We start from the raw sequence: 57,671 nt of genomic DNA, 5'->3' as shown, positions 1-57,671 counted from the left end.
CTTTTTAAGGAAAAGAATTGTTTTATTAGCAACTTATTAAAAAGAAATTTTCATTTAAATAATCATAAACAAAAGAATAAATATATGGCTTCAGGATTTTTTGCCCTACTAGATGATATTGCAGCACTTATGGATGATGTTGCGTTACTAAGTAAAGTTGCTACAAAAAAAACCGCTGGAATATTAGGCGATGATTTGGCTGTTAATGCTGAGAAAGCTTCGGGATTTGTATCCTCAAGAGAAATTCCCGTTTTATGGGCAATCACTAAAGGCTCTTTACTAAATAAATTAATTATATTGCCTTTTGCCTTTTTATTGAGTGCATTTGTGCCCGCCGCAATTTCAATAACATTGATTTTAGGTGCAGTGTATCTTTCCTACGAAGGGATAGAAAAAATATTCGAATACTTTTTTCCGCACCATCACGCCGAAAAAATAATCGAAACAGTTACATTATCAGAAGAAGAAATATTATTACTTGAAAAAAGCAAAATCAAATCAGCTATTATAACTGATTTTATTTTATCTGTCGAAATTGTAATTATAGCGCTAGGAACAGTTGAAGGTGAATCTATATTAAATCGAATTTTAGTAGTTACTTTTATTGCCATTCTAGCAACTGTAGGAGTTTACGGCATTGTAGCTTTGATTGTTCGTATGGACGATTTAGGGTGGTTGCTTAAAAAACGAACTACTAAAATTGCACAATTTATAGGTGACCTTTTAATTAAAGCATTGCCCAAAGTGATTAAAATTTTAGGGTTTGTAGGAACAATTGCTTTGTTACTAGTCGCTGGTGGCATCTTTGCTCATAAAATTGAAGCTTCACATGGTCTTTTAGTAAAGCTACCTGATATGGCAAGAGAATTTCTATTTGGACTAGTAGGTGGTGTTTTTGCCTTTGCAGTTGTTACGTTATTCAAGAAAATATTTAAAAAAGAAGCAGCGTTATAAGCTTCTTTCAATCAATAAAAAAATGATTTCTGTCCAAAAAATAGATGTAAAATGACCTCATATTGGCTGTGTGTTTCGATCCCAAAATAACGAAAAAGCAAAAGTGCAATTAATACAAATGGCAGTTGAAAGAAATCAATAAGGAGTTGGAAAACTTTTAGTAACCGATTTGATTTCTTTTTGAAAAAAAATATTACACAAATTATATGCCGTGCGAGAGACAATGCTGTTCTCTTTTACCTTGGCCTGAGTTTTACTATTTATGACAACCCTTTTACAAAAGGGGAATACAAAACTTTCATATTTAAATAAATTTATAAAATTAAATACATGACGATTGAAAACACCTCTTATGCTGAAACTTCTATGCTAATCAGAAAACCAATAGCAACGGTTTTTCAAGCGTTCATCAACCCTGAAATAACTACGCAGTTTTGGTTTACGAAAGCATCTGGAAAATTAGAACAAGGAAAATCAATTGATTGGATTTGGGAAATGTACGACAACCATAAGATCACTGTTAAAATATTAGAAATAAAATCTAATGAAACGATTTTGATTCAATGGGGAGCAGATGAAAAAGCAATTGTAGAATGGGAATTTAATGATTTAGGCGAAAATAAAACTTTTGTAACAATTACCTTCAATGGTATCCAAGGGGAAATAGATGAAATATGTTCCCAAATTAGAGATACTACAGAAGCTTTTACTTTAGTTCTAGCAGGTTTAAAAGCATATTTAGAACATAATGTAATTTTGAATTTAGTAGCGGATCGTTTTCCTATAGAATTAATAATGGAATAGAAAATCATAGTAAATACTCTCTATAATAAAGCCCCATCAAGGGGCTTTTCTATTTTTTAAAATTAATACAAAATAGATTCATTATTCTTTTTTACTCCAGACAACTTTTTCTTATAATACTTTTGATACATGGGTTTTTCAAGCATTTTGTCCACACGGTACAATTGCCACATTAATTTTCCCTGGACGCCATCCCAATCTTTAATTTGCTGATAAGGAAATACTGATTGCGGCTTATTAACGTATTGAACAAGATAATCTATCGCTTTCAAAATACCTCTTCCATCTTGAGATTGCTTGTGAATCAAATCAATATCTAATATTTTTGCCATTTGCGCCATATCCAGAAAATGAGTTAGATTAAAAGTAGCATATCCCAATCCAGTTGTTCTAGCTAATTCTAGCGGTTGTGAACCATCCGCTTCTATTTGTTTAAAAAGTCGGTTCTCAGCAAACTCATTTACTATTTTTTTAGCTAAATCCTGATCACCAATAAAAATGGCATAACGCGCTAATTGCACATCAAAAGCAGTTCCGTGATTGTTTTTTGCTGTTCTTTCTTCGGCAGCTACAGTAGCTGTTTGCAACCAATTCACATACGTTTTAAACCAATTCTTTATAACAATCTGATCTTCATTTGTAAACGTTTTGGATTTCTTCAGTATTTCAACGGCGTCTAACATTTCAAAAAAAGAATAGGTATCAAGTATTCCTTCTCCTCTACCCATACCGTTATTAACTCCTGGAATTGTTTGTCCGTAATTCATATTCGGATTCATTTTTGTCCCCTGATTGATAAACCAAATTCTTAAATTTTCAACCGCTTTTTGTGCATACTTCTCGTCAGAAGTTAAGTAATACGCTAAAGAAAGTGATTCAATACTCTTAGCAAAATTACTCAATGGATAGCGATCTAACTTTTCGATCTCAGGATTAGACTGACCATCATTTCTAATATAAGGCAAGCCATCCGTTTTTGTAGTATCTGGCCACCAATAACGTCCCATACTCATATAATCATGTTTGTCTCCACTGGAGGGTGTCATCTCTTTATCAATAACAGTTGTTATCGTTTGAGCCAACTTTTTATCGGCGTCTTTTAATATCAATTGAACTTCCTTAGTATTATTAGCTTTGGCTTTGGCCAAACTTTCCATATTCCATACACAAATTTGAGCCTGCGCATTGCTTATCATAAACAGGGGGAACAGTAGCATTATCATTACTTTTTTCATGAATTATAAAATTTAAAATTACTATTGCTGGTCATAAGCGACAAATCAAGTGGTCAACCAATTTATATTTTCAAAAGTAACCGATTAAGACCTAAAATAAAAAACACTTTTCAAAAATAATTCCCATACCACAAAGGCAATCAACTCTCTAAAATAGAAAAAGCCCCAATTAAGGAGCTTTTAGTTATAAATATATATTGTAGCTTATTTACTCAAGTACATTTTTCTTCTAGAATATAATTCGTAGAACTGATCATCTTTTAAATCATCAATGAACAAAATACTCTCTCCTGTAGATTTCATCTCTGGCCCTAATGCCTTGTTCACATTATGGAACTTACTAAAAGAGAAAACAGGTTGCTTGATTGCATATCCTTTCAATTGTGGGTTAAAAGTAAAGTCTGTTACTTTATTGTGTCCTAGCATAACTTTAGTCGCATAGTTCACATAAGGTTCGCCATATGCTTTTGCAATAAACGGTACAGTACGAGAAGCTCTAGGATTAGCTTCAATAATGTAAACAATATCGTCTTTTATAGCGAACTGAATGTTGATTAAACCTACGGTTCTTAAACCTAATGCTATTTTCTTAGTATGATCTTTTATTTGTTGCATTACAAACTCCCCTAAATTAAAAGGTGGTAAAGTAGCGTTACTATCTCCAGAGTGCACTCCGCAAGGTTCGATGTGCTCCATAATTCCTATGATGTACACATTTTCTCCATCACAAATTGCATCGGCTTCAGCCTCAATCGCTCCGTCTAGATAATGATCTAAAAGTAATTTATTCCCTGGAATTGTTTTTAATAAATTCACCACGTGCTCTTCAAGCTCTTGCTTGTTGATTACAATTTTCATTCCTTGACCACCCAACACATAAGAAGGACGAATCAATAATGGAAAATCTAATGTATCAGCAAGTGCAGCAGCTTCGTCAGCAGTTTCAGCAATTCCAAACTGTGGGAAAGGAATATCTAATTCAGTCAATAAATCAGAAAAACGTCCTCTATCCTCGGCTAAATCCAAAGCATCAAAACTAGTTCCTATTATTTTGATTCCGTATTTAGATAATTTTTCTGCCAATTTCAAAGCGGTTTGCCCACCTAATTGCACAATTACCCCTTCTGGTTTTTCATGCTGGATAATATCGTAGATATGCTCCCAGAAAACAGGTTCAAAATACAATTTATCGGCTGTATCAAAATCTGTTGAAACTGTCTCAGGATTACAGTTGATCATGATGGTTTCATAACCACACTCTTTTGCAGCTAGCACACCATGTACACAAGAATAATCAAACTCTATACCTTGTCCAATTCTATTTGGCCCTGAGCCTAAAACTATAATTTTCTTTTTATCAGTAACAACACTTTCATTATCTACATAACGAGTACCGTCAGCTTTTTCAATTTCAGCTTCAAATGTCGAGTAATAATAAGGTGTCTTAGCTTTAAACTCCGCCGCACAAGTGTCTACTAATTTGAATACGCGATTGACATTTAAATCCATACGTTTTGTATGTACGGCGCTTTCAAGACATCCCATCATGTGTGCAATTTGTCTATCGGCAAAACCTTTTTGTTTCGCTTCAAGCAAAAGCTCTTTTGGTAAGCTATCTACTTTAAAATTCGAAATCTCTTTCTCTAAAGTATATAATTCTTCATATTGTTTCAAGAACCACATGTCGATTTTTGTGATTTCGTGAATACGACTCAACGGAATTCCCATTGCGATGGCATCATAAATTACAAAAACACGATCCCAACTTGCATAAGTCAGTTTCTCTATAATTTGTTCGTAGTTTGTATAGCCTTTTCCGTCAGCACCTAAACCGTTTCTTTTTATTTCTAATGATTGCGTTGCTTTGTGCAATGCTTCTTGAAACGAGCGTCCAATTCCCATCACCTCTCCTACCGATTTCATTTGAAGTCCTAAAGTTCTGTCAGCACCTTCAAATTTATCAAAGTTCCAGCGAGGAATTTTCACAATAACATAATCTAATGTCGGTTCAAATAAAGCTGAAGTAGACTTTGTAATTTGGTTTTGTAATTCATCAAGATTGTATCCTAAAGCCAGTTTTGTTGCAATCTTAGCAATTGGGTAACCTGTTGCTTTTGAAGCCAATGCTGAGGAACGAGACACACGAGGATTAATTTCGATAGCTACGATATCTTCTTTTTCGTCAGGCGAAACTGCGAATTGTACATTACAACCTCCAGCAAAATTACCAATACTACGCATCATTAGAATGGCATAATCACGCATTCTTTGAAAAGTAGAATCAGATAAGGTCATTGCTGGTGCTACCGTAATTGAATCTCCAGTATGAATTCCCATTGGATCCATATTTTCGATCGAACAAATGATGACAACATTATCATTTTTATCTCTTAATAATTCTAATTCATATTCTTTCCAACCCATTAAAGCCTTGTCAATTAAGACTTCGTGAATAGGAGAAGCTTCTAAACCTCTTGTTAGCAGTTCATCAAAATCTTCCTTTTTATATACAATAGCTGCTCCGGTTCCTCCAAGAGTAAACGAAGGGCGAATCACTAATGGAAAGCCATATTCTTGTGCAATTTCTTTTCCTCTTAAGTAAGAAGTACATATCTCAGCAGGTGCAGAGGGTACATTTATTTTTTTAAGCAATTGCTTGAACTGCTCTCTATCTTCGGTGATATTGATTGCATTTACATCAACACCTATTAATTTTACATTAAAATCAGCCCAAATTCCTTTCTCTTCGGCTTCTAAACACAAGTTAAGCGCTGTTTGCCCACCCATTGTAGGTAGCACTGCGTCAATTTGCGGATGTGCTTTTAAGATTTCAATTATTGATTTTGTAGTTAACGGTTTCAAATAAACATGATCGGCCATTGTAGGATCGGTCATGATCGTTGCCGGATTAGAATTTATCAAAATAACTTCTATTCCTTCCTCACGAATGGAACGTGCCGATTGTGAACCTGCATAATCAAATTCACAAGCTTGACCAATAACAATAGGGCCTGAACCTATTATTAAAACTGATTTTATGGATGTATCTTTTGGCATTTTATTATAATTATGAGTTGTTGTTGTAGTAGTTTTTGTTTCAATCTGTGTAATTATAAATCAGCTAAATAGCTTTTTTATTTGTTACAAAAATCAGGATATGCTTCTAAAAAAAATAATAATTTAACGACAAGGTATAAAAAAAGGCGATACTAAAAAAAGTAACGCCTTATTTATGTTTATACAAACATTATTTTTTGTGTCTTGGGTCACAAGAAACAGTCAATTTATGTCTTCCTTTAGCTCTTCTTCTAGCAAGAACTTTTCTTCCATTCGCAGAAGCCATTCTGTCCATAAATCCGTGCTTATTTCTTCTTTTTCTTTTCGATGGTTGAAATGTTCTTTTGCTCATTGCTTTGTATCTTTAAATCTTAGTTATTTGTCTTCTTCCGATTTGAATAATTGTTATTCTAAAACCGAGTGCAAATATACAAAGACTTTTTTTTCTTGCAAGTAGTTTTATAAAAATATTTTTAATTCCTTTTACTATCTTTGCAATCTTAAATATATACACACTATGTTTCACAAGAATATCAAACTAATTATCGCTGGACTTATAACAATTACTGGCATTTGGCAATTTACTGAAGGCAATATAGGAAACGGAATTTTCCTTTTACTGTTAACTGCAATCCCAATTTTTCTTTACTTTAAGAATGAATTTATCCTTTTAGCCTTTCTAAAATTAAGAAAACAAGATTTTCCAGGCGCTCAAAAATGGTTGTCTTACATCAAAAATCCAGAAACTGCTTTAATTCAAAAACAACAAGGATACTTTAACTACCTTCAAGGGATCATGGTTTCTCAAACAAATATCAACCAAGCAGAGAAATATTTCAAAAAAGCAATCGAATTAGGTTTATCAATGGATATGGATTTGGCTGTAGCCAAATTAAACCTTGCTGGAGTTGCTATGTCACGCAGAAGAAAGCTAGAAGCAACTACTTTATTGAACGAAGCAAAACGTTTAGACAAACAAGGAATGCTAAAAGAGCAAATCACAATGATGAAAGATCAAATGAAAAAAATATAATTGCATTTTTTAGATACCAAAAAAACATCCGCAATTGCGGATGTTTTTTTTTAATACCCGCTCAACGGAATTTCAATCGTATATTTTTTATTTGTTAAGTTTTCTAACTTTCTATCTCTAAGCCATGGATTATGGATTTTTAAAATCTTATAATTAATCCCCTGCTCTTTAGCAAAAGTGGTCAAATCAGTAATCGTACTATCTACTTCAACCTCCCTTGTTGGAATCAACGTGTACAATGCTTCTTTTTTTATGTCGAAACCAAATTTTGAAGGATTTTTCATAATCTCTTTTAAAGCTAAAATTCTAAAAACATAACGAGAGGTTTCTTCAGTAAGAAGTAAATCATAGTAATTTGTCTCTCTTTGAATATCCATTTGCTTATTTACGCCGCCCATTCCGCCGTTATAAGACGCAGCAGCCAAGGTCCAAGAGCCAAACTTAGCTTTAGCGCTTAAGAAGTAACTACAAGCCGCTTGCGTGGCTTTCTCAAGATGGTAACGTTCATCAATGATATCGTTCACTTCCATCCCTCTTTCTTTTGCCGTTTCAGGCATAAATTGCCACACTCCTCTTGCTCCTACTGGCGAAACTGCATTTACGAGTCCGCTTTCAATCACTGCTAGATATTTAAAATCATCAGGAACACCATTTTGTTTTAAAATGGGTTCGATAACAGGAAAAACACGATTGGCTCTTTTTATTGCTAAAATTGTCGATGCATGCAAATTAATATTCACAATCAACTCCCTGTCCAAACGTTCTTTTACATCATCAATTTGCAAAGGTGTTTCTTCAGAAGCAAAATTAGCTTTCGACGGAAAATAATTCACAGGCTCTTCTAGCTTTAATTTTGCGCTCTCTTTAGCATTGTTTGGTACTGCAAAAATCAACAGACCACTTACAAAAATAAAAGCTGCTATTAAAATTACTCTTTCTATCATTTTCATCCTCTTCCTTTTAAATTATTTTACGAAACCTCTTTTTCAGTTTCTTCTAATTGCATTTCTTCTTTATAAGTTCCCATGATAATAGCAGGTAAATTAGTATTTAACCATCGGTATTTATTCAAAATCATTACATGTGTACCACCTTTAACCACAATACAGTCCTTAATGTATTTTATAGGAAAAACATCATCGTTATCACCATGAATATGCACAACAGAGGTATCAACAGCCGTTCTACCCCAAAGAATCACTTCCTCTACTGCCCACTCTAAATAGCGCAAGTCTCTTACTGAGAGGAATTTTTCATATAATTTTAATCGTTTATTCACTTTTTCTCCAAAAGAAAACTTAGCCAAATTCTCTATATTTAAAAGCAAACGCATTGGTAAAAGCTTGTATGCTTTAGTAGACTTAGCAATCTTCATTCTGCGCGGAAACTCCAAGTTACTTTTAGCACTTGAAATAATAATTACTTTTCTAACATTTAAAAAAGCAGCCATTTCTTGCACTAATATCCCTCCAAAAGAAACCCCAATCAAAACAGGGTTATCATGAGTAATCTTTTGAGCAATACGTTTTGCATAATCAGGTAATGTTTCCTTATCTAACGGAATCTCCCACTCTAACAAGTGAACATCAAATTGTTCTTCTGGAAGTTCGATTCGTTCAAAAATAGAAGTACTTGCCGCCAAACCAGGCATAAAATAAACAGCGATTTTACTCATAATAATTATTGAATGTTTTTATAAAAAAGACTTTTTCTTGATACTATTTCTTCCATAAAAATACTTATTTTATCGAGAAACAAACTATTGCTAAAACTAAATTAGGATTAAATTATGAGCCGTCATTTTTAATTCTAAACAAAAACAACTCCTTTTTAAAGTAATAAACAAAGTCCTAAAAATGGTCCTTTAACGAAGCGTTAAAATCATTTGATATTGAAAATCAAATCGATACCTTTGTTAGAACGACATCATTAAAAGACAATATTACAATCTTTTAGTGCCATCCATTTTATTAACACACTTCACAATGTAGCTTAAGTGCCGCATCATTAAAAAAAATTACTTTAAAAATTATTATTTAAACACAAATCTATCGCCAAAAAAAGTCAGATCACCCATAATTAACAGTCATTACTGTTTCACTCCCATTTATTAAATAAATTTTTTGGAACAAAATACCATCATGGAAATTAAAGACAATACTTTTGCAAGACAATTTGAAACAACCTTTGAAGACGGGTTGATTTCAGTAGAATATTCTTTTCAGGAAAAAAAGATTTTCCTCACTAAAATAAACACCCCTGAGGATTTTGAAAACGAAGCTTTCCTCTCTAGCTTTCTAACAGAAATAATGGCTATTGCTATCGAAAAAAAACTTAGAGTAGTACCTATATTACCTAAAATAGTCGTTTTCTTTAAAAAAAATCCCGAATACAAAGAATTATTACCACCTGGAATAAGACTTTAAAAACTACACTTAATCTATTTTAAATAAAAGAAGACCTGACAGTTATCATACTACAGGTCTTCTTTTTATTTTTATCTAAAACTTTTTCTACTTCTCAATCTCTCTCATACTTTCCATTTTCTTATTTGCTAAGAAACCCGTAATATCTTCAAAATGTTCTACTACACGTTTATTTCCAAATTCAAAAACTTTTGTAGCCAGCCCCTCTAAGAAATCCCTATCGTGAGACACTAAAATTAAAGTTCCATCAAAATCACGTAGTGCGTCTTTAATAATGTCTTTAGTTTTCATATCTAAGTGATTTGAAGGCTCATCTAGAATCAACAAGTTAACCGGCTCTAAAAGCAATTTTATCATTGCTAGACGCGTTTTTTCACCTCCTGAAAGTACTTTTACTTTTTTAGTAATATCATCTCCTTGGAACATAAAAGCACCAAGAATATTTTTTATCTGCGTACGCACATCTCCAACAGCAATTCCGTCAATAGTTTCAAATATTGTAGCATTTTCATCTAATAATGACGCTTGATTTTGTGCAAAATATCCTATTTGAGAATTATGTCCTATTTCTAAACTTCCGCTATCAATGCCTATTTCTTTCATGATTGCTTTAATCATGGTCGATTTTCCTTCTCCGTTTTTCCCAACAAAAGCAACTTTTTGTCCTCTTTCGATAACAATATTAGCATCTTTAAAAACAACATGATCTCCATAAGTTTTCCCTAAATCCTTTACAATCACAGGATATTGTCCTGAGCGGGCTGCAGCAGGAAATTTTAATCTTAACGAAGAGTTATCTACCTCATCAACTTGAACAATTACCAATTTTTCTAACATTTTAACGCGGGATTGTACGGCATCTGTTTTAGAAAAAGTTCCTTTAAAACGATCAATAAAAGTTCTATTATCAGCAATCATTTTTTGTTGCTCATCATACGCTTTTTGTTGATGAATACGGCGGTCTTTACGCAATTCTAAGTAATGAGAATATTTAGCTTTATAATCATAAATACGCCCCATGGTAACTTCAATAGTACGATTTGTAATATTATCTACAAACGCTCTATCATGCGAAATTACTACTACCGCTTTTGCTTCATTGATTAAAAACTCTTCTAGCCACTGAATACTTTCAATATCCATGTGATTTGTAGGCTCATCTAGCAAAATCAAATCTGGTTTTTGTAATAAGATTTTAGCCAACTCAATACGCATTCTCCATCCTCCTGAGAATTCAGAAGTTTGGCGCGTAAAATCCTCACGTTCAAAACCCAAACCTGTTAATATTTTCTCTACTTCAGCTTCATAATTTACTTCTTCTACAGCGTAGAATTTCTCGCTTAAATCAGAAACTCTTTCGATTAACTTCATGTACGCATCACTTTCATAATCAGTACGAACAGTTAACTGCTCATTGATTTCGTCAATTTCTGCTTTCATACCTAAGATTTCACCAAAAGCCTTAGAAGTTTCCTCCATAACAGTAGCACCATCTGTAGTTAGTAAATGCTGTGGCAAATAAGCCACTACAGCTTCTTTTGGCGCCGATACATTTCCGGTTGATGGTTTACTTTGTCCTGCAATAATTTTTAGAAGCGTAGATTTTCCCGCTCCATTTTTTCCCATAAGGGCAATTTTATCATTTTCATTTATTGCAAAAGAAACATCGCTAAAAAGCGTAGTACCACCAAACTGTACTGAAACATCGTTAACTGTAATCATTATATTATTGATTTGTAGATTTGGTTACCCAAAGTTTTATCCCGGGTAATTTTTTAAAAGTGCAAAGATAGTTTAAATAGAGAATTAGACAATTTTAATACTGCTTTTGAAATAAGAAGAAAAAACTCGAGAGAAGCCCCCCTTTTAAAATTCAATCTTACCACCTTCATCATTTGACAGTAGCACACTGTATATTTGTCTTGAAATTATAATCAAACAACTAAAGCATGACTATTTTATATCTACACGGTCTTGAAAGTAAACTAAGTCCACAAAAAAAGCTTATTCTAGAACAATACGGCACTATTATAGCACCAGATTTAGACTATAAAGAAAACCCTAATATGATTGAAACACTATATAATGAATATAAAACCCAAAACATCGATATTATCATAGGTAGCAGCATGGGCGGGTTTACAGGTTTTTACCTTTCTAAATTAATGCAAACAAAAACGTTATTATTTAATCCTGCTTTACCCTATAGAACTTCAATTTTACAAAATATTCCTGCTATAGATAAGGAACACGGGCAATTATTACAAATTGTAATTGGGAATCAAGATGACATTATCAAGGCATCAGACAACATTGCGTTTATAATGAAATCACTTCCTTTTAACGCTAACTTTAGACTACATCTTATAATCGAATTAGGACACGGTATTCCTTTGAATATTTTTAAAAACGAGGTCAATTTATTTTTCAACAATCCCTCCTAATTACTTCTTTACAATTGTATTTAATTAAAATAAAAAAGCTTCTAAAACCTTTTCATTAGTCTTTAGAAGCTTTTTTATAAACTATAAATAATTTTATTTTTTATTTATGGTGTTCCAAATATGTGCATTTTTGACACCAATATCTTCTGGATCAAAAACAGGATCTTTTCCCTCTTTCTTTTGCCTTTCATAATCTTTAAGCGCCAATAGAGCAGGCTTCTGTAATAACAGAATCGCAATTATATTGAACCAAGCCATTAATCCCACTCCTAAATCTCCAATATCCCAAGCTAATTTTGCTTGATTGATTGAACCATACATAATCACAACCATCATCACCACTTTTAAAATATGATTATAAATAGGTGAACTTAAGTTTCTTGTTAAATAAGAAATATTTGTTTCAGCAATGTAATAATACGCTAGGATAGTTGTAAAAGCGAAGAAAAACAACGCAATAGCAACAAAGTAAGAACCAAAACCTGGAAAAACGCTGTCCATTGCACTTTGCGTAAATCCTGGCCCTACAGAAACATTTTGCGCTCCATGATATAAAAACTCAGCACCTCCATCAGTTCCAAAACCTGGATTTTGTACATTATACTTTCCTGTGATCAACAACATAAAACCAGTTGCCGAACAAACTAATAAAGTATCAATATAAACCGAAAAAGATTGTACCAAACCTTGCTTGGTAGGATGCGAAACATTGGCAGCAGCTGCAATGTGTGGTGCAGTACCTTGACCCGCTTCGTTAGAATAAATCCCTCTTTTAACTCCCCACTGAATAGCTAGTCCAAAAACAGCTCCAAAACCAGCTTCCATATTAAAAGCACTTCTAAAAACTAAAGAAACAACACCTGGAAGTTGATCATAATCAATAGCTATAATCACCAATACAATCAAAATATAACCGATAGCCATTATAGGCACAACAAACTCTGTGAATTTAGCAATACGTTTAACGCCTCCAAAAACGATAGCACCAAAAATTGCAGCGACAATCAAGCCAGAAACTTTTGTATCCATTTGGAAAGCATTGTTCAACCCATCAGCAACTGAATTTGCTTGAACACCTGGTAATAATAGCCCTGCTGAAATAACAGAAACTATTGCAAATAAGATTCCGAACCACTTGACTCCTAGACCTCTTTCTATATAAAATGCAGGGCCTCCACGGAATTGCCCTAAGTGTTTCTCTTTATAAATTTGTGCTAATGTAGCTTCTACAAATGCAGTACTTGCTCCTAAAAAAGCAACCATCCACATCCAAAACATGGCTCCAGGCCCTCCAAAAGCAATTGCTGTAGCAACACCTGCAATATTCCCAGTACCCACTCTACCTGCCAATGACATGGCTAATGCCTGAAAAGAAGAAACTCCAGACTCAGAGCTTTTACCATCAAATAATAATCGGAACATCTCTCTGATATGGCGTACTTGTAAAAAACGTGTTCTTATAGAAAAATAAAGCCCCGTTCCTAAACACAAAGCAATTAAAGCATTACTCCAAACAATACCATTCAACACTCCAATAATCTCTTCCATAAATTTATTTTAAATTAATAATTATCAAAAAATCAGCAAAAACAACTCTTTGCATCTATTTTTTTATAAAACTATAACATATGAAGACAAAAAACTAGTCAATACACATTTAAAAATATATTTAACGCACTAATAAACCAGAAACAACCTGCCTTAAAAAGAGGTTAATTTTAAATTAAATTCAAAAAATTAAGAAATACTTGAAATTAAACAGCTAAATTTTAAAAAAAACATAGAATAGGGCACAAAAAAAACTGCCCTATTTTTCTATATGACAGTTTAATTTTTTATATAATTATTTTAGAATAAAGAAAAAATACTATTCTTTTCTCCATTTTTTAGTTTCTTCAAACACATGTTCTAAAATAGCTGCTTCTTGTTCATCAAAATCAACATTACGACGGCTCATTACTATTTTTGCCGTTTGAAATGCTTTTTTAGTGATGTAAGTCGAAAATCCCGAAGCGCCACCCCAAGAAAAACTTGGAACAAAATTACGAGGAAAACCACTTCCAAAAATATTAGCACTCACTCCAACAACAGTTCCGGTATTAAACATGGTATTGATTCCGCATTTACTATGATCACCCATCATTAAACCACAAAACTGTAATCCAGTTTTAGCAAATCCTTCGGTTTCGTAACTCCATAATTTCACCTCTTCGTAATTGTTCTTAAGATTAGAATTATTACTGTCAGCACCAATATTACACCACTCCCCTAAAACAGAATTCCCTAAAAAACCATCGTGTCCTTTATTCGAAAAAGCCGAAATAACCGAATTATTCACTTCTCCTCCTACTCTAGAATGCGGACCAACAGTTGTTGCTCCATATATTTTTGTAGCTAGTTTTACAACAGCGTGATCACAAAGTGCAAAAGGACCACGTATTACAGAACCTTCCATAATCTCAGCATCATTACCTATATATATAGGTCCAGTTGACGCGTTCAAAGTAACAAATTCTAATTTAGCACCCGCTTCTATAAAAATATTCTCTGGTGAAATTACATTTACCGACTTAGGAATAGGTTGCGAGACGCGATCAGCCGTTATAAATTCAAAATCCTGATGAATAGCATCACTGTTTTTAGAAAAAATATCTGATGGATGGTTTATTGTAATTACCTCACCTTCGAATTCTATAATTTCATAGTCATCAAAATCCACTTGCTCTTGCTCATCATTAGAGAAAAAAGCAACTACTTCCTCCCCTTTAAAAATTGCTTGTCTTTCTTGTAAGTCGGTTATTAAATCTACTAACTCTGTCGTAGGTAAAAATGAAGCATTGATCATCACATTTTGTTCCAACTCAACCATAGGGTATTTGTCAGACAAATATTCCTCGGTTAAAGTAGTGGTTGTGGACCCAAGGTGCATTTCCCATTTTTGACGAATAGTAACGATACCAATTAAAATATCAGCAACAGGTTTAGTAAAAGTAAAAGGCAATAGCGCATTACGAGATGGACCATCAAAAAGTATATAATTCATTTTAGCGTTTTTCAAAGTTACAAAAAAGCAAAGTTACAAAGTTTTTGATTGGTATGCTTTAGAAGACAAACGCAATTAAAATGTTTCTAAGTATATTCTTTAATTTTAAAAGTCAACACAAATTACAAGAACTCCATACAGATTAAACTATTTTTAAAAAAGGCAATCTTAGTCTAAATATTATAGAACTATTAAACAACAACGTTGAAGTAGTTAATCCCAAAAAAACATTTTAATTTAAAAAAAACAAAAAAAACGACACTAATAATTACTTCTACTAAATAAAAAAGCCTCGCAAATTGCGAGGCTTTCGGTATTTTGAAAACAAGTTAAATTATTTAACGTGTTTAGCGTATTTAGTTTTGAACTTGTCAATACGTCCTGCAGTATCGATAAGTTTGTTTTTACCTGTGTAAAAAGGGTGAGAAGTTCTAGAGATCTCCATTTTTACAACTGGATATTCTACACCTTCGTGTACAATAGTTTCTCTTGTTTCTGCTGTAGATTTAGTAACAAAAACATCCTCGTTTGACATGTCTTTAAAAGCAACTAATCTGTAATTTTCTGGGTGTACACCTTTTTTCATCTTGTAATTCTTTTTTATTTGTTTGGTTATAACTCCTCTTGAAGCTTTCCTTGTTAAAGGGAAAGGTATAAATTCATTATAACTTTTTGTTTTATTCTGTTATTTTGAGTTTGCAAATTTACAATTATTTTTCAATAAACAATTCGTTGACCGCTTTTTTTTATAAAATAGTAAAAATATTTTTTATCCCTACTATGTATTATGGAATTACTATCTTTGCAGATTAATGTAAAACCTTATAGATATGATCAGTCCAATTATTAAAAGAAACGGCGCAAGCTATGGAGTTGTAACAGGAATCATCTTATCATTAATTACTGCAACCATCTATTCCATTGATGTCAAATTGTTTCTCTCATTCTGGACAACTTTATTAAGTTTAACTGGCTTTATAATAATTACTGCAATCTTATTGATGCAAACTAAGAAACAATTAAGCAACCAACTTTCCTTTAAAGAAGCATTTACAACGTATTTTATCTGTTCTTTGGTAGGTATTGTTATATTTGCTGGTTTCAAGGTTCTTTTATATAATGTTATCGATCCAAGTATAAAAGACACCTTATTAGAGCTTACTATAAAATACTTAAAAGACACTTCGAATAATTATGGAGTAAGCGCAAGCACATTAAACGAAATGATTACAAATTTAAGAAAAAATGATCCTTTCTCTATAACTGAACAACTTAAAGGAGGATTTACTAATTTATTTTTTGCTTGTATCTTTGGATTAATCATGGCTCTTATATTTAAATCAAAAAACACATTACAAGATAACTAATGAATTTATCTATCCTTATTCCACTTCTTAACGAAGAAGAGTCTTTACAAGAATTATACACTTGGATTATAAAAGTGATGCAGACTAACAACTACACTTATGAAGTTATCTTTCTTGATGACGGAAGCAGTGACAAATCGTGGTCTATCATTACTCAATTTGCTGCCGAAAACAAAAATGTAAAAGGCATACGTTTTATGAGAAACTTTGGTAAATCACAAGCTTTACATGCTGGATTTGCTAAAGCTCAAGGTGACGTTATTATTACCATGGATGCTGATTTACAAGATAGTCCTGAAGAAATTCCGGGACTTTACAATATGATTACAACCGAGGATTATGATTTAGTTTCAGGATGGAAAAAGAAACGCTACGACTCTGTTGTGGCAAAAAACTTGCCTTCTAAATTATTTAACTGGGCTGCTAGAAAAACATCTGGCGTACAGTTAAATGACTTTAATTGTGGGTTAAAAGCATACAAGAATATCGTTGTAAAAAACGTTGAAGTGTCTGGCGAAATGCACCGCTATATCCCCGTTCTAGCAAAAAATGCCGGTTTTGGAAAAATAGGCGAAAAAGTAGTACAACACCAAGCGAGAAAATATGGAGAAACTAAATTTGGAATGGAACGTTTCATTAATGGTTTCTTAGATTTAATTACGATTTGGTTTCTATCTCGTTTTGGAAAAAGACCAATGCATTTATTTGGCGCCATGGGATCCGTAATGTTTATCATTGGTTTCTTGCTAGCTGGATATATAGGAGTTTCAAAACTATACCACATGTACAACAACATGCGTTATAATTTAGTGACTGACAATCCGTGGTTTTTTATTGCCTTGACAACAATGGTACTAGGGACGCAATTATTTTTGGCAGGATTTCTTGGCGAAATTATTTTGCGTACTAAAAACAACGAAGAGCGCTATAAAATCTCAAGCGAGGTTAATTTGTAATTTCCCCTAGCCCTGATAGCAGCGGCATCCTTTTTAGCTTGTTTTTGTCAAGATAAAAAGATAGAGCGAATAGCAGGAAAAAGCTCCTTAAAAAGTAGATATAATTAACTGATAATAAATAGACATATGGATATCAAGCAAAATATTTTAGATGCAGTAAATGAGTGGTTAACACCTTCGTTTGACGTAAAAACACAGGAAGACGTAAAAACATTACTTGCATCATCACCTAAAGAACTAGAGGAGAGTTTTTATAAAAACCTTGAATTTGGAACCGGCGGAATGCGCGGTGTAATGGGCGTAGGAAACAACCGAATCAATAAATATACGCTTGGAAAAAGCACGCAAGGCCTTTCTAATTATTTAAAAACGGCTTTCCCAAACCAGCCATTGAAAGCTGCTATTGCATATGACTGCCGTAAAAACAGTGATACACTTGCAAAAACGGTTGCTGATGTATTTTCGGCAAATGGTATTGAAGTTTATTTGTTTTCAGAACTAAGACCTACTCCTGAATTGTCATTTGCAGTGAAACATTTAGGATGTCAATGCGGAATCGTTCTTACAGCCTCACATAATCCACCGGAATACAACGGTTATAAAGTATACTGGCAAGATGGTGGACAAATTGTACCACCAGAAGACAAAGGAATCATTGATGTAATTGAAAATTTAAATTACAGCGAAATCAAGTTTGATGCTAATGAAGCTTTGATCCATTATATTGATAAAGATATCGATGAAGCATTTATAGCATCATCTATAAAAAATGCCAGTTTTAATACTGCAAAAGAATCGAAAGAGAATTTGAATATCGTTTTTACGTCATTGCACGGAACTTCGATCACTATAATTCCTGAAACTTTAGCTCAAGCTGGATATACTAATGTACATATTGTACCAGAACAAGCGGTTCCTAATGGGGAATTCCCAACAGTAAAATCACCTAATCCTGAAGAACCAGAAGCATTAACTATGGCGCTAGCCCTAGCTGATAAAACAAATGCAGATATTGTAGTAGGAACCGACCCTGACTGCGATCGTTTAGGAGTTGCTGTACGTGATAATAATGGCAAAATGACCTTATTGAACGGAAATCAAACAATGGTCCTAATGACTGCTTTTTTACTCGAACAATGGAAAAAGGCAGGTAAAATAAACGGAAATCAGTTTGTAGGTTCTACTATTGTTTCTACTCCTATGATGATGGAATTAGCAACTAATTATGATGTAGAATGCAAAGTGGGTTTAACTGGATTTAAATGGATTGCTAAAATGATTAAGGACTTTCCAGAGCTACAATTTATAGGTGGTGGAGAGGAAAGTTTTGGATTTATGGTAGGTGATGCCGTGCGTGATAAGGATGCTGTTGCAGCTACCTTATTAGTGTGTGAAATTGCTGCTCAGGCTAAAGCCAATGGAAGTACGGTTTATAAAGAACTTATAAAACTATATATAGACAACGGTTTCTACAAAGAGCATTTGATTTCGATTACTAAAAAAGGAATGGAAGGATTACAACAAATCACTCAAATGATGATTGATTTACGCGAAAACCCATTAAAAGAAATAAATGGAGAGCGCGTAATTATGGTTGAAGATTACCAATCATCGGTTGCTAAAAATTTGTTAGACGGAACACAATCAGAAATGACAATTCCGAAATCAAACGTGCTTATTTATTACACTGAAGATGGCTCAAAAATATGTGCTAGACCAAGTGGAACAGAACCAAAAATAAAATTCTACATCAGTGTTAATACAACTCTTGACAATGTTGAAGATTTTGAAGCTGTTCAAGAAGTGCTAGACGATAAAATAAAAAACATCATTGCTTCAATGCAATTGAATTAATAGCTTTAATTCAACTATAAACTACAAGACCCGACTGCTTTTTAAAAAACAGTCGGGTCTTAATTATACTTATCACAATGAATAATTTTAAAAGAATATTCTCTTTTATCGTTCCGTATAAAAAATACGCTTACTTAAACATCTTTTTTAATGTATTGTACGCGCTATTTAGCACCCTTTCCTTCATGTCATTGATCCCTATGATGCAGGTTTTATTTGACCAAACAAAAAGAAACACAGTTAAACCAGTTTACACTGAAATCTGGAAACTAAAAACTTATGCAGAAAACTACATTAGCTACTTCATTACACACGCTACAGATACTTACGGAGTAGGATATACGCTATCAGTAATGGTAGCATTAATCATAACGATCTTTTTATTGAAAAATTTAAGTGATTATCTTGCCATGTTTTTCATTACCTTTTTACGAAACGGTATCTTGAGAGACATGCGTAATGCGATGTACAAAAAAACATTAGAATTACCTTTAGCTTTTTTCTCAGAAAAAAGAAAAGGAGATGTAATTGCAAGAATATCAGCTGATGTCAATGAGGTACAAACTTCTTTTTTATCCATTTTAGAACTAGTTGTAAAAGAGCCATTAACTATTGTATTTACGATACTTTTCATGCTTTCTATAAGTCCGCAATTAACGTTATTTGTATTCATTTTTATTCCGGTTTCAGGATATATAATTTCACTTATCGGAAAACAATTAAAAAGAAAATCAACACAAGCACAGGAAGAACAAGGTATCTTTTTATCAACGATAGAAGAAACGCTTGGTGGCTTAAAAGTGGTTAAAGGATACAACTCCGAAAATTATTTCAATACAATCTTCGGGCAATCAACACAACGATTTTTTAAATTATCAAATACTATAGGTAACCGCCAAAACTTAGCTTCTCCAATGAGTGAATTTATGGGAATAATGGTTATTGCCATCTTATTATGGTACGGAGGAAACATGGTCTTGATCGAAAAGACATTAAATGGCGCTTCGTTTATTGCTTATATGGGACTAGCTTATAACATTCTTACTCCTGCAAAATCAATCTCTAAAGCATTCTATAGTGTAAAAAGAGGAAATGCTGCAGCAGAAAGAGTTTTAGAAATTCTAGACCAGCAAAACCCGATTACTTCTAAACTTGAAGCCGATTATAAAACAACTTTCGATTCTAATATATCTATTAAAAACATCAACTTTAAATATGAAGATGAAATTGTTTTAAAGGATTTTTCTTTACAAGTAAAAAAAGGACAAACCGTTGCGCTTGTGGGACAATCTGGAAGCGGAAAAAGTACTATTGCTAATTTACTAACTCGTTTTTATGATGTAAATGATGGAACAATCTCCATTGATGGCATCAATATTAAAGACATCAACCTACAATCATTGCGTGGTTTAATGGGTTTAGTGACTCAAGACAGTATTTTATTCAATGACACCATTAAAGCTAATATTGCCTTAGGAAAACTAGACGCTACAGACGAAGAAATAATAGAAGCGCTCAAAATTGCTAATGCTTACGAATTTGTAAAAGAATTGCCTTTAGGAATCAATACTAACATAGGAGATAGCGGAAACAAACTTTCTGGTGGACAAAAACAACGTTTATCGATTGCTCGAGCTGTACTAAAAAACCCTCCTATTATGATCTTAGATGAAGCCACGTCAGCATTAGATACAGAAAGCGAAAAATTTGTTCAGGTTGCCTTAGAAAACATGATGCAAAACAGAACTTCAATTGTAATTGCGCACCGTTTATCGACTATTCAAAAAGCAGATATTATTGTTGTTATGCAAAAAGGAAAAATTGTAGAACAAGGATCACATGAAGAATTAATAACCCTTAACGGAACCTATAATAAACTGGTTACAATGCAGTCCTTTGAATCTTAATTTTAGTAATTTTACATTCTCAAATTAAGAACTATGTACCTCAGTAATCCGGATATAAAGTTACCTGAAGATCCAGACACCATTGTTTGGAAATACTTGGATTTATCTAAATTTCTAGACCTTTTAATGTCTAAAAAATTATTTATGTCACGATCAGATAAATTCGAAGATCAGTACGAAGGTACCTTTAGCGAACCTACTTTTGAGGAGATAAAAAAACTATCTATAGACAATCCAGATTTTTTAAAATATTACAAGACACATCGTGAAAAAGTAGCTATTAGCAGTTGGCATATCAACGAATACGAATCATTTGCGATGTGGCAAATATTTACACAAAACAGTGAGGGACTGGCCATCCAATCAACCATAGGTAGATTACAAAAAGCTTTGAATCCAGAAAATAACTACACTCAATATATTGGAGAAGTAAACTATATTGATTACAAAAAAGAATACATTCCGTTTGACGATATGTTTTTTCCTTTTTTGTTTAAACGGAAAAGTTTTCAGTACGAGAGAGAAGTCCGCATCATATCTGACGTAAAAGAAAATAAGATTACATTAAATGATGGGCTAAAAATTAATGTTGATATTGATCAATTAATTGAAAAAATCTACATTCATCCCAAATCAGAAAACTGGTATAAAAACCTAGTCATTCAATTAGTAGCGCAACTAGGATTTGATTTTAAAATCGAAAAGTCTGATTTAGAAAGTGATATCTTGATTTAAAAAAAGATTAAATAGGCATGTAAGAAGCTACTTTCCACTCTGAATTAGATAAGTCGATATAGTTATAATGCAACACATCGTTTTTATCAAATTGTCCGTTTTTATTGGTATCTTCTACAGTTCTAAAATACAATCTATTTGTAGATTCAATTAAACTCCAGTCAATTAATTCTTGAAGATCAGCCGATACTTTTGTAAAACGATCACCGCTAATATCACTTAAATACAGTGCCTTAATATCACTAGAATCTAACTTACCATCTCTATTTGTATCTACATCATACATCGTATAAACCATAACTTGCTTACCAGCTCGATCAGAAACTGATTTTAAATAAGTCGCTGTTTGTATCAAAGCAGGTTTATCAGTTAATGGTCTAATAGAATCAGAACCTATTTTTTGAAACTTTATATTTTGTAAATAACCTGTAATTTCATTTTCTCCATAGTTAGAGATTGTAAAACTTAAGTCAATTACACTAGACGAACCATACCTTGATTTCGTTCCTCTTTCATAAACTCTAAGATCAGCAATAGGATGTATTAAATAATTTGTGCCTTCCATTTGTATTGGCAAATCTGCTATCGAAACTTGTGCAGAATCTACCTTTGTAACTCCTTTAGCTTTATTGGTAGCATCATAAATCACTTTAGGCTTTTCTACTTCTTTCTTGCAGCTTGCTAAAAATAAAATAGAAATACTAAACAATACTATATGTAATCTTTTCATAAGGATGTAATATTAAAATAAATTCAAATGTAATCAATTTTAAAAACGGATTCATCATTTAACAGCAATTTATGTACTTAAAACACCCATAAAACACTACAGACAATTCCAAAACTGCTATAATTTAGCGCTCAACTTGATATTAAAAACTCTAGTAGTCATGTAATTGGGTATTGCGTATTCGTTTTTAGAATATACATCCCTTACAAACGTATTCGTAATTGCATTTTGATTATTAAAAAGATTAAAAATTTCGAATCCTAAGGCCAACTCTTTAAAATTTTTAAAAAGAGTACTATTTGGTTTCAAATTAGCACCATCAATAAATACTTTAGAGAAACCAACATCCACTCTACGATAATCATTTAGTCGGTTTTGATACAAATAAGGATCAGCATAAGCAGGAGAACCGCCAGGCAAACCAGTATTATAAACCATATTTAAATATAACTTAACACTAGGAATATTAGGCATATAATCTTGAAATAAAGCACCAAATTTCAATCTTTGATCTGTAGGGCGTGCGATAAAACCACGATCAGCACTATTTTCTTCTGTTTTTAAATAACCAAAACTAAACCAAGATTCAGTACCTGGCACAAATGCACCGTTCAATCTGATATCTATACCTTGTGCGTATGCTTTTGCATTGTTAGATGCTGCATATCGTATTCTAACATTATCAATGGTATAAGTATTTACATCTGTCAAGGTTTTATAATACACCTCAGATATTAATTTAAAAGGGCGTGACCACATTTTAAAACTGTAGTCATTACTTAAAACAATATGAATGGATTGCTGTGCTTTTACATTTGGCTGCACTACCCCATCTGCAGCACGTAACTCTCTATAAAACGGCGGCTGATGGTACACACCTCCCGAAATTTTAAATACCATATCCTTTTCCCAATCTGGTTTTATGGCAAACTGGGCTCTGGGACTAAATACAAACTGATTATCACCATTGATAGCATTACCTGAAACTTGCCAATTATGAAAACGCATTCCAGCATTATACCATATTTCACTATTACCTATACTGCTTTTTTTACTCCATTGTATATATCCAGAAAAACGGTTTATATTATTAAAGTTTTTAGCACGAATGTTTTGATATGGCGCAAGTGGTCCTGAGTAAATCGTGTAAGGTTCGTCTTTTTTTAAAAAATCTAAATCAGGGGCACTAACCGAGAAACCAGCCGAATCAATTACCTCCCATTCAATTATGCGATCTCTAATTGACTCCCTAGTATATTTTACTCCCCACTCAAGCACATTATCATTCCAATCATGAATTCCTTTCAATTCAATATTCGCAATCAAAGCATCCAGATCATTGCGTGCATGACTATATTGTGAACCAATTCCTGCCGTATAATTTACATCACCATACGTATCCGAACCAATATTAGCATCTACATTACCCAAACGGTACTGCGCCAAAATATCAAAATGCTCTTGCTCTTGCGTATGAAATAAGGATGTAATTAGTTTTAAAGTAAAATTTTCGGTTGGTTTATAAGTAGTTTTTAAAGCACCAAAATACGTATCGTATTTATCTTTTTCCTGCCCTTCATAAAAAACCGAAAGCGTGATAGGATTATCAATTGTACCAAATTTTGTTTGCTTTGTTAACGGACTATAATCATACTTATTTTGAGAAATATTTCCTAAAAAACTCCACTGCCATTTGGCGGAAGCCTTATAATTTATATTTGTTTGAATATCTACAAATGAGGGCGTGTAATTCGTTTCGGTATCTTGACTATTTACTAATAAACTATTATTTCTATAACGGACACCTGTAATTGCAGACCATTTTTTATTTTTAGAAACAGCATCAATCGCTAGGCTTCCGCCAAGAAAACTCGCCTCCATTGTTGCCGCAAAATTCGTAGGTACTCTATAAGTAATATCTAAAACAGATGATAGCTTATCGCCAAATTTAGCTTGGAAACCACCCGCAGAAAAATCAACATTTTTCACTAAATCGGTATTAGTAAAACTCAACCCCTCTTGCTGACCAGACCGAATTAAAAAAGGACGATACACTTCAATTTCGTTAACATAAACTAGATTTTCATCATAATTCCCACCACGAACAGCATATTGAGTACTTAATTCATTATTAGAGTTTACTCCCGCTAATGTTTTTAAAATATTTTCGATTCCAGCATTAGCACCAGGAATTTTCCGAATCATTTCAGGAGAAATAGTTGTTACCCCTGTCGTATTCCTCTTTTCGTTAGTGGTCACAATCACTTCGCCCATTTGCTCCTGTTGATCATTCATGAATAAATTAAACTCATACTGTTCATTTGTCTTTAAACTCAAAGAAACAGTGATTTTCTTTAAAGAGATATGAGTAAAAATTAAAGTAATTTTTTTATTTGCAGGAACAAGCAAAGTATAATATCCGTTCTCATTTGTTTGCGTAACCAAGTCTGATGCCGTAACATTCACATCACTAACAGCAAGGTTATTTTTATCTAAAACAATCCCTTTTACCCTAGCAGTTTGGGCAAAAACAGGCATCATTGCCCAAAATAAAACTAAAACAAAAAAAAGTTTATTGGTATTCAAGTTTTTCTATTATTATTGTTGACTTCTAAAAAAATGTGTCTCAAAGGTACTTGAATTCCCTACATTATCAATTACAATCACTTTTAAATCATTTGCTCCTTCAGCAACTATTCCGTCACTAAAATCATGGGTGATTTTTCGGGTTTTATAATCATATTCAAATAAAATCCAATTTCCATTTAAATAACCGTTGTACGATTTTAAACCGGATCCGCTATCACTTATACTAAGTTGGATTGTTTTTTGTTTGCTAATCCACTTCCCTTCTACACTACTCGTAATTGCAATTGAAGGCGGTGTAGTATCAGTAGCTAATTTAAACTTACCTAAAGTCCTTACTTTTGCCGAAAAAACATTGCCTTTAACCCAAGTATAATTGTAACCAACTCTGCCTCTACTGTCTATATCAGCAATAAATACTTTTTCTTTTTGCTCGTCAGTATAGGAATCATCAGTAATAGAAATCGTAAAATTAGATTGCACTGGAATGGCATCATCACCCATATACAAGGTATTTCCTTTTACATTAAAATTCATATCAAAATCATCGTAAAAAGTTCCTGCAGGTAAAAACACACTCATATTGTCTTTTGTAAAAATATTATCCTTCGCTACTTTTACAAAATAATCTGAATGCACAACTTCTTTCTCGACGATAGGATTTGTTAAATCATAAGTTATAGGAACCGTAATTACATTTAAGTTTCCAAAAAAATCAGAAACTTCAATACGATACACCGAAGCTAAATTAGGTTTAACATCAATAACTCCGTTAGTCGCATCTGTTTTAATAATACTTAAAGGATACGGCGTTTTCATAAATAATTTTTGAACGCGTTGGTAGGTTTGCTTGTATTTTGGATAATCAATCAATGCGTTAATATAACGCATTTCATCAAAAGAGTAAGTATCTAATTGATATCCAAAACTTTCTTTACCATTTAAATAAGTCTGTACTTTATAAACCCCATTTTTATTATAGGAAACATTATCATAATCTTCGGCTGTAATTCCGAAACCAATTTTTCCATTTGCCTTCACGCTAGTTGCTAAATAAGTACCATCTTTTTGCAAAGAAAGACTCAACAATAATGGTCTTTTAGATTGATTAACTACGGTTTGATCTTCAACAGGATAGACATACAATGCAGAAATTAAAGGCTTTTTAGTATCCCTAATTTCTTTATCAAAACCAAACAACAAAGGATTAATAATTTTTTCTGTTTGGCTGTCTCTAAACTCAAAATGAAGGTGCGGACCTTGAGAAGAACCTGTATTTCCTGAAAAAGCAATTACCTGACCTTTACGAACTGGCAACTCATGAGGTTTTAAAAATAACTCAATTTCAAAAGCCTTCTCCTTATAATAAGCTTTGTGAATATAATCTAAAATTTCAGCGTTAGCATTTTGCAAATGACAATATACTGATGTGTATCCATTAGGGTGTGTTATGTAAATTGCTTTACCGTTTCCGTAAGGGGACATCTTAATCCTAGACACATAACCATCTGCGACAGCATGAACCTCTAGTCCTTCACGTTGTAAAGTTTTAAAATCAAAACCAGTATGAAAATGATTGGGACGTAGCTCCCCAAAATTACCCGATAACTGAACAGGAACATCTAGAGGCAGTCTAAAATAATCCTTAGGATAGTTATTTTGTGCGAAAATACTAGTGGAAAGCACTAAAAAAAAAGTCAAAAATCTCATCATATACATTTTTGCTAAGGTAAAAAAAGTAATTCGTTTAACTTTATAAAAAAACACTTTTCGTAATCAATTACTAGACAATAGTTTGACTATTTTAGAATAAAAAAACGAATAAAATATTGTAATAATAAAAACTAATACTAAATTTGTAATATTAAGTAATGAAAAGGAAATATAATGAGTGTAATTGTAGAAATAATTGATACTCTTGAAAATAAAATTGAAAAACTCATATTAAAAATAAAAAGTTTAGATAAAAGCAATCAAGAAATAAAGGTCGAATTAACAAAATCTGCAGCTATCATACAATCTCAATCAAATGAAATTGAAGCACTTAAAGCGCAATATGAAACACTAAAAATTGCCAACTCATTACTAGGCAGTGACGATAATAAAAGAGATACAAAGCTTAAAATAAATTCATTAATTCGTGAAATTGATTATTGTATAGCACAACTTTCAGATTAACAAAGTATGGACGAAAAGCTTAAAATTAAAATATCAATCGCAGACAGAGTATACCCATTAACAGTGGATTTTGCTCAAGAAGAAGGACTCAGGAGTGCTTCTAAAAAGATTGATGTGATGATGAAACAATTTGAAGAAAATTACGCTGTTCGTGACAAGCAAGATGTTTTAGCCATGTGTGCGCTACAATTTGCTTCTCAAGTAGAACAAAAACAAATAGATAATGCAATCAATGGAGATGAGACTATTGAAAGAATTAAAAAATTGAATGCGCTTTTAGATCAATATCTCGACAATTAAACGTTCTTTACAGAAACTAAGATACTGCCTACATTAGTTCATATTTGGTAAACTCAACACTAACATTTTAGAATGGGCGAATCATCACTACTAAAGCATGCCACGCTCCGGCGAGGAAACTTGAACAGTGAGTTAGCTCAAAACTTGTCTTTTCGAGTTTATACAACAAGACTAATGTAGGCTTTTTTTATATATAAATTTTAAACAAACCATGGACATATTAACGATCATTTCAGGAATTATAGGTATTATTGTCGGTTTTGGGATAGCCAAAATCATTGAAAAAAGCAACATCTCTAATTTAATTAAGAACGCAAAAAAAGAAGCTTCCTCTATCTTAAAAGATGCTAAAGTTGAAGCCGAAAACATAAAAAAGGATAAAATCCTTCAAGCGAAAGAAAAATTTATTGAACTTAAATCGGAACACGAACAAGTAATTCTTTCTAGAGATAAGAAAGTTGCTGAAGTAGAAAAAAGAATTAGAGACAAAGAATCCCAAATTTCTAACGAATTATCTAAAACTAAAAAAGTTAACGATGATTTTATTAGCAAGACTAACGATTTTAACGCTAAAATTGACGTTTTAGATAAAAGACAAATTGAAGTAGACAAATTACATCAAAGTCAATTACAGCAATTAGAAGTAATTTCAGGGCTATCTGCTGAAGAAGCTAAAAATCAATTAGTAGAGGGACTAAAAGCCGAAGCTAAATCTAAAGCAATGTCTCATATTCAAGATACTATTGAAGAGGCTAAGCTTACTGCGCAACAAGAAGCCAAAAAAATCATCATTAACACGATCCAGAGAGTTGGAACAGAAGAAGCAGTGGAAAATTGCGTATCTGTATTTAATATAGAATCTGATGATGTTAAAGGTAGAATTATTGGTCGTGAAGGTAGAAACATTCGCGCATTAGAAGCTGCAACTGGAGTTGAAATCATTGTTGATGATACACCTGAGGCAATTATTCTTTCTTGTTTTGACCCAGTACGTAGAGAAATAGCACGTTTAGCTTTACACAAGTTAGTAACTGATGGACGTATCCATCCTGCACGTATTGAAGAAGTAGTTGCTAAGACTACAAAACAAATTGACGATGAAATTATTGAAGTAGGAAAGCGTACGGTTATTGACTTAGGAATTCACGGTTTGCACCCAGAATTAATTAAAGTTGTAGGACGTATGAAATACCGTTCTTCTTACGGACAAAACTTATTGCAACACTCGCGCGAAGTATCTAAACTTTGTGGAATCATGGCAGCTGAACTTGGATTGAACGTAAAATTAGCTAAGAGAGCTGGATTATTACACGATATAGGAAAAGTTCCAGATGCAGAAAGTGATTTACCTCACGCATTATTAGGAATGCAATGGGCTGAGAAATATGGTGAAAAAGAAGAAGTTTGCAACGCTATTGGAGCGCATCATGATGAGATAGAAATGAAATCATTATTATCTCCTATTGTTCAAGTTTGTGATGCAATATCAGGAGCTAGACCAGGCGCAAGACGTCAGGTATTAGACTCTTACATACAACGTTTAAAAGATCTTGAAGAAGTAGCTTACGGATTCACAGGAGTAAAAAATGCTTATGCTATTCAAGCAGGTAGAGAGCTACGTGTAATCGTTGAAAGCGAAAAAGTATCTGATGATAATGCCGCAAATCTGTCTTTTGAAATTTCACAAAAAATTCAAACAGAGATGACGTATCCAGGTCAAGTTAAAGTAACTGTAATTAGAGAAACTAGAGCGGTGAATATCGCTAAATAAAACTTTATTCAAATAGAGATTAAAATATAAAAGCACTTCAGTTAAACTGAGGTGCTTTTTTTTGTGAATAGCATAATTTAACACCTCTTCAGTATACCACATGTTATTTATAAAAAAGAACATTTTAAGATACAGAACGGAATCAGTATTACATCTTAATTAAGCTAGATGCGACAACAACTAAGCCGAACTATATACTGCTTTTTTGGTAAAAAAAACGAACTGAACACTATTTTCTAGGATGAAACTCATTAACTACTTTAGCCAAAAATTTTCGATCTAAGTGTACATAGATCTCTGTTGTTGTTATAGACTCATGCCCTAACATTAATTGAATAGAACGTAAATCAGCACCGTTCTCTAACAAATGAGTAGCAAAAGAATGACGAAAAGTATGTGGGCTAATTTTTTTTCTTAATTCAACTTTTACAGCTAGGTTTTTAATTATAGTAAAAATCATTGCTCTTGTTAATTGCCCCCCTCTTCTATTTAAAAACAAGGTATCCTCAAAACCTTTCTTTATGTTGACATGTAATCTAATTCCGTTCTTATAGAATCCAATATATTTTTGAGCCAAATCACCTATGGGAACAAAACGTTGTTTATTTCCTTTGCCAGTGACTTTTAAAAACCCCTCTTCAAAGTACAAATCAGATATCTTTAACTCCACCAATTCTGACACGCGTAATCCACAACCATACAAAGTTTCTAACATAGCACGATTACGTTCGCCCTCATTTGTAGCTAAATCTATCGCACTGATAAGCGAATCAATTTCAATGACAGATAATGTATCTGGTAATTTTCTAGCCATACGCGGAGTTTCAATAAGTTCAAGCGGATTATCTTCTCGAAAATCTTCAAAAATAAGATAGCTAAAAAAGCTTTTTAACCCCGAAATAATCCGGGCTTGGGATCGTGCATTCACCTGACTAGAGACTGCATAAATAAATTGCTGTATCGTTTCCTCTTCAATTTTTATTGGTGAAACTTCAATATTATTTTGATCTAAAAACAAACGCAAACGTTCTATATCAAAAGAATAGTTTTCAATAGTATTCTTTGACAGGCCTCGTTCTATTTTTAAATAGGATTGAAAATTTTTAATATAAGTACTCCAATTCATAGTACAAATTAACGCATTTTAAACACATAAAAAAACCTCCCATTTGGGAGGTTTTAAATATTTAAATCTAAATAAATTAGAATTTGTAATTGAATCCTAAATTTAATGATGAAAAAGTAGCTCCGTCAACAGAAATTCCTTTGTAACCAGCATATAATTCAATTTTTTCAGTTTGGTAACCAAATTTTGGTTGGTAATAAACTCCTCCATCACCTTCACCTTTACCAACATAAATTGCATATCCTAAATCTGTTCCAACAAAGAATTTATCAGAAAGAGAATATTGCGCTGTAGCTGCTACGGGAATAAAACCACTTGCATCAGTTTTGTTTTCAATGCTTCCAAAACTACCGAAACCACCAAAATTTACATCTTCTTTTACTGTTTTACCTAAGTAAGAAGAGTAACCTGTAGTTGTACCTGCTTTAAACTTATCTGTTACATTCCATAAATAAGCAACATCAGCTCCAAGATTTAATGAGGAACCATCTTTAATATCTCCCATTGGTAAACCAACATGAGCACCAACTTTAAATTGACCATCTTGTGCATTAGCAAATCCGAAAGCAAATACTGCCGCAACAGTTAAAATAATTTTTTTCATTTTTTTATTTATTATTATTAAAAATCTTACTCAAAATTAATAAAAAACTACAAAAAAAAATTTTTTGATACTATAAAATCATAACTAAAACAGAACCTACTTGGTATTTAAATTTTACAAAACCCACATCAGCAATACATTATAGAAAAAACCATCACTATATTTAGTGATATTTTACCCGTCATAAATCTATTAAAAATTAACAGTACTAAGCCTACTTTTTAATGATTCATTTAAAAATACATATAGTAGGAACTTAAACTAAGCTTTCTGAAATAACTATACTAACTCAGAACAAAAAAAAGCTATTATACAACATAGGTTCAACTAAATTTATTTTTTTTGTAACCAAAATCTTCTATTAATCACTGTTTCAGATAATTATAAAAAAAATTAAATACGCCTACAATAAAATAAAATTAAAAGTATTATTCTTACTTTTTTTTTAATAGATTTGCGCTGAATTTGAACAAATTAATTAATTAATCTTAAATTAAATGAAAAAAGTATTTTTAATTGTAGTAGGTATTTTTGCTTTTCAAGTAGCAAGCGCACAAGACGGAACAGGGAATTCTTACAAACCTACAGAAGGAACAGTTACAACTGAAGTTAGTTTAGTTGGTGGTTTAAACAACGCTAACTTTAACCTAAACGGTGGAGCATTAAAATTCAGGTATTTCTTAAAAGAAGATTTAGCTTTAAGAGCTAGTTTAGGAATTGCAAGCCAAAAAGATGAAGTAGTTACAGGTATTAATCCAAATGAAATTACAACTACAGATAAGACATCAAGCACTAATTTCAAAGCAGGTATTGAAAAGCATTTTGCTGGTACAAATAGATTATCTACATATGCAGGAGCTGATTTAATTATTGGTATGAACAAAGAAACTAATGAAGTATCTATTCAAACTGGTGACTACAACAATTTAGAACAAAAAAGTTCTGGATTTGGAATTGGTCTTTTTACAGGTGCAGACTACTATATTGCACCAAAAGTATTTTTAGGTGTTGAAGCAGGTTTAAGCTTCTTGTCTAACAAAGTTAAAGACGCTGAATACACTTCAAGAACAGGAATTGTTACAACATCAACTTCTACTCCTGGAAGTAAAGGTTCAGAAATTACAACTGGCGTTTTTGGTGGAATCAGAATTGGTTTTCAATTCTAATAAACATTAAAGCATATAAAAAATCCCATTTCAAATTTATTGAAATGGGCTTTTTTTTTTAAAACTGAAATGTTATTTCAAATAATTAAAATTTTACAAGATTTAATTATTTTCACTTAATAAATATTGTAGTTGTTTTCAAAAAAAGCAAGCTACTATATATTATTACAGATGGGAATGTTGTAAGTTTAACACATTATAATACAACATAATTCAAGATCAAGAGTTCTATATTGCATCGACAAACAAATAACATTTAAGATTATGAAAAAAACATTTATAATTGCAGGAGCACTTTTAGCTATGTCATTTAGTGCACATGCACAATTAGCAAAAATTGGTATTAAAGGAGGATTAAATTACGCCAATATTAATGGATCAGAAATTCAAACAGACGCCATCACTAGTTATCACGTAGGTTTAGTAGCCGAGTTAAAATTAACAGAGAAATTTGCTGTACAGCCAGAATTATTATACTCTACACAAGGGGCTACTTACAAAAATGCGTTAACTGAATTTAAAAATGAGTTAGGCTATTTAGCCATTCCAGTTTTAGCTAAAGTTTACTTAAATAAAACTATAAGTTTAGAACTAGGACCTCAAGCCTCTTTTTTATTAAGTGAGAAAAACGATTTTGATATTAAGGATTCTAATACATTTGATTTTTCTGTAAATGCAGGATTAGGTGTAAAAATTACAGAGAACTTCTTCCTTCAAGGTCGTTATAATTTAGGTCTTACTGATGTATCAAAAGATGCTGAAACTAAGAACTCTGTTGTACAAGTTTCTGCTGGTTTCTTTTTCTAAAATAATAAAAAACAATTTATAAAAACCGTTCTATTATTAGAACGGTTTTTTTATTTTTACAAAAACAGAATTATGAAAATTTGCATCATTAATGGCCCAAATCTAAACTTATTAGGAAAAAGAGAACCAGAAGTCTATGGGAGTCTGACTTTTGAAGAATACTTCACTTCATTACAAATAAAATTTCCTGCAATTGATTTTGTTTATTTTCAAAGTAACATTGAAGGAGAACTAATTGATAAAATTCAAGAATATGGTTTCACTTATGATGGAATCATCTTGAACGCGGGAGCGTATACGCATACCTCTATAGGAATAGGTGACGCAATTAAAGCGATCACAACAGCCGTTATTGAAGTACATATATCCAATACTTTTTCAAGAGAAAGCTTTAGACATCAATCCTATATTTCTGGTAACGCAAAAGGAGTTATATTAGGCTTTGGCCTACAGAGTTACGAATTAGCAGTACACTCCTTTGTGCTTTAATTTCTAAAACTAAATTATATTTATTCATAAAAATCTGGCTCTACATGAATCAAAACATTTCCCAATTGAGGTATTTGATCTTGCAATGTGTCTTTTAGATTATGAGCTAGATCGTGCCCCTCTTTTACAGATATAGTACCATCTACAACAGCATGAAGATCAACATGAAATTTCATTCCTACTTTTCGAATATAACATTTCTCGGTATCTATGATTCCGGTAACTGTTCCAGAAACTTTTCTAATTTCAGCTATGAGATCATCATATAAGTGCTCATCCATAATTTCGCCTAGAGCAGGTCTAAAAATAAGATAGCTATTATAAAGTATAAAAAAAGAAGCAAATAGTGCAGCCCAATCATCAGCAGACTCATAACCTTTACCCATACAAAGTGCGATTGTGATTCCGATAAAAGCCGCTACCGAAGTAATTGCGTCACTTCTATGGTGCCAGGCATCTGCTTTAAGCGATGAACTATTTGTCTCAATACTTTTTTTCATTACTAGTCGAAAAGAATATTCTTTCCAAATAATAATTACCCCCAAGACAATCAACGTCCAAGGTTTAGGTAAGCCATGCGGTTTCTGGATATTTACAATACTTTCATAAGCAATAATTGTAGCCGAAGTAATTAGAAAACCAACTACCAAAAAAGTAATTAAAGGCTCTGCTCTACCATGACCATAAGGATGATTTCTATCGGCAGGTCGGTTTGAATATTTGATTCCGAATAAAACCAAGAAAGACGCAAAAATGTCAGTAGTAGATTCAATTGCATCTGCGATTAAAGCGTAGGAGTTTCCAAAAAAACCAGCAAACCCCTTTATAATAGCTAAACAAGTGTTTCCTAAAATACTAAAATAGGTTGCTTTTATTGCTGTTTTTTCTGAAGACATAAGAATAGGAAATTAAAAATCGTTTAAATAAAACTTTTAGCGTGAACAAAAGAATTATTTAAACGATTAAAAAAAAATGATTTTTATATTATGCTCGAACAATGTTTGCTCCAATAGCTCTTAATCTTTCGTCAATTCTTTCATATCCACGATCAATTTGTTCAATATTTTGAATTGTACTTGTTCCTTTTGCTGAAAGCGCCGCAATCAACAAGGAAATTCCAGCACGAATATCTGGAGATGACATGGTTGTTGCTTTTAATTGAGACTGAAAATCATGCCCCATAACTACCGCTCTATGCGGATCACACAACATAATTTTTGCACCCATATCGATTAATTTATCGACGAAGAACAAACGGCTTTCAAACATTTTTTGATGTATCAACACATCTCCTTGCGCTTGAGTTGCCACAACCAAAACAATACTTAATAAATCAGGCGTAAATCCAGGCCAAGGTGCATCAGCAATAGTTAGGATTGAACCGTCAATATCCGTTTTAATTTTATATCCATTTTCATGAGAAGGAATATATATATCATCTCCTCTTCTTTCTAATGTTATTCCAAGTTTTCTAAACACACTAGGAATCACTCCTAGATTATCCCAACTTACATCTTTAATCGTAATTTCACTTCTAGTCATAGCAGCAAGACCTATCCAACTCCCTATTTCGATCATGTCAGGAAGAATTCTATGCTCGCAACCGCCTAAACTGGTAACTCCTTCAATAGTCAATAAATTTGATCCTACACCAGTGATATTAGCACCCATAGAATTCAACATTTTACAAAGCTGTTGTAAGTACGGCTCACATGCTGCGTTATAAACTGTAGTCTTTCCTTTAGCAAGAACTGCAGCCATAACAATATTTGCCGTTCCAGTAACAGATGCTTCATCAAGCAACATAGCTGCTCCTTGTAAACCATCTGGAGCTTCTACTCCGTAAAAGTGATCTTCTCTATTGTATCTAAATTTAGCACCAAGATTTATAAAACCTTCAAAATGGGTATCTAAACGTCTTCTTCCTATTTTATCTCCTCCTGGTTTTGGAATATATCCTTTTCCATAACGAGCTAATAATGGCCCAACAATCATAATGGATCCACGTAGTGAACCACCTTCTTTTTTGAAAGCTTCTGTTTCTAAATAATCAATATTGATATCATCAGCTTGAAAAGTATATGATCCTGGTCCGTTTTTTTGAATTTTAACTCCCAAGTTTTCTAATAAAACAATCAGTTTATTAATATCAATAATATCTGGAATATTATTAATCATTACTTTTTCCGAAGTTAAAAGAACTGCACACAATATTTGTAATGCTTCATTTTTTGCTCCTTGAGGAGTAATTTCTCCTTTTAATCGAATGCCTCCTTCTATTTTGAAAATTCCCATATATTACTTTAGAGTTATAAATTATTTAGTTATCATAATTACAAAAAAACATTTAAAAAATCATGTAGCCATTATAATAATGACGATTAAATCAATAGTATTATTGTTTTTTATATTTTGGTTTACCCACTTTTGCATTCTTATTGCTTTGAATTTTTGGTTGTCCAGCTGGAGAAATTTTATTCGAAATTCTCTTATTGGTACGCAATAAATCAGTGGTATTTAAAAGCTCTTCTGAACTTTGTAACAAATTTAGCTTTCCATCAGAAAGTTCGTAAAGATGTTCAAAAATAACATCATCTTTAACAGTGTCTTTGTTCCAACTTAAATAAGACTTCTTCATATGGTTTGCAATCACTTTGACTAATGCATTTTTCATATCTCCATCATCCCATTTATTTGCAACATCAATCATGTACTTGATGTTATTTCCATAATACCTGTATTTTGGAAAATTTTGAGGATATTTTAATACATCAGGCTTTAATTGCAATACTTCGCGTGAAGGAATAGGATATGGAGACTCCACATCTAATCTAAAATCAGACATAATAAACAGTTGGTCCCAAAGTTTATGTTGAAAATCCAATACATCTCTTAAATGTGGATTTAAACTCCCCATCACCTGAATAATATATTTGGCTGCTTTGTTACGCTCTTCACTATCTTCAATAGCTGTAGCTTGATCAATCAGTTTTTGCAAATGGCGTCCATATTCCGGAATAATTAAATGTGATCTCTCCGCATTATATTCCAGATGATGAACAACATCATTTGCATTTTCTTTAGTATATTTTGAATTCATATTTGAATTTTATTTTGAAGCAATACAATATATTAATAATTTTTAAAATAGCAAATAATTGCTTGTTTACCAAATCATCATATTATTCTCTATAACGATACAATACCTTCTATTGTAGAAACTTCTTGGTATTTCTCAATTATTTCTTGTGCACTTTTCATAGTCACATCTACAGAAATACTTGTAAACTTACCTGTTTTTGATTTTGTAGTTTTAATCACTGCTCCCATACAATCAAATGCAAGGCCAACGCGCTCTACATTATCTGCTACTGATGGAACAATAAATTTAAATAAATACAAAGCTGGCCAATCATTACTTCTGTCCAACTCTGCTTCTAACCTCTCGTAGAATTCTTCGGTTTTCTTATCCATTTTTTGTAAAAAATTAAAGCAAAGATACGTTTTCAAACGCAAAATATGAATTCTGAAATATGAATTTTTATATAAACTGACATTTTATAGCCTCATCTTTTCAATTTCCAATAAGTTTAAGTAAGTTTGCGCCTTATTTCCAAAAAGTGCATAAAGAAATCATCATAATTATCGGCGGTCCTGGAACAGGAAAAAGTACTCTTATTGACGGATTAATAACGAAAGGTTATTGTTGCTATCCCGAAATTTCAAGAGAAGTTACTCTAGAGGCAAAAAAACAAGGAATCGAACAATTGTTCCTTGAAAAACCTTTATTGTTTAGCGAACTTTTACTTGAAGGCAGAAAAAAACAATTTATTAGTGCTCAAAATGAGCCGCACGAAGTTGTTTTTATCGATCGCGGAATCCCAGACGTACTTGCTTACATGCACTACATTGGCGACAGCTACCCAGCCTCTTTTGACGCCATTTGTAGAGAATACACCTATTCTAAAATATTTATCTTACCTCCATGGGAAGAAATTTATGTTAGTGATGACGCCCGTTATGAAAATTACGAGCAGGCAAAACTAATTCAAAATCACCTTATAGAAACTTACAATGGTTACGGTTACGACCTTATTGAAGTACCAAAAGATACTGTAGATAACAGAATTCTTTTTATATTAGACAAAATTTCGGGTTAATTGTATTTTCCTTTTTATCGAAAACATCATTTTTACCCATCCGAATTTATAATTCAAAATTAAAAATGAATGTCTGAAGCACTAAAAATTCTTCAAAAATACTGGAAACACGACTCTTTTAGAGCACTACAAAGTGAAATAATTGATTCCGTTTTAAGCGGTCAAGATACTTTTGCTTTATTACCTACTGGTGGAGGAAAATCAGTTTGTTTTCAAGTACCCGCCTTAATGCAAGACGGAATTTGCCTTGTGATATCACCACTTGTTGCGCTAATGAAAGACCAAGTCGCAAACTTAAACAAACTCAACATTAAAGCCATTGCCTTAACTGGCGGAATAAAATCAGATGAGATGATTGATCTTTTAGACAATTGTCAATTTGGAAATTATAAATTTTTATATTTATCTCCTGAGAGATTGCAGTCTGACTGGATTTTAGAACGAATTAAAGCACTACCTATAAATTTAATTACCATTGATGAAGCACATTGCGTTTCACAATGGGGTCATGATTTTAGACCGGCATATTTAAAAATTGCGAATCTAAAAACACATTTTCCTACCACTCCTTTTTTAGCGCTGACTGCCACTGCAACTCCAAAAGCTAAAAACGATATTATAAATGAACTAGGATTAGAAAATCCACAAATTTTTCAAAAATCTTTTGCTCGAAAAAACATTGCCTACATGGTATTTGAAACCGAAGATAAACTCTTTAGAATTGAACAAATTTTAAAGAAAAATCCAGAGTCGTCTATTATATATGTAAGAAACAGAAAATCGTGTACCACAATTGCCGCACAATTAAATGCTTTAGGATTCAAAGCTACTTATTATCACGGTGGTCTTAGTTCAAAAGAAAAAGATAAAAACATGAAGTTGTGGATTCAAGATGAAGCGCAAGTTATTGTTGCCACTAATGCTTTTGGGATGGGAATTGACAAGGCAAATGTAAAAACTGTAATTCACATTCAACTCCCTGAAAATCTAGAAAACTATTACCAAGAAGCAGGTCGCGCAGGTCGAAACGAACAAAAGGCATTTGCCGTTTTACTAACGAACCCATCTGACATCATTCAAGCCGAAAATCAATTTCTAAGCATCCTTGCAGATAAAAGTTTCCTTAATAGTATTTACAAAAAACTGTGTAATTATTTCCAAATTGCCTATGGAGAAGGAATTAACGAACAATTTCCTTTTAATCTTAATCATTTTTGTACAAAATATAATTTTCCCGTATTAAAAACCTACAATGCTTTTCAGTTTCTAGACCGACAAGATATTATAACTTTATCGCAAGAATTCTCAGAAAAAATTAGCCTCCAATTTATCATTTCTTCAAAAGAAGTGATTCGGTATACCAGTTTGAATACTAATGATGAAGAAATCATTCTTACTATATTAAGGACTTATCCTGGAATTTATGAAATACAAACTGCTTTTAACCTCACCTTGATAGCTAAAAAATCGCATCATTCAGAAAGCGAAATTTTGGCTCTTTTGCATAAGCTAAAAGAAAAAGAAATTATTGCATACAATTCTAAAAATAACGATGCGCTACTTACTTTTAACGAAATTAGAGAAGATGAGCGAACCATTAGTAAGGTTGCGAAATATTTAGAAAATCAAAATCAATTAAAAAAAGAGCAATTCAGTTCTGTTTTAAAATATATTAATGACACCACTAGCTGCAAAAGCAAGTTAATCTTAAGTTATTTTGGAGAAGAAACGAATGAAGACTGTGGAATTTGCTCGTATTGCATTACTAAAAAGAATAAAAAAACAGATATCAATTCTCTCGCCAAAGAAATAATTACACTATTAAAAACTGCCGATTTAAATTCGAGAGAACTTCAAATTAAAACTAATAATAACAGTAACGATGTTATCTTTGTGATTCAAGATCTTTTAGAAAACGAAAAGATTACAATCCAAGCTAACAATAAATACACCTTAAAAATATAATGGAAAAATTACGAATTGTATTTATGGGAACCCCTGAATTTGCAGTGGGAATCCTTGACAGTATTTTAAAAAAAGAATATAATGTAGTAGGCGTAATCACCGCTGCAGATAAACCAGCAGGACGCGGACAAAAAATTAAATATTCAGCAGTTAAAGAATACGCTGTAGCAAATGATTTAAAATTACTACAACCTACAAACTTAAAAGACGAGTCATTTTTAGAGGAATTGAAAGCTTTGAATGCTAATTTACAAATTGTTGTCGCTTTTAGAATGCTCCCTAAAGTAGTTTGGGCAATGCCTACCCTAGGTACATTCAATTTACACGCATCATTATTACCCAACTATCGTGGAGCCGCTCCTATTAACTGGGCAATTATAAATGGAGAAACAAAAACAGGTGTTACTACATTTTTTATTGACGATAAAATTGATACTGGCGCAATTATACTAAGTGATGAAACAGCTATAGATCCAAATGAAAGCGCAGGACAACTACATGATCGCTTAATGTTATTAGGCTGTGAAACAGTCAATAAAACTTTAGCATTAATTGAAAAAAAAGAAGCTAAAGCCGTTGTACAACAAGAAACTGCAGAAACCAAAACCGCTTACAAGTTAAACAAAGAAAACTGCAAGATTGATTGGACAAAACCAGCTGTAGAAATCAATAATTTAATAAGAGGCTTGAGCCCCTACCCTGCTTCGTGGTGTTATTTTTTAGATAAAAACGAAGAACTGAGTGTCAAAATTTACGAATCAAATGTTGTAGAAGAAGCACACACGCTTGCTTTTGGAAGTATTGTATGTACCAAAAAAGAAATGAAAATTGCTGCAGACGGTGGATTCATCCAAATAACAAGCTTACAGCTTCCTGGTAAAAAGAGAATGAAGGTATCCGAATTGTTAAATGGAGTAACATTTACAGAGGAAGCAAAAGCGCACTAACGTCAATAAAACAAGGGTATTGTGCAAAAACAAAAAAATATCGCAATGATTTATGAACAAAAAAACTAAGTTATTAACAAAATACACTATAATCTGCGGAAACGCTTGTGTAGTAAGGATTTCCTGCTAAATTTGCTATCGACAATTTTTTTAACCAACAATTAATAACTATTATTATGAACAAATCAGAATTAATCGATGCTATCGCTGCTGACGCAGGAATAACAAAAGCTGCTGCAAAATTAGCTTTAGAATCTTTTTTAGGAAACGTAGGTGACACTTTGAAAAAAGGTGGAAGAGTATCTTTAGTAGGTTTCGGATCTTGGTCTGTTTCTGCTAGAGCTGCAAGAGATGGTAGAAACCCTCAAACAGGAAAAACAATCCAGATTGCTGCTAAAAATGTAGTAAAATTCAAAGCTGGAGCAGAATTAGAAGGAGCAGTAAACTAATTAAGTTTACAACCTTGTAATATAGTAAAACCCTCCTCATCGAGGGTTTTTTTATGCAATTAAACGAGTAAAGTTGGTTTTTTTTAAAAATTTTTCTTAATTTTAATAAAAAAATTGCAGAAAATATGATTTCAGAAACACTAATAAAAGGACAACTGCTTATTTCTGAGCCTTCTATAATTGGAGATTTATCATTTAATAGATCTGTAATTTTGTTGGCTGACCATAATAAGGAAGGCTCAGTAGGATTTATTATCAATAAACCTTTGAAGTACACCATAAACGACCTTATACCCGAAATAACCTCTAAATTTAAGATCTACAATGGCGGTCCCGTAGAGCAAGACAACCTTTATTTTATTCACAATGTTCCAGATTTGATTCCGAATAGTATCGAAATATCAAACGGAATATACTGGGGAGGTGACTTTGAGTCTACAAAAGAGCTTTTAAACACAGGTCAAATCAATAAAGACAATATTAGATTCTTTCTTGGTTACACAGGTTGGGATGAGAATCAACTAGAAACAGAAATGAATGCAAATTCATGGATTATCACTCCTAATAATTACAAAAATAAAATTATAGGGAAGTCAGCTACCCATTTCTGGAAAGAACAAATTATCGAACTTGGTGGGGATTATTTAATCTGGTCAAATGCACCCGAAAACCCCTATTTAAACTAGTTTACTTGAATACTTTTATTTAATAATTCTAATAATTGCTGAGCAACAGTAGTTATAAATTCCTTTTTTCTATATTTAGTTATCGATTGCACACCTTTTATTACATTGGTGATGAATAATTCATTGGCTTTTTGTAAGTCAAAAGGCGAAATAATTTCTTCTACAACCTCTAGTCCTTCTATTTTTTTGGCTAAAGCCAAAATTTGCTTTCTCATAACACCGTTTAAACAGCCTTCAGAAACTGGAGGAGTAATCAATTTATTCCCTAAAACCATAAAAACATTGCCTTGAATTGCTTCTACAACGTTCTTGGCATCATTTAACAATAAGCAGTTGTCTAACCCATTTTCATGGGCATAAATACTTGCTGTAGTATTTAGTAACCTATTAGTTGTTTTTATAGAAGATAATAACTGTTTGGTAATATAAAAATCTTTGAACAAATCAACTTCATAAACTTGTTTTTCGACACTATAAGAAACCTCATCAATCACCGAAGCGTGTATTAAATAAGAAACTTCATTAGTTAACGGCAGGTAGTAACCTCCATCATTTCTATAAACAGTAATTCTAGCTCTAGAAGAATTTGCTATATTATTTCTGGTAACTAAGGAAATAATTTGCTCTTCAAAATATTCCATGGTGAAATTCATAGGAATTTCCATTCTCACAACACGCATAGAAGCCATTAATCTAAAATAATGATCCTCTAAAAAAAGGACTTTAGAATTGACTATTTTAACCGTTTCAAAAACGGCGTCTCCGTATAAAAAAGCACGATTTTGTGTTAATATATTACTGTCTTGAAGTGCGATATTCCCATTAAAATTAATCATAAAAAAGCCCTGAATTTTGTTCAGGGCAAATATAAGTTTTAAAATACAATTTTACTATACAGATCCAATTAGATGTTTCAAATCAGAAATTTGATTTTCCCATAATAATTTAGCTTCGTCAATTTCATCCTCTTCAGCAAAATCAACCACCATTATAGAAACATCTTTAGTAAGCTCATCTACAAGAATATGCATTTCAAAATAATACTCTGTATCTTTATTACTATCATCTACCCATTTAAACTTCACTTTCTCTCCAGATTTCTTAGAAGCCAAGCGCGCTTTTTCTTCAGATCCGTCCCAAATAAAAGTAAAAAACTCACCACGTGAATTTACATTATCAGCAAACCATTCTGACAAACCAGAAGGAGTTGAAATATATTGATACAATAACTGCGGAGATGAATTTATAGGAAACTCTATTTCGTAACGTTTTTTCTGATCCATGAGCTCATTTAATTTTTTTCGAATATATAGAATATAAAGTCTAAAAAAAAATCTTTTTAAATTTATTTTTTTTATTTCAAAAAAGCTTGCGAAGTTTAATATTATTTATATCTTTGCACCCGCAATCAGGGATGGTTGTTCAATAGCCTTTTGGCGAGGTAGCTCAGTCGGTTAGAGCGCAGGATTCATAACCCTGAGGTCACGAGTTCAAATCTCGTTCTCGCTACTTAAAAATCAAGGACTTACATTTATTTGTAAGTCCTTTTTTCATTAGGAGTGACTTCGAGGAGTGACTTTTATAAACATCGAATTATAGTATTAAGTTCAATATGTACAATGAGAGCATGTGTATTTGAGTCTAAATATAAGGTATTTAAAACCTTAACAACTTATTTACAAATCCGTAAACCATTAACTACCAGTATATTAATATTGTTTTTTACACAAAATGATACATACCAAAATAAAAACAGGACTTACATTTAATTGTAAGTCCTGTTTTTATTTTGGAGTGACTTTAAGGAGTGACCTTTATGTACCAAAAACCCTAAACTCTAATGCTGCCTCTTCCACTGCAGTTAAAATAGTGCCATCTATATAGTGATCCACTAATACTTGTTGCCCCCCGTGAGAAGTTAGGATCCCTGTATCTTTACCCATTGCTCTATTCAACCATGTGATATAAGTTTTTCTTAAATTATTTAAGGACACATCCTTTTTTATCCCAGCTGCTTCAGCATAAAATGTAAACGACTTCGACATGTTATTCATAATTGTTTCAGTCTTAACATTTCTCTTAGGGAAGAGAATAAAATCATTAGAATTTTTTTTATCCTCATATCCTAAGGTCACTAACAAATCGAATAGATCAATATTTACTGGTATCCGTTTATTGTATTTATTGGAATGCCCCATTTTTTTTATCCTATTGACTTTTAGATTTTCGATATCAAAAAACATAACATTATTACCAGTACTGATTATATTAGACCATCTTAGATCAACGACTTCTTCCCTTCTACCACCTGTAAGTAGAAACAATTTAAACCCATCTTTTAGATAAGGCCTAAACATATTTTTACGCTCACCCTTGCCACCCAAAACCTTAATTGAACCTGCAGAATCAATTGCACTTAAAATCGAACTAAACTCATCCTCTGTTAATGTTTCCACATTTTTTTTAATCACAGCTTTAGGTTGGTACACAGCAAATGGATTTTTTATCTCAATTGCTTCAACATTAATCAAAAAATTAAAAAAAGCCCTCAAAGCACCTAAACATTTGTTGAAAGTTCTCGCTGCGTAATGACCGTCCGCCCACTTGTAAAAACGCGCTACATCACTCTGATCGACATCAATAATACTTGTACTTGTAATATCTTTGTAGGCAATTATACTATCGAGGAAAAAATCGCAAAATTTCATGCATTCACTTTGATGCGATTTTGACACGATCTTCAACATATGTGCGTACCTATGTTCACCTTTTAAGTAGTTTTCATACACTGATACGGCACCTAAAATTGAATAATTATTATTTTCTTCATTATGGATAATCGGTTGAAAATTAGTAGCGATCAAACCTTTTTCATATTCGATCGCCTCAATAACTGCTTCATTATATATCCTACTTATTAGAACTTGTGATTTTCTCTTAGCTACCTCACCTTTAACGTGAATAACTACTTTATACTTTTGAATATCGTAATGTTTGCAAATGGGATTATCACGTTTGCACTTATAACAAAAAATTTTCATACCCTTATGAGGGTTTTTAGGGATTATTAGCTTATTCATGTATTGTATTTTTTCATCAGCCTATTGTTAGTACTATTTACTAGCTTATTTCTAGTTTTTGGCATCAATAACGGCACCACTGCTTCAAAATGTGAAATAACAGCTTCACATTGCCCTTGATCACTCACTTGCGATCTAAAACATTGTTGCCAAAATGGGCCAATTTTTTTTCTCATCATTTCTGCTAGCAACTTATTCAATTGAAAATCAACTAGATATTCAAAAACTAAGTTGCTTTTTGAAATTTTAAAAACTTCTATATCATTTTCTATTAACCAGTTTTTGATAGCACTTATATCTTTTAACCTTATTTTTTCACCAACCTCTGTTAGCGTAAGAAGGCTCACCCCATTCTTGCTTCTTTTATTTAAAGTAGCATTATTATTTAGTTCAATATTGAAAGATTTTTTAATGAGCCTTTCTGTTTCTCTCTTTTCCATAATTAAAGTATTTAAACTTTATAGAGCTAAAAAGAAGAAAAGTTTATAAACATCTAAATTTTTATAAATAATTTTGAAATCTACATCACTATCATTGTTATATCTTTGTATATTTACAATATGTAAATCATTAATAATCAATACGTTAAACAACTAAGTGAAATTTTAATAAATAAATTAATATTTTTTTTTGAGTGAAATTAAAAGTTCGAATTAATTATTTATTTAGCAGTTATTTTAATAGTCATCTCTCTCTACTACTAGACTAAACCGTTTTTTATATCATCTATTAGGCCCTTATAATTTTCATCGTTAAAAACACCACAACTGTCGTACACATCATAATAGTTATGGTACTTCAGTACAGTATTAAGTAGCTCTTTATTTTCAGTTACTATAGTAGGTAGTTTATCACCCAAAAAAGTAGTAGATACGTATACACTATTAAAATCAACCGATTTGTATCCATTATTTAGTGATTGTAAATTATCATCAAAACTAAAAATTCCATTGACTATATCCGGACAATATTGTAAATCTATCAATTGATTAAGAGAACAATCAAAATCCCCTCTAACAATACGTGGACTATTCCTCAATGTAATCAAACTCTGTCCACGACAATTAAAGTTACCATTAACCTCATTGAAAACGAGAGGTATTTCTTTTATATAGTGCAAATGTGGGGGAAATATCACATTGCCTTTTACATCTATACTGCAATCTTGAGTAATCGTATAGTCATCAATAATTATCCAGTAATCGCGTATAATTTTATCGATTTTTTCCTCTATTGTTTCGCCAAATAAATCCTCTTTCATACTATGTTATTTAAAGCCGTCATTTATATCTAAAATCATATCCAGAAATAATTTTTCGTCAAAAACATCATTTAAATAAAAAGGTAAATATTCCATAAATTCAAATACAGTATGAAGATATTTTTCATTTTTTCTAACCGTATATGGCAAGCGAATATAATTTTGTTTGGTGAAATCTGAAACTTCAATTTTGACCTCACCAGCACTGCAATTACGATAACCCATATCTAATTTCACGTTATCGTCAAATGAAAAAATCTTACCAATTTTCCCAGGACATCCGATTAAATTTTCTAAAAAATTAGATGATGCAAATAAGGAACCTTCTACCAAGGAAGGCCCACCAACCAAGGTCAGCAATCTATTATGGTGGATATAAGCATTACCTTTTATTTTTTCTGGCCCAGCTACCAAACTGGTCAAATTATTCAAAAAACATGAAAAATTACCATTTATTTCCAGTGGACAACCTTCTAATGTTTCTAATTCGTTCTCATGGCAGATGAAATCACCACCAACGTATGTAGGTGCACCCACTAGGTTTTTAAGTTTATTGTTGTAGCAGTTGAAGTTACGGCCAACATAAGTAGGTGCGTTTTTTAAAGTAGTTAACTCATTACCACAGCAAATAAAATCACCATATACTTTCCCAAATTTTAAGGGTAGCTTTTTTAATTTTGTGTTCGTGATTGTGACATTTCCATTAACATCAATTGTGCCATCACTTCGTAAAAGTAGATGACCTTTGATATTATATTTCTTTTTTATGTAGGGTAATTGCTCTTTAGTCAAGGATTGTTTCATAAGCTATAAAATCTTAAGCTAAATTAAATAAAAGACAGAACAAAAGCCAGAATTAACTTGTAAAAATCGATTTTATTATTATGATTTAAATCATTGATTGATTACAAAGGCAATGTGTAGATTACTTTATTTCAAAACAAAGATTTTCGTGTCGATAAAACTATCAAGAGAACTGTTTAGTATTGAAGATAATCTATTGGTTAACAGTAAAGTTTAATAGTTAAAAAATCTATTTTATGTATTAACCCATTTACAAGGTGTATGCGAACATATACAAATAAGATGTTCCATACAATAATTGAATAGGTTATCAAGTTAAAAATTAATAGTTTTACTTTTTTCACTTTAGTTATATTTAAATGCAAATTATTCATAAACTCAACGATTTCTTTTTTACACTTTTCCCTGAATTAACCATTGATAATAAAGACATTATGGTTGATGCAATAAAAAGGCATTACTCTTACGGCCCTTTTCTTCCGAAGGTTACTTTATTAGACGATTTAATAATAATTGATTTAGATACTGATACAATAGTAACTCAAGACGACGCTTATAAAAAAACAGTATCCCTATGTGAAAATGGAAAGTTCGAAGAAGCAAAAATTATTTTAGAAAAATTAATAAAAATGAATCCCTCGAATTCTGAATATCATCGAATTTTGGGGCAGATACTATCTGAACAAGGGGACCAAGACAAAGCCATTGATGCTTTAATTGATTCTTTACGCTGGAATTCTTCAAACGGTTGGGCATTGATGATGATGGGGAATATTTTCGCAAGACACAAAAATGATATCACTACAGCGTTAAAATACTATGATCAAGCCATTTTAGTTAATAAGGCAGACCATATTACGTTAGCAAATGTGGCCTACGTATTATTTCAAGAAAACCGACTAGACGCAGCTAAAAATTATGCCCTAGAGTCAATAAAATTAAAAAATAATTACCCAAATACTTCTTTTATACTTTCATTGATATATGAAAAAGAAAGTGACTTACAATCCTCTTTCAATCAAACTATTTTAGCAATAAAGCAGTCAAACAGTGAGGATACTCTTTACAAAAATGCATTTAAACAAGCATTTGATCTAGCCAATAAAATTGGTAGTGACTTCGATGGTCAAAAACTCTTCAGAACTTACAGAAGCCAGTTAGAAGACCAAGGCGGCGTCGAAATTGACATTCTCATAGACGATACAATCTCTACTGCTGCCAAAATAGAATTTGCCGAAAGACACAATCGCAACAAGCATATAGTCAAATATAAAAGCACCTTCCCTGCTGTTGAACATTTAGTGATGCACGAACTGGTTCATTTAGATTTCGTAATTCAAGCTCGATCAACAAATATGAATCAAGTGTTTTTATCAACTCATCAAAACAAGCATAATTTCATCCAAACTATTCAACCCACAATCCAAAAGTTGGAAAAAATGGGGGTAGATAAAACAATGGCTAATAAGTTTGTAGATGGTGTTTTTAACGGCATTAACTTGCAAACATACAATACCCCTATTGATATTTTTATTGAGGATTTTCTATATAGTGAATATGTAAACTTAAGACCATATCAATTTCTGTCACTTTACAATTTACTTCAAGATGCTATTAAATCGGTTACCGATAGCCGTATATTAGATATTGCGCCACAAAGTATCATATCTAAAACTAAAACATTCAGTTTGATAAATGCCATGCAATTCAAAGAATTATTTGGGATTGATTTAATTCCGGAATTCAAAGCTTCAACAGCCGAAGTAAAACAAGCACAATCCTTTTATAAAGAATTTTTACAAATAAAAGACGATCGCAAACCTGGACAAGAGTTTGAACTGATAAAGCATTGGGGAAGAGAACTCGATTTAGACTCTTTCTTCGAACAAGAAAGCGAAGCTAAATATGAGAGTAAAAATAACGTCGATGATTTTCTAAAAAAGCTGCAAAAAGACCCTTTCGGTTTAGACGAAGAAGAAGATCCTTTGCAAAAAAAGGAAATGGCAGATTTCCAAAAGCACCAGCAGGAAATTGGAACCAACATGGCTATTGTCATGTTCATCGTTGATGCTTTAAAATACTTCAAAGACAAAACAGCAGAAGAAATAAAACAAACTGCCCTCGAAATTGCGATGCTCGGCACCATGGGTATTGACCCGAACAAAAAAGATTATATTATTGCAAGTATTAGTGGCAAGCGTTTCTCAGGTAATAAAGTACTAGCCTATTATTATACTTCATGGTCGTTAGCCATGCCAGAACAAGTACAACATCTTGGATTGGATTTTACAAAAGAATATGAAATGGCTACAAAATTAAAATAAAAACTAAGCGTATTTATAACTGTTCAAACTAATGACATTAACACCACATCAAGCAAAATACTTCGCCTACGAATTAAGCAAAAAATGCAAATCGGATAGTTCTGAGAAGTTTGGTGCTGTTTTATTAGATGCAAAAGTAGATTTAAACCCCCATCAAGTAGAAGCAGCTCTATTTGCTTTTAAATCACCCTTATCAAAAGGCGCAATATTAGCCGATGAAGTTGGTCTGGGTAAAACTATAGAAGCTGGTATCTTACTTTCGCAAAAATGGGCAGAAGGTTCAAAACGAATTTTAATTATTTGCCCTTCAAGCTTACGAAAACAATGGATGAATGAATTAGAAGATAAATTCTACCTACCATCAGAAGTAATTGAAACTAAATCTTTTAATAAAAAATACAAAGCAGGAAATAAAAATCCATTTGATAATAAAAACAAAATTCAAATTTGTTCTTATCATTTTGCCAGAAATAAAGCCGAATATATCCAATTAGTTTCTTGGGATTTAGTGGTGCTCGATGAAGCTCACTACATTCGAAATGTATACAAAAATGGAAATAAGATTGCTAAAGAAATTCAAAATGCAATTCATCCTTATAAGAAAGTCCTATTAACCGCTACACCACTTCAAAATAAACTAGAAGAACTATATGGTTTAGTAAGTTTTATCGATGAAAATGTATTTGGCGATATCAAGAGTTTTAGGAAACAATTTACTCGGAAAGAAGGTGGAATAGATTTCGAAGATTTAAAAACTAGAATATCCTCTATTTGCCACAGAACATTAAGAAGCCAAGTAACAGAATACATCAACTACAAAAATAGAATTCCAGTTACAGAAACTTTTGAACCATCAGCGCAAGAACAACTACTTTATGATCAAGTAACTGAATATCTTCAAAGAGAGGAAATTTATGGTTTACCGAAGGCACAAAGACATTTGATGATTTCTGTTTTAAGAAAGTTGTTAGCATCGTCTTCATATGCAATTGCAGGAACATTAGAAAGCCTTATTAAAAGGTTAAATAAGATTATTGATGGTCAGGAAATACCTTTAGAAGTTTGGGAAGAAGAAATTGATGAGAATTACGAGCTATACGACGAATCTGTTGAAGAGTGGGAAGAAGAAGAAATTGAAGATGATGATTCTCTTTCAAAAGAAGATATTCAAAATATAAGAAACGAAATAGGTGATTTAGAAAAATACTTAACATTAGCAAAATCCATCGAGCACAATGCCAAAGGTGATAAACTAATCCTTTCTTTAGATAAAGGTTTTGAAAAGTTGATAGAATTAGGTGCAGCACAAAAAGCAATAATTTTCACAGAATCTACCCGTACACAGAAATATTTGAATGAAATGCTGCAAAAAACGCATTTCAAGGATAAAATTGTTCTGTTCAATGGTTCAAACAATGATGAAAAATCAAAACAAGTCTATAAAAAATGGGTAGCTGACAAAAAAAATATTGATAAACTCTCTGGTGCTAAAGAAGTAGATATTAGAAATGCCATTGTCGATGAATTTAGGTCAGATGATTGTCAATTAATGATCGCAACAGAAGCAGCTGCTGAGGGTATCAATTTACAGTTTTGTTCTATGGTGGTAAACTATGATTTACCCTGGAACCCGCAACGAATTGAACAACGAATCGGTCGTTGTCATCGTTACGGTCAAGAACACGATGTGGTAGTGATTAATTTTCTGAATACAAAAAACGAGACAGACCAACGAGTATTTCAACTATTAGAAGAAAAATTCAGCTTGTTTGATGGTGTTTTTGGTTCCTCTGACGAAGTTTTAGGAACTATAGGTAGTGGTGTTGATTTTGAAAAAAGATTGATTGAGATCTATAAAAAATGCCGAACAAAAGAAGAGATCAAAAAATCGTTTGATGCTTTGCAAAAAGAGTTAGAAGAACAAATAAAAGATAATCTTAAAAGCACACAGTCAAAGCTTTTTGAAAATTTTGATGCACAAGTAGTCCAGAAACTGAAAACATCTTTAGAAAACACTAAAGCTTACATTTCAAAATACGAACAATGGTTGTGGAAAATTACCAAATTTATTCTTCAAGAGAACGCTAATTTTAACGACAAAACACTTTCTTTTAATCTAAATAAAACAGGATTAAAAAACGTAAAAACGGGTGTTTATACACTAGATAAAAAACGAGAAGATGCCAAACACTATCGCTTAGGCGACGTGCTGGCACAAAATATTATCGAAAAATCCAAAATATTAGAAACGCCAATTAATAAGTTGCTTTTTGACTATTCAGGTTGTGGTTTAAAATACAGTGAACTAGACAAACTGAACAGCAAAAAAGGATTTCTTAAAGTGGCTAATCTAAATTTAGATTCTAATGCCGAAGAGCATGATTTAATAATATTCGCTGGTGCTACAGAAGACGGTAAAATTTTAAAAGATGAAATGTGCCAATTTCTATTAACATTGAATGCTTCAACAGAAGATTCAGAGCATAGCTTTAATAGTAATAAGGTAGATAAAGTTTATCAAGAACAAAAGAAAAAACACATCGACTTTGTAAAGCATACCGATACGAGACTTATGCAATTAGAAATTCAAAAGTTTGAGAAATGGGCCAATGATAAGATTGAAAGCAGTGAACTTGATCTACGTGAAGTCAAGAAGAAGATAAAAGATTTAGAACGCGAAACAAGAGTTGACAATCTAAATGCCGATGATTTACTTGAAATACAAAAGAAAATTCGAGTCTTGGACCGTAAGAAATCAAAACTACGTAGAGAGATTTTTGACATTGAAGACAAAATCCTCGAAGAACGTGATGAAATGATCGAAGAGGCGGAAAATAAATTACAACGAAAAACTACAGAAACAGAAATAATCACTATTGAGTGGGAAATAATATAATTTTATGAGCAATTACAACAAACTTCAAAAAGTTCTTACCGAAGTATTCCAACTAGACCAAGCCGATTTAGACTTTGGTATTTATCGCATTATGAATCAAAAGCGCGATGCTATAAATGACTTTTTGCAAAATAGCTTACCTGTTCAAGTAAGGCAACTATTAGAGCAAAATCTTTCTGGTGATGCCAAAGGATTGCAAGAAGAACTGGATAAAACTATTGCTCAAGCCACTGCATTAGGTGCAGACCCTAATACATTACCAAAAGTAAAAGAGCTAAAAGATAAAATTGCAGCTTCTTCATCTATTGATACTTTAGAACAAGAAGTATTTTCACATTTAGCAAATTTTTTCAAACGCTATTATGATGGTGGCGATTTTATTTCCTTACGTCGTTATAAAAAAGATGTATATGCTATTCCTTATGAAGGTGAAGAAGTAAAATTACATTGGGCAAATCACGATCAATACTATATTAAAACATCAGAGTATTTGCGCAATTACGCTTTTAAATTAGCTGGTAATAAATTAATTCGTTTTGATCTAAAAGAAGCAAGTACGGAACAAAATAATAATAAAGCACAAAACGACCAAGAACGCCGTTTTGCTATTTATGATGAATTGCCTGTTGAAGTAGATGGAAATACTTTAACTATTAATTTTACCTACGAACCACATAAAAAATCAATAAAGCAAGACGATTTAACTAAGAAAGCGGTTGAAGTTATAAAAACTAATGTGCCGGTAGATTTTACCGATGTTTTTGCACTGGCACCTACCGAAAGCAACAAACAACGCACATTACTAGATAAACATATTTACAGTTTTGTTTCTCGCAATACCTTTGATTATTTTATACACAAAGATTTAGGTGGCTTCTTTCGTAGAGAATTAGATTTCTATATAAAAAATGAAGTACTACACATTGACGATATCAATACCGAAAATGAAATTGCTTTTAATAGCCAAATATCAAAAATAAAAGCCTTAAAACAAGTTGCAAGCAAGATAATTTTATTTCTTGAACAATTAGAGAATTTCCAAAAGAAACTATGGCTTAAAAAGAAGTTTGTAATCAATTCTAACTATTGCATTACTTTAGACCGTATTCCCGAAGACTATTACGATGAAATTGTTGCTAATAAAGCGCAATTAGACGAATGGGAAAAATTGTTTGATCTTACTATCAAGACAGTTAAAGAACTAGAAAAAGAACCATTTTTAGTTTTAGATACTAAGTTTTTCCCTCAAGATTTTATAGATCGCGTGTTAGCAGAGTTTGATGATTTGGACGAAAAAACAAATGGTTTGTTGATTAATTCAGAAAATTTTCAAGCTTTGAATTTATTGCAGGAACGATATCGAGGTCAAATTAAAACAACATATTTAGATCCACCTTACAACACTGGTAATGATGGATTTATTTACAAAGATGGATTTTCACATTCCAGTTGGCTTTCATTTATGGATGAGAGGCTTTTGTTGAATTATAATCTTTTAACAAGTAATGGTTCAGTTTCAACTTCAATAAATTCAAATGAGAATTTAAATTTGCAAACACTATTAGGTAAGGTGTACGACAAGTTTGAAAATTCTTTTACAATAAAAGTCAGACATGAAAAACGAATAATTAGAAAAGACATTCGTTATCAAGATTGTATAGAATATCTAAATATTGCTTCAAAGTATGATTTTAATCCAAATAGAATTGTAAATGAAGGTGAAGATAAACTTTCTGATTATATATATAAAATTGAATTAAGCAATGACAACCCGAAAACAGTGGAAATCAATGGATATAAAGTGCAAATATTTTCAGAAGATGAATATAATTTAACAGTTACGGAACCATCCGAATCAAGCTTCAAAAGATATACAATAAGAGGTTCATTAATAACGCAAAGCGGTTCTGCAAGTGAATATTATGAAATAAATTTGAGAGAACGTAGAAAAATTGATGGTAAGGGTACGCTGTATAAGGTTATCGGTATGGGTTTAAGAGGCGATGGTTTGGGTCATAGATACATTATGCAACCAAAAGAAAAAGGGGGCGACAACGGTATTTATTTTCAAGGTATGCCGCTAAAACAAGATGTTGAAAAGGGACTTCCTCATCCAAATTACTACGATTTCGTAAAAGAATTTAATGATTGTGGTGACGAAGGTGGTGTAATATTTAAAAATGGAAAAAAACCTGTTAAATTCTTGGAAAAAGTTCTTGAAGTTGTTAATCATAAAAAGGATGATATACTATTAGATTATTTCGGTGGTTCTGCTTCTAGCGGCCATGTTGTAATTAAACTCAATCGAGTTGACAACGGTAATAGAAAATATATTTTAATGGAAATGGGGTCTTATTTTGATTCTATAACTAAACCGCGCGTTCAAAAAGTAATTTACTCTGACAATTGGAAAAACGGACTACCACAAGATAAGAAAGGTATAAGCCAAATGTTTAAATACATGGCCTTAGAGAGCTATGAAGATACCTTAAACAATTTGAGCTTACATAAAACTGAAAACCAACAAGCTGCTTTAGAATTAAACGATAAAGTAAATGAGGAATACCTACTACAATATATGCTTGATGTCGAAAGCAGAGAGCATTTATTCAATCTAGAAATTTTTAAAAATCCTTTTAATTACCAGTTAAACGTTACTGAGAACAACGAGCTTATTCCAACAACGGTCGATTTAGTAGAAACTTTTAATTATTTAATTGGTTTAAAAGTTAAGAAAACAGAACGCATACGAGAGTTCAAAATAGTTTCTGGTGAAAACCTTAAAGGGGACAAAATTTTAGTTTTATGGCGTAATTTAGAAAAAACAACTAATGATGACCTAGATAAATTTGTAGAAAAACTAGATATTAAAGTTTTTGATGGCGAATATGATATCATTTATGTAAACGGCGATAACAATTTGTCCAATTTTAAAAAAGAAGAAGAAAGCTGGAAAGTAAGGTTGATTGAAGAAGAATTTTTCAACAAAATGTTTGATGTAAAAGATATTTAACCAATGGCTACATTTCATAATAAACTAGTATTAAACAAATACTTGCTTTCCCAGTTTGGTGTATTAGGTTTTGAAGCATTAGCACAAGACTTAAAGAGCTCACATCTAGAAGGATATAACGAAGAAGGCAATACGAAATATTTGAACAGTTTAGTCAATCGCTTGTTTGATAGCGAAAAACTAACGCGAGAAATGCTGCAAGAGTACGATGAAAATATTGTACGCTTTACGCATGAGATTTCTAGAAACAGAAACGAAGTAATCAAATGGAAGTATTTTCAATACTTATCTTTGCTTTTCGTTGAGATTTATTTAGATAAATATTTTAGTAATAGGGTAAAACTACTGGCAGAACTCAATCAGTTTGTAGAAAAATACAACGATCCTCTTGATGTAGATTTCACAGTGCTTAACCCAACAAAAATTGTAGTAGAACCATTTACAGATAAAGACTTAAATAAAATTGCATTTTGGAATGCTACTGGTTCCGGTAAAACGTTGTTAATGCACATTAACATTAAGCAATATTTATACTTTGCCAAAAAATACCATTATAAAGACAACAACAAGGTCATTTTAATTACACCAAATGAAGGTTTATCTAATCAACATTTAGAAGAATTTCAATTATCTGAAATTAATGCTGCCATATTTTCAAAATCGTCAGGTTCAATGTTTGCCAACGAGTTAGTTGAAATTATTGAAATAACAAAATTATCAGATACTAGCGGTGATAAAACCATTGCTGTGGATAGTTTTGAAACCAATAACTTAGTACTTATTGACGAAGGTCACAGAGGAACAGGTGGTGAAAAATGGAAAGTGTGGCGTGACACTTTAAGCGAAAATGGTTTTGCTTTTGAGTATTCGGCAACATTTGGTCAAGCGATCAATGCTGCTTCTGGAAAAAACAAAAAAGAATTAGAACAGGAATATGTAAAATCTATCATTTTTGATTATTCATACAAGTATTTTTACGGCGATGGTTATGGTAAAGATTATAAAATACTTAACCTAAAAGAGAGTAATAATCAATCTTTTGTTCGTAAATATTTGACGGCAAACTTGATTTCCTTTTATCAGCAACACCTTATTTTCGATAATAAAGATAATTTAGCCAAAACATTTTTACTAGAAAAACCATTATGGATTTTTGTAGGTGGTAAAGTGAATGCTGTTCGAAAAGAGAACGGTGTAGATACCTCAGATGTATTAGAAATCATCTATTTCCTTACCAGCTTTATCAAAGACTCAGCAACAGCAATAAACGATATTGAGCAAGTCCTATTGAATGATGCAGGACTAATGGATGAAAAAGGAAATTCTATTTTCCATGATTCGTTTACGTATTTAGTAGAAAAGCAATTCTCATCAGAAGACGTTTATAAAGACATCATTAAACGTGTTTTTAATTCGGAAGTTATTGGTGCTAATTTATATTTAGACAACCTTAAAGGGGCAAATGGTGAGTTAGGTCTACGTATTGGAAATGCTGATTATTTTGGCGTAATCAATGTAGGTGATGAAGCTAAGTTACACAGCTTAGCGATGAGTAATAAAGTACTAGGTACTGATAAAGATTTCTCTACCTCACTATTCCATAACATAAACGAAAAAGACTCTAAAATCAATCTACTAATTGGTTCTAAAAAATTCACTGAAGGATGGTCTAGTTGGCGTGTTAGTTCAATGGGTTTAATGAATATTGGTAAAAGTGAAGGATCTCAAATTATTCAATTATTTGGTAGAGGTGTTCGTTTAAAAGGATATGACTTTAGCCTTAAACGTAGTAACGGCCTAGATGAGTACCAAAAACCAACTAATTTAAAAGATTTACGAAAATACCTATCGCCATTAGAAACGCTAAACATTTTCGGTGTCAAAGCCGATTATATGGAAAAATTTAAAGAGTTCTTAGAGCAAGAGGGGCTACCTGCTAATGATTCTAAATGGCATACCGTCAAAATACCGACCATTATCAAAAAAGAGCTTTTAGAAAGTAATCTAAAAATGGTTCAAGTAAAAGAAAAAGAAGATTTTAAGAAAAAGATAAAACTAAACTTAGAACTTGACAAAACAATATACAAAGGCACAAGAATAGAACTTGATTGGTATCCAAAAATTCAAGTATTAAGCAAACAAAGTAATACGATAATCGCTTCTAAAAACGAAGGGTATTTAACTGAGTTTAACTTAGCATTCATAGATTGGAAAAATATATTCCTAGAGATCGAAAAATACAAATTTGATAAAAACTGGTTTAATCTTTCTATTTCTAAGGAAGCTTTAAAAGACATAATATCTTCTAAAGATTGGTACACTTTGTATATTCCAAAATCTGAATTAGATATGAATAGTTTTTCTCAAGTATACACCTGGGAAAATCTAGCCATATCCCTATTGAAAAAATACATCGAGAAATTCTATAATTTCCATAAAAACAAATTCAATTCAGAACATATTGAAACACGTATTTTAAATCAAAATGATGATAATTTTATTTATGAATATGAA

At 32.1% G+C, this 57,671-nt stretch carries 49 protein-coding genes and 1 tRNA gene (1 of these 50 only partly in view); 26 read left to right on the top strand and 24 right to left on the bottom strand.

Annotated elements, in window-relative coordinates:
• Positions 1-84 precede the first annotated feature (84 nt).
• Both HNP99_RS08280 and HNP99_RS08275 read left to right on the top strand, forming a co-directional pair.
• On the top strand, positions 85-954 hold the full coding sequence (locus HNP99_RS08280; RefSeq protein ID WP_173852901.1) for a DUF808 domain-containing protein: 870 nt from the start codon (positions 85-87) through the stop codon (positions 952-954).
• Between the two features lie 330 nt (positions 955-1,284).
• Positions 1,285-1,758: an SRPBCC family protein gene (locus HNP99_RS08275; RefSeq protein WP_173852900.1), complete on the top strand. Its 474-nt coding sequence runs from the start codon at positions 1,285-1,287 to the stop codon at positions 1,756-1,758.
• A 62-nt stretch (positions 1,759-1,820) separates the two neighbouring features.
• On the opposite strand, the gene HNP99_RS08270 is transcribed toward HNP99_RS08275, so the two are convergent.
• The 3 genes from HNP99_RS08270 to rpmH form a co-directional block, all read right to left on the bottom strand.
• Positions 1,821-2,993, bottom strand: coding sequence for an alginate lyase family protein (locus tag HNP99_RS08270; RefSeq protein WP_173852899.1), 1,173 nt, complete (start codon positions 2,991-2,993; stop codon positions 1,821-1,823).
• A 204-nt stretch (positions 2,994-3,197) separates the two neighbouring features.
• Positions 3,198-6,050: a carbamoyl-phosphate synthase large subunit gene (gene carB, locus HNP99_RS08265; RefSeq protein WP_173852898.1), complete on the bottom strand. Its 2,853-nt coding sequence runs from the start codon at positions 6,048-6,050 to the stop codon at positions 3,198-3,200.
• Positions 6,051-6,240: 190 nt separating this feature from the next.
• On the bottom strand, positions 6,241-6,402 hold the full coding sequence (rpmH, locus tag HNP99_RS08260; RefSeq protein WP_026706823.1) for a 50S ribosomal protein L34: 162 nt from the start codon (positions 6,400-6,402) through the stop codon (positions 6,241-6,243).
• Positions 6,403-6,567: 165 nt separating this feature from the next.
• On the opposite strand from rpmH, the gene HNP99_RS08255 reads away from it, so the two are divergent.
• Complete coding sequence (locus HNP99_RS08255) at positions 6,568-7,083, top strand: DUF2892 domain-containing protein (RefSeq protein WP_173852897.1); 516 nt, start codon at positions 6,568-6,570, stop codon at positions 7,081-7,083.
• A 50-nt stretch (positions 7,084-7,133) separates the two neighbouring features.
• Here the strand turns inward: HNP99_RS08255 and HNP99_RS08250 are convergent, their stop codons facing one another.
• Both HNP99_RS08250 and HNP99_RS08245 read right to left on the bottom strand, forming a co-directional pair.
• Positions 7,134-8,033 (bottom strand): lytic transglycosylase domain-containing protein, encoded by a 900-nt coding sequence (locus tag HNP99_RS08250; RefSeq protein WP_173852896.1) that lies wholly within the window; start codon positions 8,031-8,033, stop codon positions 7,134-7,136.
• A gap of 20 nt (positions 8,034-8,053) precedes the next feature.
• Positions 8,054-8,758 (bottom strand): alpha/beta hydrolase, encoded by a 705-nt coding sequence (locus tag HNP99_RS08245; protein ID WP_173852895.1) that lies wholly within the window; start codon positions 8,756-8,758, stop codon positions 8,054-8,056.
• 466 nt (positions 8,759-9,224) lie between these two features.
• Between HNP99_RS08245 and HNP99_RS08240 the strand changes: the two genes are divergently transcribed.
• The gene (locus HNP99_RS08240) at positions 9,225-9,509 is read left to right on the top strand and encodes a GNAT family N-acetyltransferase (RefSeq protein WP_173852992.1); all 285 of its coding nucleotides are present in this window, start codon (positions 9,225-9,227) and stop codon (positions 9,507-9,509) included.
• Positions 9,510-9,596: 87 nt separating this feature from the next.
• Here the strand turns inward: HNP99_RS08240 and HNP99_RS08235 are convergent, their stop codons facing one another.
• Entirely contained in the window at positions 9,597-11,231 is a 1,635-nt protein-coding gene (locus tag HNP99_RS08235; protein ID WP_173852894.1) for an ABC-F family ATP-binding cassette domain-containing protein, read from the bottom strand.
• A 227-nt stretch (positions 11,232-11,458) separates the two neighbouring features.
• Between HNP99_RS08235 and HNP99_RS08230 the strand changes: the two genes are divergently transcribed.
• Positions 11,459-11,953, top strand: coding sequence for a YqiA/YcfP family alpha/beta fold hydrolase (locus HNP99_RS08230; RefSeq protein WP_173852893.1), 495 nt, complete (start codon positions 11,459-11,461; stop codon positions 11,951-11,953).
• A gap of 93 nt (positions 11,954-12,046) precedes the next feature.
• Here the strand turns inward: HNP99_RS08230 and HNP99_RS08225 are convergent, their stop codons facing one another.
• From HNP99_RS08225 to HNP99_RS08215, 3 genes are all read right to left on the bottom strand, one after another.
• A complete protein-coding gene (locus HNP99_RS08225) occupies positions 12,047-13,501 on the bottom strand; it encodes an alanine/glycine:cation symporter family protein (protein ID WP_173852892.1) in 1,455 nt (484 codons plus the stop codon).
• 319 nt (positions 13,502-13,820) lie between these two features.
• Positions 13,821-14,996 (bottom strand): GlmU family protein, encoded by a 1,176-nt coding sequence (locus tag HNP99_RS08220; protein WP_173852891.1) that lies wholly within the window; start codon positions 14,994-14,996, stop codon positions 13,821-13,823.
• A gap of 334 nt (positions 14,997-15,330) precedes the next feature.
• Positions 15,331-15,582 carry a type B 50S ribosomal protein L31 gene (locus HNP99_RS08215; protein WP_173852890.1) on the bottom strand — a complete coding sequence of 84 codons (252 nt, stop codon included), beginning with the start codon at positions 15,580-15,582 and terminating at the stop codon, positions 15,331-15,333.
• Positions 15,583-15,826: 244 nt separating this feature from the next.
• On the opposite strand from HNP99_RS08215, the gene HNP99_RS08210 reads away from it, so the two are divergent.
• From HNP99_RS08210 to HNP99_RS08190, 5 genes are all read left to right on the top strand, one after another.
• Positions 15,827-16,363 carry a DUF4199 domain-containing protein gene (locus tag HNP99_RS08210; protein ID WP_173852889.1) on the top strand — a complete coding sequence of 179 codons (537 nt, stop codon included), beginning with the start codon at positions 15,827-15,829 and terminating at the stop codon, positions 16,361-16,363.
• Positions 16,363-17,319, top strand: coding sequence for a glycosyltransferase family 2 protein (locus tag HNP99_RS08205; RefSeq protein ID WP_173852888.1), 957 nt, complete (start codon positions 16,363-16,365; stop codon positions 17,317-17,319). The genes HNP99_RS08210 and HNP99_RS08205 overlap by 1 nt, the downstream gene beginning before the upstream one ends.
• Positions 17,320-17,445: 126 nt before the next feature.
• On the top strand, positions 17,446-19,173 hold the full coding sequence (locus HNP99_RS08200) for a phospho-sugar mutase (RefSeq protein WP_173852887.1): 1,728 nt from the start codon (positions 17,446-17,448) through the stop codon (positions 19,171-19,173).
• Positions 19,174-19,250: 77 nt separating this feature from the next.
• Positions 19,251-21,080 (top strand): ABC transporter ATP-binding protein, encoded by a 1,830-nt coding sequence (locus tag HNP99_RS08195; protein WP_173852886.1) that lies wholly within the window; start codon positions 19,251-19,253, stop codon positions 21,078-21,080.
• A gap of 33 nt (positions 21,081-21,113) precedes the next feature.
• Positions 21,114-21,815 (top strand): DUF2971 domain-containing protein, encoded by a 702-nt coding sequence (locus tag HNP99_RS08190; protein WP_173852885.1) that lies wholly within the window; start codon positions 21,114-21,116, stop codon positions 21,813-21,815.
• 7 nt (positions 21,816-21,822) lie between these two features.
• Here HNP99_RS08190 and HNP99_RS08185 read toward each other — a convergent pair whose 3' ends face one another.
• From HNP99_RS08185 to HNP99_RS08175, 3 genes are all read right to left on the bottom strand, one after another.
• Complete coding sequence (locus tag HNP99_RS08185) at positions 21,823-22,545, bottom strand: CREC-EF hand family protein (RefSeq protein WP_173852884.1); 723 nt, start codon at positions 22,543-22,545, stop codon at positions 21,823-21,825.
• A 117-nt stretch (positions 22,546-22,662) separates the two neighbouring features.
• A complete protein-coding gene (locus HNP99_RS08180; RefSeq protein WP_173852991.1) occupies positions 22,663-25,086 on the bottom strand; it encodes a TonB-dependent receptor in 2,424 nt (807 codons plus the stop codon).
• A gap of 57 nt (positions 25,087-25,143) precedes the next feature.
• On the bottom strand, positions 25,144-26,841 hold the full coding sequence (locus HNP99_RS08175) for a M23 family metallopeptidase (protein ID WP_173852883.1): 1,698 nt from the start codon (positions 26,839-26,841) through the stop codon (positions 25,144-25,146).
• Positions 26,842-27,018: 177 nt separating this feature from the next.
• On the opposite strand from HNP99_RS08175, the gene HNP99_RS08170 reads away from it, so the two are divergent.
• The 3 genes from HNP99_RS08170 to rny all read left to right on the top strand — a co-directional run bounded on the left by HNP99_RS08170 (position 27,019) and on the right by rny (position 29,380).
• Positions 27,019-27,309 carry a hypothetical protein gene (locus HNP99_RS08170; RefSeq protein WP_173852882.1) on the top strand — a complete coding sequence of 97 codons (291 nt, stop codon included), beginning with the start codon at positions 27,019-27,021 and terminating at the stop codon, positions 27,307-27,309.
• 6 nt (positions 27,310-27,315) lie between these two features.
• On the top strand, positions 27,316-27,609 hold the full coding sequence (locus tag HNP99_RS08165) for a cell division protein ZapA (RefSeq protein ID WP_173852881.1): 294 nt from the start codon (positions 27,316-27,318) through the stop codon (positions 27,607-27,609).
• A 211-nt stretch (positions 27,610-27,820) separates the two neighbouring features.
• Positions 27,821-29,380, top strand: a complete 1,560-nt coding sequence (rny, locus tag HNP99_RS08160) for a ribonuclease Y (RefSeq protein ID WP_173852880.1) — start codon at positions 27,821-27,823, stop codon at positions 29,378-29,380.
• Positions 29,381-29,609: 229 nt separating this feature from the next.
• Here the strand turns inward: rny and xerD are convergent, their stop codons facing one another.
• Complete coding sequence (gene xerD / locus HNP99_RS08155) at positions 29,610-30,506, bottom strand: site-specific tyrosine recombinase XerD (protein ID WP_173852879.1); 897 nt, start codon at positions 30,504-30,506, stop codon at positions 29,610-29,612.
• A gap of 76 nt (positions 30,507-30,582) precedes the next feature.
• Positions 30,583-31,110 carry a hypothetical protein gene (locus HNP99_RS08150; protein WP_173852878.1) on the bottom strand — a complete coding sequence of 176 codons (528 nt, stop codon included), beginning with the start codon at positions 31,108-31,110 and terminating at the stop codon, positions 30,583-30,585.
• Between the two features lie 497 nt (positions 31,111-31,607).
• Here HNP99_RS08150 and HNP99_RS08145 point away from each other — a divergent pair, with 497 nt between their 5' ends.
• From HNP99_RS08145 to HNP99_RS08135, 3 genes are all read left to right on the top strand, one after another.
• The gene (locus HNP99_RS08145; protein WP_173852877.1) at positions 31,608-32,276 is read left to right on the top strand and encodes a hypothetical protein; all 669 of its coding nucleotides are present in this window, start codon (positions 31,608-31,610) and stop codon (positions 32,274-32,276) included.
• 264 nt (positions 32,277-32,540) lie between these two features.
• A complete protein-coding gene (locus HNP99_RS08140; RefSeq protein WP_173852876.1) occupies positions 32,541-33,083 on the top strand; it encodes a porin family protein in 543 nt (180 codons plus the stop codon).
• Between the two features lie 72 nt (positions 33,084-33,155).
• The gene (locus HNP99_RS08135) at positions 33,156-33,572 is read left to right on the top strand and encodes a type II 3-dehydroquinate dehydratase (protein ID WP_173852875.1); all 417 of its coding nucleotides are present in this window, start codon (positions 33,156-33,158) and stop codon (positions 33,570-33,572) included.
• Positions 33,573-33,592: 20 nt separating this feature from the next.
• Here HNP99_RS08135 and HNP99_RS08130 read toward each other — a convergent pair whose 3' ends face one another.
• The 4 genes from HNP99_RS08130 to HNP99_RS08115 all read right to left on the bottom strand — a co-directional run bounded on the left by HNP99_RS08130 (position 33,593) and on the right by HNP99_RS08115 (position 37,046).
• Positions 33,593-34,468 carry a cation diffusion facilitator family transporter gene (locus HNP99_RS08130; RefSeq protein WP_173852874.1) on the bottom strand — a complete coding sequence of 292 codons (876 nt, stop codon included), beginning with the start codon at positions 34,466-34,468 and terminating at the stop codon, positions 33,593-33,595.
• A gap of 88 nt (positions 34,469-34,556) precedes the next feature.
• Complete coding sequence (gene murA, locus HNP99_RS08125) at positions 34,557-35,867, bottom strand: UDP-N-acetylglucosamine 1-carboxyvinyltransferase (RefSeq protein WP_173852873.1); 1,311 nt, start codon at positions 35,865-35,867, stop codon at positions 34,557-34,559.
• Positions 35,868-35,967: 100 nt separating this feature from the next.
• On the bottom strand, positions 35,968-36,672 hold the full coding sequence (locus HNP99_RS08120) for a DUF4290 domain-containing protein (protein WP_173852872.1): 705 nt from the start codon (positions 36,670-36,672) through the stop codon (positions 35,968-35,970).
• A gap of 89 nt (positions 36,673-36,761) precedes the next feature.
• Entirely contained in the window at positions 36,762-37,046 is a 285-nt protein-coding gene (locus HNP99_RS08115) for a DUF493 family protein (protein ID WP_173852871.1), read from the bottom strand.
• 146 nt (positions 37,047-37,192) lie between these two features.
• Between HNP99_RS08115 and HNP99_RS08110 the strand changes: the two genes are divergently transcribed.
• From HNP99_RS08110 to HNP99_RS08090, 5 genes are all read left to right on the top strand, one after another.
• Positions 37,193-37,732 carry an AAA family ATPase gene (locus HNP99_RS08110; protein WP_173852870.1) on the top strand — a complete coding sequence of 180 codons (540 nt, stop codon included), beginning with the start codon at positions 37,193-37,195 and terminating at the stop codon, positions 37,730-37,732.
• A 69-nt stretch (positions 37,733-37,801) separates the two neighbouring features.
• Positions 37,802-39,697, top strand: coding sequence for a RecQ family ATP-dependent DNA helicase (locus HNP99_RS08105; RefSeq protein ID WP_173852869.1), 1,896 nt, complete (start codon positions 37,802-37,804; stop codon positions 39,695-39,697).
• Entirely contained in the window at positions 39,697-40,644 is a 948-nt protein-coding gene (gene fmt, locus HNP99_RS08100) for a methionyl-tRNA formyltransferase (RefSeq protein WP_173852868.1), read from the top strand. Before HNP99_RS08105 ends, fmt begins: the two co-directional genes overlap by 1 nt.
• Positions 40,645-40,820: 176 nt before the next feature.
• Positions 40,821-41,093, top strand: coding sequence for an HU family DNA-binding protein (locus HNP99_RS08095; RefSeq protein WP_091171627.1), 273 nt, complete (start codon positions 40,821-40,823; stop codon positions 41,091-41,093).
• A 125-nt stretch (positions 41,094-41,218) separates the two neighbouring features.
• On the top strand, positions 41,219-41,779 hold the full coding sequence (locus HNP99_RS08090; RefSeq protein ID WP_173852867.1) for a YqgE/AlgH family protein: 561 nt from the start codon (positions 41,219-41,221) through the stop codon (positions 41,777-41,779).
• Here the strand turns inward: HNP99_RS08090 and HNP99_RS08085 are convergent.
• Together HNP99_RS08085 and HNP99_RS08080 are read right to left on the bottom strand one after the other, a co-directional pair.
• On the bottom strand, positions 41,776-42,615 hold the full coding sequence (locus HNP99_RS08085; RefSeq protein ID WP_173852866.1) for an aminotransferase class IV: 840 nt from the start codon (positions 42,613-42,615) through the stop codon (positions 41,776-41,778). The two genes, HNP99_RS08090 and HNP99_RS08085, sit on opposite strands and share 4 nt — an antisense overlap.
• Positions 42,616-42,669: 54 nt before the next feature.
• Positions 42,670-43,062 (bottom strand): START-like domain-containing protein, encoded by a 393-nt coding sequence (locus HNP99_RS08080; protein ID WP_173852865.1) that lies wholly within the window; start codon positions 43,060-43,062, stop codon positions 42,670-42,672.
• 152 nt (positions 43,063-43,214) lie between these two features.
• Between HNP99_RS08080 and HNP99_RS08075 the strand changes: the two genes are divergently transcribed.
• Positions 43,215-43,288 (top strand) — tRNA-Met (locus HNP99_RS08075).
• A gap of 305 nt (positions 43,289-43,593) precedes the next feature.
• Here the strand turns inward: HNP99_RS08075 and HNP99_RS08070 are convergent.
• The 4 genes from HNP99_RS08070 to HNP99_RS08055 all read right to left on the bottom strand — a co-directional run bounded on the left by HNP99_RS08070 (position 43,594) and on the right by HNP99_RS08055 (position 46,924).
• Entirely contained in the window at positions 43,594-44,859 is a 1,266-nt protein-coding gene (locus tag HNP99_RS08070) for a tyrosine-type recombinase/integrase (RefSeq protein ID WP_173852864.1), read from the bottom strand.
• On the bottom strand, positions 44,856-45,299 hold the full coding sequence (locus tag HNP99_RS08065; RefSeq protein WP_173852863.1) for a hypothetical protein: 444 nt from the start codon (positions 45,297-45,299) through the stop codon (positions 44,856-44,858). The genes HNP99_RS08070 and HNP99_RS08065 overlap by 4 nt, the downstream gene beginning before the upstream one ends.
• A 260-nt stretch (positions 45,300-45,559) precedes the next feature.
• Positions 45,560-46,120, bottom strand: a complete 561-nt coding sequence (locus HNP99_RS08060; RefSeq protein ID WP_173852862.1) for a hypothetical protein — start codon at positions 46,118-46,120, stop codon at positions 45,560-45,562.
• Between the two features lie 6 nt (positions 46,121-46,126).
• Positions 46,127-46,924 carry a hypothetical protein gene (locus HNP99_RS08055; RefSeq protein WP_173852861.1) on the bottom strand — a complete coding sequence of 266 codons (798 nt, stop codon included), beginning with the start codon at positions 46,922-46,924 and terminating at the stop codon, positions 46,127-46,129.
• Between the two features lie 359 nt (positions 46,925-47,283).
• Here HNP99_RS08055 and HNP99_RS08050 point away from each other — a divergent pair, with 359 nt between their 5' ends.
• The 4 genes in view from HNP99_RS08050 to HNP99_RS08035 are tightly spaced (at most 31 nt apart) and all read left to right on the top strand, a layout consistent with a single transcriptional unit that may run on beyond the window.
• On the top strand, positions 47,284-49,248 hold the full coding sequence (locus tag HNP99_RS08050) for a tetratricopeptide repeat protein (RefSeq protein ID WP_173852860.1): 1,965 nt from the start codon (positions 47,284-47,286) through the stop codon (positions 49,246-49,248).
• A gap of 31 nt (positions 49,249-49,279) precedes the next feature.
• Complete coding sequence (locus tag HNP99_RS08045) at positions 49,280-52,144, top strand: SNF2-related protein (protein ID WP_173852859.1); 2,865 nt, start codon at positions 49,280-49,282, stop codon at positions 52,142-52,144.
• A 4-nt stretch (positions 52,145-52,148) separates the two neighbouring features.
• Positions 52,149-55,157, top strand: coding sequence for a DNA methyltransferase (locus HNP99_RS08040; RefSeq protein ID WP_173852858.1), 3,009 nt, complete (start codon positions 52,149-52,151; stop codon positions 55,155-55,157).
• Positions 55,158-55,160: 3 nt separating this feature from the next.
• Positions 55,161-57,671: the 5' portion of a DEAD/DEAH box helicase family protein gene (locus HNP99_RS08035; protein ID WP_173852857.1), read on the top strand. 669 nt of this gene lie beyond the right edge of the window; the window shows 2,511 of its 3,180 coding nt (coding positions 1-2,511); its start codon is at positions 55,161-55,163; its stop codon lies off the right edge, out of view.

Origin of the sequence: Flavobacterium gelidicaeli (assembly GCF_013294005.1) — a bacterium.
Lineage (GTDB): Bacteria > Bacteroidota > Bacteroidia > Flavobacteriales > Flavobacteriaceae > Flavobacterium.
The sequence above is the reverse complement of the archived record's forward strand: the minus strand, read 5'-3'. Positions and strand labels throughout refer to the sequence as shown.

Coding starts and splice junctions, on each gene's coding strand:
- HNP99_RS08280 (WP_173852901.1), top strand. CDS start 85: ATGGCTTCAGGATTTTTTGCCCTACTAGATGATATTGCAGCACTTATG.
- HNP99_RS08275 (WP_173852900.1), top strand. CDS start 1,285: ATGACGATTGAAAACACCTCTTATGCTGAAACTTCTATGCTAATCAGA.
- HNP99_RS08270 (WP_173852899.1), bottom strand. CDS start 2,993: ATGAAAAAAGTAATGATAATGCTACTGTTCCCCCTGTTTATGATAAGC.
- carB (WP_173852898.1), bottom strand. CDS start 6,050: ATGCCAAAAGATACATCCATAAAATCAGTTTTAATAATAGGTTCAGGC.
- rpmH (WP_026706823.1), bottom strand. CDS start 6,402: ATGAGCAAAAGAACATTTCAACCATCGAAAAGAAAAAGAAGAAATAAG.
- HNP99_RS08255 (WP_173852897.1), top strand. CDS start 6,568: ATGTTTCACAAGAATATCAAACTAATTATCGCTGGACTTATAACAATT.
- HNP99_RS08250 (WP_173852896.1), bottom strand. CDS start 8,033: ATGAAAATGATAGAAAGAGTAATTTTAATAGCAGCTTTTATTTTTGTA.
- HNP99_RS08245 (WP_173852895.1), bottom strand. CDS start 8,758: ATGAGTAAAATCGCTGTTTATTTTATGCCTGGTTTGGCGGCAAGTACT.
- HNP99_RS08240 (WP_173852992.1), top strand. CDS start 9,225: ATGGAAATTAAAGACAATACTTTTGCAAGACAATTTGAAACAACCTTT.
- HNP99_RS08235 (WP_173852894.1), bottom strand. CDS start 11,231: ATGATTACAGTTAACGATGTTTCAGTACAGTTTGGTGGTACTACGCTT.
- HNP99_RS08230 (WP_173852893.1), top strand. CDS start 11,459: ATGACTATTTTATATCTACACGGTCTTGAAAGTAAACTAAGTCCACAA.
- HNP99_RS08225 (WP_173852892.1), bottom strand. CDS start 13,501: ATGGAAGAGATTATTGGAGTGTTGAATGGTATTGTTTGGAGTAATGCT.
- HNP99_RS08220 (WP_173852891.1), bottom strand. CDS start 14,996: ATGAATTATATACTTTTTGATGGTCCATCTCGTAATGCGCTATTGCCT.
- HNP99_RS08215 (WP_173852890.1), bottom strand. CDS start 15,582: ATGAAAAAAGGTGTACACCCAGAAAATTACAGATTAGTTGCTTTTAAA.
- HNP99_RS08210 (WP_173852889.1), top strand. CDS start 15,827: ATGATCAGTCCAATTATTAAAAGAAACGGCGCAAGCTATGGAGTTGTA.
- HNP99_RS08205 (WP_173852888.1), top strand. CDS start 16,363: ATGAATTTATCTATCCTTATTCCACTTCTTAACGAAGAAGAGTCTTTA.
- HNP99_RS08200 (WP_173852887.1), top strand. CDS start 17,446: ATGGATATCAAGCAAAATATTTTAGATGCAGTAAATGAGTGGTTAACA.
- HNP99_RS08195 (WP_173852886.1), top strand. CDS start 19,251: ATGAATAATTTTAAAAGAATATTCTCTTTTATCGTTCCGTATAAAAAA.
- HNP99_RS08190 (WP_173852885.1), top strand. CDS start 21,114: ATGTACCTCAGTAATCCGGATATAAAGTTACCTGAAGATCCAGACACC.
- HNP99_RS08185 (WP_173852884.1), bottom strand. CDS start 22,545: ATGAAAAGATTACATATAGTATTGTTTAGTATTTCTATTTTATTTTTA.
- HNP99_RS08180 (WP_173852991.1), bottom strand. CDS start 25,086: ATGATGCCTGTTTTTGCCCAAACTGCTAGGGTAAAAGGGATTGTTTTA.
- HNP99_RS08175 (WP_173852883.1), bottom strand. CDS start 26,841: ATGAGATTTTTGACTTTTTTTTTAGTGCTTTCCACTAGTATTTTCGCA.
- HNP99_RS08170 (WP_173852882.1), top strand. CDS start 27,019: ATGAGTGTAATTGTAGAAATAATTGATACTCTTGAAAATAAAATTGAA.
- HNP99_RS08165 (WP_173852881.1), top strand. CDS start 27,316: ATGGACGAAAAGCTTAAAATTAAAATATCAATCGCAGACAGAGTATAC.
- rny (WP_173852880.1), top strand. CDS start 27,821: ATGGACATATTAACGATCATTTCAGGAATTATAGGTATTATTGTCGGT.
- xerD (WP_173852879.1), bottom strand. CDS start 30,506: ATGAATTGGAGTACTTATATTAAAAATTTTCAATCCTATTTAAAAATA.
- HNP99_RS08150 (WP_173852878.1), bottom strand. CDS start 31,110: ATGAAAAAAATTATTTTAACTGTTGCGGCAGTATTTGCTTTCGGATTT.
- HNP99_RS08145 (WP_173852877.1), top strand. CDS start 31,608: ATGAAAAAAGTATTTTTAATTGTAGTAGGTATTTTTGCTTTTCAAGTA.
- HNP99_RS08140 (WP_173852876.1), top strand. CDS start 32,541: ATGAAAAAAACATTTATAATTGCAGGAGCACTTTTAGCTATGTCATTT.
- HNP99_RS08135 (WP_173852875.1), top strand. CDS start 33,156: ATGAAAATTTGCATCATTAATGGCCCAAATCTAAACTTATTAGGAAAA.
- HNP99_RS08130 (WP_173852874.1), bottom strand. CDS start 34,468: ATGTCTTCAGAAAAAACAGCAATAAAAGCAACCTATTTTAGTATTTTA.
- murA (WP_173852873.1), bottom strand. CDS start 35,867: ATGGGAATTTTCAAAATAGAAGGAGGCATTCGATTAAAAGGAGAAATT.
- HNP99_RS08120 (WP_173852872.1), bottom strand. CDS start 36,672: ATGAATTCAAAATATACTAAAGAAAATGCAAATGATGTTGTTCATCAT.
- HNP99_RS08115 (WP_173852871.1), bottom strand. CDS start 37,046: ATGGATAAGAAAACCGAAGAATTCTACGAGAGGTTAGAAGCAGAGTTG.
- HNP99_RS08105 (WP_173852869.1), top strand. CDS start 37,802: ATGTCTGAAGCACTAAAAATTCTTCAAAAATACTGGAAACACGACTCT.
- fmt (WP_173852868.1), top strand. CDS start 39,697: ATGGAAAAATTACGAATTGTATTTATGGGAACCCCTGAATTTGCAGTG.
- HNP99_RS08095 (WP_091171627.1), top strand. CDS start 40,821: ATGAACAAATCAGAATTAATCGATGCTATCGCTGCTGACGCAGGAATA.
- HNP99_RS08090 (WP_173852867.1), top strand. CDS start 41,219: ATGATTTCAGAAACACTAATAAAAGGACAACTGCTTATTTCTGAGCCT.
- HNP99_RS08085 (WP_173852866.1), bottom strand. CDS start 42,615: ATGATTAATTTTAATGGGAATATCGCACTTCAAGACAGTAATATATTA.
- HNP99_RS08080 (WP_173852865.1), bottom strand. CDS start 43,062: ATGGATCAGAAAAAACGTTACGAAATAGAGTTTCCTATAAATTCATCT.
- HNP99_RS08070 (WP_173852864.1), bottom strand. CDS start 44,859: ATGAATAAGCTAATAATCCCTAAAAACCCTCATAAGGGTATGAAAATT.
- HNP99_RS08065 (WP_173852863.1), bottom strand. CDS start 45,299: ATGGAAAAGAGAGAAACAGAAAGGCTCATTAAAAAATCTTTCAATATT.
- HNP99_RS08060 (WP_173852862.1), bottom strand. CDS start 46,120: ATGAAAGAGGATTTATTTGGCGAAACAATAGAGGAAAAAATCGATAAA.
- HNP99_RS08055 (WP_173852861.1), bottom strand. CDS start 46,924: ATGAAACAATCCTTGACTAAAGAGCAATTACCCTACATAAAAAAGAAA.
- HNP99_RS08050 (WP_173852860.1), top strand. CDS start 47,284: ATGCAAATTATTCATAAACTCAACGATTTCTTTTTTACACTTTTCCCT.
- HNP99_RS08045 (WP_173852859.1), top strand. CDS start 49,280: ATGACATTAACACCACATCAAGCAAAATACTTCGCCTACGAATTAAGC.
- HNP99_RS08040 (WP_173852858.1), top strand. CDS start 52,149: ATGAGCAATTACAACAAACTTCAAAAAGTTCTTACCGAAGTATTCCAA.